Origin of the sequence: Pseudomonas sp. G5(2012), from assembly GCF_000408945.1 — a bacterium.
Lineage (GTDB): Bacteria > Pseudomonadota > Gammaproteobacteria > Pseudomonadales > Pseudomonadaceae > Aquipseudomonas > Aquipseudomonas umsongensis.
In genome coordinates this window covers 1-53,964 of the sequence record NZ_APIO01000013.1, presented here as the reverse complement: position 1 = coordinate 53,964, position 53,964 = coordinate 1, and the positions used below count along the sequence as shown (strand labels likewise).

At 60.1% G+C, this 53,964-nt stretch carries 51 protein-coding genes and 1 tRNA gene; 29 read left to right on the top strand and 23 right to left on the bottom strand.

Features of this window, described 5'->3' with window-relative positions:
• The first annotated feature begins 145 nt into the window (after nucleotides 1–145).
• Nucleotides 146–952 carry an MOSC domain-containing protein gene (locus PG5_RS05705; RefSeq protein WP_020796146.1) on the top strand — a complete coding sequence of 269 codons (807 nt, stop codon included), beginning with the start codon at nucleotides 146–148 and terminating at the stop codon, nucleotides 950–952.
• Between the two features lie 68 nt (nucleotides 953–1,020).
• On the opposite strand, the gene PG5_RS05700 is transcribed toward PG5_RS05705, so the two are convergent.
• From PG5_RS05700 to PG5_RS05665, 8 genes are all read right to left on the bottom strand, one after another.
• Nucleotides 1,021–1,305, bottom strand: a complete 285-nt coding sequence (locus PG5_RS05700; RefSeq protein ID WP_007973461.1) for a pyrimidine/purine nucleoside phosphorylase — start codon at nucleotides 1,303–1,305, stop codon at nucleotides 1,021–1,023.
• A gap of 89 nt (nucleotides 1,306–1,394) precedes the next feature.
• Entirely contained in the window at nucleotides 1,395–1,937 is a 543-nt protein-coding gene (locus PG5_RS05695; RefSeq protein ID WP_020796145.1) for an exonuclease domain-containing protein, read from the bottom strand.
• A 71-nt stretch (nucleotides 1,938–2,008) separates the two neighbouring features.
• Nucleotides 2,009–3,970: an acetyl/propionyl/methylcrotonyl-CoA carboxylase subunit alpha gene (locus tag PG5_RS05690; protein WP_020796143.1), complete on the bottom strand. Its 1,962-nt coding sequence runs from the start codon at nucleotides 3,968–3,970 to the stop codon at nucleotides 2,009–2,011.
• Nucleotides 3,971–4,078: 108 nt separating this feature from the next.
• Nucleotides 4,079–4,876: an enoyl-CoA hydratase/isomerase family protein gene (locus PG5_RS05685; protein WP_020796142.1), complete on the bottom strand. Its 798-nt coding sequence runs from the start codon at nucleotides 4,874–4,876 to the stop codon at nucleotides 4,079–4,081.
• A complete protein-coding gene (atuD, locus tag PG5_RS05680; protein WP_020796141.1) occupies nucleotides 4,873–6,030 on the bottom strand; it encodes a citronellyl-CoA dehydrogenase in 1,158 nt (385 codons plus the stop codon). Before atuD ends, PG5_RS05685 begins: the two co-directional genes overlap by 4 nt.
• Nucleotides 6,031–6,072: 42 nt before the next feature.
• Entirely contained in the window at nucleotides 6,073–7,689 is a 1,617-nt protein-coding gene (gene atuC / locus PG5_RS05675) for a geranyl-CoA carboxylase subunit beta (RefSeq protein WP_020796140.1), read from the bottom strand.
• A gap of 3 nt (nucleotides 7,690–7,692) precedes the next feature.
• The gene (locus tag PG5_RS05670; protein WP_020796139.1) at nucleotides 7,693–8,562 is read right to left on the bottom strand and encodes an SDR family oxidoreductase; all 870 of its coding nucleotides are present in this window, start codon (nucleotides 8,560–8,562) and stop codon (nucleotides 7,693–7,695) included.
• 12 nt (nucleotides 8,563–8,574) lie between these two features.
• Nucleotides 8,575–10,377, bottom strand: coding sequence for an acyclic terpene utilization AtuA family protein (locus PG5_RS05665; protein ID WP_020796138.1), 1,803 nt, complete (start codon nucleotides 10,375–10,377; stop codon nucleotides 8,575–8,577).
• Nucleotides 10,378–10,554: 177 nt separating this feature from the next.
• On the opposite strand from PG5_RS05665, the gene PG5_RS05660 reads away from it, so the two are divergent.
• The 4 genes from PG5_RS05660 to PG5_RS05645 all read left to right on the top strand — a co-directional run bounded on the left by PG5_RS05660 (nucleotide 10,555) and on the right by PG5_RS05645 (nucleotide 16,005).
• Nucleotides 10,555–11,178 carry a TetR/AcrR family transcriptional regulator gene (locus tag PG5_RS05660; RefSeq protein WP_020796137.1) on the top strand — a complete coding sequence of 208 codons (624 nt, stop codon included), beginning with the start codon at nucleotides 10,555–10,557 and terminating at the stop codon, nucleotides 11,176–11,178.
• A gap of 92 nt (nucleotides 11,179–11,270) precedes the next feature.
• On the top strand, nucleotides 11,271–12,065 hold the full coding sequence (locus tag PG5_RS05655) for an ABC transporter substrate-binding protein (protein ID WP_177326134.1): 795 nt from the start codon (nucleotides 11,271–11,273) through the stop codon (nucleotides 12,063–12,065).
• Between the two features lie 133 nt (nucleotides 12,066–12,198).
• Nucleotides 12,199–14,832, top strand: a complete 2,634-nt coding sequence (locus tag PG5_RS05650; protein ID WP_020796135.1) for a hypothetical protein — start codon at nucleotides 12,199–12,201, stop codon at nucleotides 14,830–14,832.
• A gap of 159 nt (nucleotides 14,833–14,991) precedes the next feature.
• Nucleotides 14,992–16,005: a GNAT family N-acetyltransferase gene (locus tag PG5_RS05645; RefSeq protein WP_020796134.1), complete on the top strand. Its 1,014-nt coding sequence runs from the start codon at nucleotides 14,992–14,994 to the stop codon at nucleotides 16,003–16,005.
• 50 nt (nucleotides 16,006–16,055) lie between these two features.
• On the opposite strand, the gene PG5_RS33235 is transcribed toward PG5_RS05645, so the two are convergent.
• A complete protein-coding gene (locus tag PG5_RS33235) occupies nucleotides 16,056–16,223 on the bottom strand; it encodes a DUF2897 family protein (protein ID WP_020796133.1) in 168 nt (55 codons plus the stop codon).
• Nucleotides 16,224–16,595: 372 nt separating this feature from the next.
• Between PG5_RS33235 and kdpF the strand changes: the two genes are divergently transcribed.
• From kdpF to PG5_RS05620, 6 genes are all read left to right on the top strand, one after another.
• Nucleotides 16,596–16,685: a K(+)-transporting ATPase subunit F gene (kdpF, locus tag PG5_RS33230; RefSeq protein WP_007899818.1), complete on the top strand. Its 90-nt coding sequence runs from the start codon at nucleotides 16,596–16,598 to the stop codon at nucleotides 16,683–16,685.
• A gap of 8 nt (nucleotides 16,686–16,693) precedes the next feature.
• Nucleotides 16,694–18,388, top strand: a complete 1,695-nt coding sequence (kdpA, locus tag PG5_RS05640) for a potassium-transporting ATPase subunit KdpA (protein ID WP_020796132.1) — start codon at nucleotides 16,694–16,696, stop codon at nucleotides 18,386–18,388.
• A 10-nt stretch (nucleotides 18,389–18,398) separates the two neighbouring features.
• Nucleotides 18,399–20,456 carry a potassium-transporting ATPase subunit KdpB gene (gene kdpB / locus PG5_RS05635; RefSeq protein WP_020796131.1) on the top strand — a complete coding sequence of 686 codons (2,058 nt, stop codon included), beginning with the start codon at nucleotides 18,399–18,401 and terminating at the stop codon, nucleotides 20,454–20,456.
• A gap of 148 nt (nucleotides 20,457–20,604) precedes the next feature.
• Entirely contained in the window at nucleotides 20,605–21,150 is a 546-nt protein-coding gene (gene kdpC, locus PG5_RS05630; RefSeq protein ID WP_020796130.1) for a potassium-transporting ATPase subunit KdpC, read from the top strand.
• A gap of 130 nt (nucleotides 21,151–21,280) precedes the next feature.
• Entirely contained in the window at nucleotides 21,281–23,932 is a 2,652-nt protein-coding gene (locus PG5_RS05625; RefSeq protein WP_020796129.1) for a sensor histidine kinase KdpD, read from the top strand.
• Nucleotides 23,933–23,980: 48 nt separating this feature from the next.
• Nucleotides 23,981–24,670 carry a response regulator gene (locus tag PG5_RS05620; protein WP_020796128.1) on the top strand — a complete coding sequence of 230 codons (690 nt, stop codon included), beginning with the start codon at nucleotides 23,981–23,983 and terminating at the stop codon, nucleotides 24,668–24,670.
• Nucleotides 24,671–24,787: 117 nt separating this feature from the next.
• Here PG5_RS05620 and PG5_RS05615 read toward each other — a convergent pair whose 3' ends face one another.
• The gene (locus tag PG5_RS05615; protein ID WP_020796127.1) at nucleotides 24,788–25,828 is read right to left on the bottom strand and encodes a patatin-like phospholipase family protein; all 1,041 of its coding nucleotides are present in this window, start codon (nucleotides 25,826–25,828) and stop codon (nucleotides 24,788–24,790) included.
• Between the two features lie 218 nt (nucleotides 25,829–26,046).
• Between PG5_RS05615 and PG5_RS05610 the strand changes: the two genes are divergently transcribed.
• The 3 genes from PG5_RS05610 (at nucleotide 26,047) to PG5_RS05600 (ending at nucleotide 28,169) form a co-directional block, all read left to right on the top strand.
• Nucleotides 26,047–26,325 carry a hypothetical protein gene (locus PG5_RS05610; RefSeq protein WP_020796126.1) on the top strand — a complete coding sequence of 93 codons (279 nt, stop codon included), beginning with the start codon at nucleotides 26,047–26,049 and terminating at the stop codon, nucleotides 26,323–26,325.
• Between the two features lie 87 nt (nucleotides 26,326–26,412).
• Complete coding sequence (locus PG5_RS05605) at nucleotides 26,413–27,171, top strand: CHAD domain-containing protein (RefSeq protein WP_020796125.1); 759 nt, start codon at nucleotides 26,413–26,415, stop codon at nucleotides 27,169–27,171.
• A gap of 200 nt (nucleotides 27,172–27,371) precedes the next feature.
• On the top strand, nucleotides 27,372–28,169 hold the full coding sequence (locus PG5_RS05600) for an acyl-CoA thioesterase II (RefSeq protein WP_020796124.1): 798 nt from the start codon (nucleotides 27,372–27,374) through the stop codon (nucleotides 28,167–28,169).
• Here PG5_RS05600 and PG5_RS05595 read toward each other — a convergent pair whose 3' ends face one another.
• Both PG5_RS05595 and PG5_RS05590 read right to left on the bottom strand, forming a co-directional pair.
• Nucleotides 28,170–28,535: an Mpo1-like protein gene (locus PG5_RS05595; protein ID WP_020796123.1), complete on the bottom strand. Its 366-nt coding sequence runs from the start codon at nucleotides 28,533–28,535 to the stop codon at nucleotides 28,170–28,172.
• 113 nt (nucleotides 28,536–28,648) lie between these two features.
• Entirely contained in the window at nucleotides 28,649–30,130 is a 1,482-nt protein-coding gene (locus tag PG5_RS05590; protein ID WP_020796122.1) for a methyl-accepting chemotaxis protein, read from the bottom strand.
• A gap of 178 nt (nucleotides 30,131–30,308) precedes the next feature.
• Here PG5_RS05590 and PG5_RS05585 point away from each other — a divergent pair, with 178 nt between their 5' ends.
• The 7 genes from PG5_RS05585 (at nucleotide 30,309) to PG5_RS05555 (ending at nucleotide 35,455) form a co-directional block, all read left to right on the top strand.
• Nucleotides 30,309–30,839 (top strand): hypothetical protein, encoded by a 531-nt coding sequence (locus PG5_RS05585; RefSeq protein ID WP_020796121.1) that lies wholly within the window; start codon nucleotides 30,309–30,311, stop codon nucleotides 30,837–30,839.
• Nucleotides 30,840–30,921: 82 nt separating this feature from the next.
• Nucleotides 30,922–31,113 carry a PLDc N-terminal domain-containing protein gene (locus PG5_RS05580; protein WP_020796120.1) on the top strand — a complete coding sequence of 64 codons (192 nt, stop codon included), beginning with the start codon at nucleotides 30,922–30,924 and terminating at the stop codon, nucleotides 31,111–31,113.
• 85 nt (nucleotides 31,114–31,198) lie between these two features.
• Nucleotides 31,199–31,432, top strand: coding sequence for a hypothetical protein (locus tag PG5_RS05575; RefSeq protein ID WP_033043848.1), 234 nt, complete (start codon nucleotides 31,199–31,201; stop codon nucleotides 31,430–31,432).
• Nucleotides 31,433–31,630: 198 nt separating this feature from the next.
• On the top strand, nucleotides 31,631–31,975 hold the full coding sequence (locus PG5_RS05570; RefSeq protein ID WP_020796118.1) for a ribonuclease E inhibitor RraB: 345 nt from the start codon (nucleotides 31,631–31,633) through the stop codon (nucleotides 31,973–31,975).
• 301 nt (nucleotides 31,976–32,276) lie between these two features.
• A complete protein-coding gene (locus tag PG5_RS05565; RefSeq protein WP_020796117.1) occupies nucleotides 32,277–33,686 on the top strand; it encodes a circularly permuted type 2 ATP-grasp protein in 1,410 nt (469 codons plus the stop codon).
• 12 nt (nucleotides 33,687–33,698) lie between these two features.
• Complete coding sequence (locus tag PG5_RS05560) at nucleotides 33,699–34,649, top strand: alpha-E domain-containing protein (protein ID WP_020796116.1); 951 nt, start codon at nucleotides 33,699–33,701, stop codon at nucleotides 34,647–34,649.
• A complete protein-coding gene (locus tag PG5_RS05555; protein ID WP_020796115.1) occupies nucleotides 34,646–35,455 on the top strand; it encodes a transglutaminase family protein in 810 nt (269 codons plus the stop codon). Before PG5_RS05560 ends, PG5_RS05555 begins: the two co-directional genes overlap by 4 nt.
• Nucleotides 35,456–35,583: 128 nt before the next feature.
• Here the strand turns inward: PG5_RS05555 and PG5_RS05550 are convergent, their stop codons facing one another.
• Nucleotides 35,584–36,405 carry a cytochrome c gene (locus PG5_RS05550; RefSeq protein ID WP_020796114.1) on the bottom strand — a complete coding sequence of 274 codons (822 nt, stop codon included), beginning with the start codon at nucleotides 36,403–36,405 and terminating at the stop codon, nucleotides 35,584–35,586.
• A gap of 75 nt (nucleotides 36,406–36,480) precedes the next feature.
• On the bottom strand, nucleotides 36,481–36,726 hold the full coding sequence (locus PG5_RS34385; protein ID WP_162276359.1) for a hypothetical protein: 246 nt from the start codon (nucleotides 36,724–36,726) through the stop codon (nucleotides 36,481–36,483).
• A 285-nt stretch (nucleotides 36,727–37,011) separates the two neighbouring features.
• On the opposite strand from PG5_RS34385, the gene PG5_RS05545 reads away from it, so the two are divergent.
• From PG5_RS05545 to PG5_RS05535, 3 genes are all read left to right on the top strand, one after another.
• Nucleotides 37,012–38,217, top strand: coding sequence for an acetyl-CoA C-acetyltransferase (locus PG5_RS05545; RefSeq protein ID WP_020796112.1), 1,206 nt, complete (start codon nucleotides 37,012–37,014; stop codon nucleotides 38,215–38,217).
• A 24-nt stretch (nucleotides 38,218–38,241) separates the two neighbouring features.
• Nucleotides 38,242–40,386: a 3-hydroxyacyl-CoA dehydrogenase NAD-binding domain-containing protein gene (locus PG5_RS05540; RefSeq protein WP_020796111.1), complete on the top strand. Its 2,145-nt coding sequence runs from the start codon at nucleotides 38,242–38,244 to the stop codon at nucleotides 40,384–40,386.
• A gap of 94 nt (nucleotides 40,387–40,480) precedes the next feature.
• A complete protein-coding gene (locus PG5_RS05535; protein ID WP_020796110.1) occupies nucleotides 40,481–41,203 on the top strand; it encodes an amidotransferase in 723 nt (240 codons plus the stop codon).
• 110 nt (nucleotides 41,204–41,313) lie between these two features.
• On the opposite strand, the gene PG5_RS05530 is transcribed toward PG5_RS05535, so the two are convergent.
• From PG5_RS05530 to PG5_RS05520, 3 genes are all read right to left on the bottom strand, one after another.
• Nucleotides 41,314–42,285 carry a magnesium and cobalt transport protein CorA gene (locus tag PG5_RS05530; protein WP_020796109.1) on the bottom strand — a complete coding sequence of 324 codons (972 nt, stop codon included), beginning with the start codon at nucleotides 42,283–42,285 and terminating at the stop codon, nucleotides 41,314–41,316.
• A gap of 169 nt (nucleotides 42,286–42,454) precedes the next feature.
• On the bottom strand, nucleotides 42,455–43,177 hold the full coding sequence (locus tag PG5_RS05525; protein ID WP_020796108.1) for a 1-acyl-sn-glycerol-3-phosphate acyltransferase: 723 nt from the start codon (nucleotides 43,175–43,177) through the stop codon (nucleotides 42,455–42,457).
• A 213-nt stretch (nucleotides 43,178–43,390) separates the two neighbouring features.
• Entirely contained in the window at nucleotides 43,391–44,080 is a 690-nt protein-coding gene (locus PG5_RS05520) for a crotonase/enoyl-CoA hydratase family protein (protein ID WP_020796107.1), read from the bottom strand.
• A gap of 64 nt (nucleotides 44,081–44,144) precedes the next feature.
• Here PG5_RS05520 and PG5_RS34110 point away from each other — a divergent pair, with 64 nt between their 5' ends.
• Both PG5_RS34110 and PG5_RS05515 read left to right on the top strand, forming a co-directional pair.
• Nucleotides 44,145–44,303, top strand: coding sequence for a hypothetical protein (locus tag PG5_RS34110; RefSeq protein WP_020796106.1), 159 nt, complete (start codon nucleotides 44,145–44,147; stop codon nucleotides 44,301–44,303).
• Between the two features lie 85 nt (nucleotides 44,304–44,388).
• Nucleotides 44,389–44,478, top strand: a tRNA-Ser gene (locus PG5_RS05515).
• An 80-nt stretch (nucleotides 44,479–44,558) separates the two neighbouring features.
• Here the strand turns inward: PG5_RS05515 and PG5_RS05510 are convergent.
• The 4 genes from PG5_RS05510 to phbB all read right to left on the bottom strand — a co-directional run bounded on the left by PG5_RS05510 (nucleotide 44,559) and on the right by phbB (nucleotide 48,822).
• A complete protein-coding gene (locus PG5_RS05510; protein ID WP_020796105.1) occupies nucleotides 44,559–44,825 on the bottom strand; it encodes a hypothetical protein in 267 nt (88 codons plus the stop codon).
• Between the two features lie 149 nt (nucleotides 44,826–44,974).
• On the bottom strand, nucleotides 44,975–46,678 hold the full coding sequence (gene phaC, locus PG5_RS05505) for a class I poly(R)-hydroxyalkanoic acid synthase (protein WP_020796104.1): 1,704 nt from the start codon (nucleotides 46,676–46,678) through the stop codon (nucleotides 44,975–44,977).
• Between the two features lie 154 nt (nucleotides 46,679–46,832).
• Entirely contained in the window at nucleotides 46,833–48,011 is a 1,179-nt protein-coding gene (locus PG5_RS05500) for an acetyl-CoA C-acetyltransferase (protein ID WP_020796103.1), read from the bottom strand.
• A 64-nt stretch (nucleotides 48,012–48,075) separates the two neighbouring features.
• Complete coding sequence (gene phbB, locus PG5_RS05495; protein ID WP_080725291.1) at nucleotides 48,076–48,822, bottom strand: acetoacetyl-CoA reductase; 747 nt, start codon at nucleotides 48,820–48,822, stop codon at nucleotides 48,076–48,078.
• 273 nt (nucleotides 48,823–49,095) lie between these two features.
• Here phbB and PG5_RS05490 point away from each other — a divergent pair, with 273 nt between their 5' ends.
• On the top strand, nucleotides 49,096–50,223 hold the full coding sequence (locus tag PG5_RS05490) for an AraC family transcriptional regulator (RefSeq protein WP_020796101.1): 1,128 nt from the start codon (nucleotides 49,096–49,098) through the stop codon (nucleotides 50,221–50,223).
• 61 nt (nucleotides 50,224–50,284) lie between these two features.
• Here PG5_RS05490 and PG5_RS05485 read toward each other — a convergent pair whose 3' ends face one another.
• A complete protein-coding gene (locus tag PG5_RS05485; protein WP_020796100.1) occupies nucleotides 50,285–52,144 on the bottom strand; it encodes a DUF3141 domain-containing protein in 1,860 nt (619 codons plus the stop codon).
• A 193-nt stretch (nucleotides 52,145–52,337) separates the two neighbouring features.
• On the opposite strand from PG5_RS05485, the gene phaP reads away from it, so the two are divergent.
• Nucleotides 52,338–52,895, top strand: a complete 558-nt coding sequence (phaP, locus tag PG5_RS05480; RefSeq protein WP_020796099.1) for a TIGR01841 family phasin — start codon at nucleotides 52,338–52,340, stop codon at nucleotides 52,893–52,895.
• A gap of 35 nt (nucleotides 52,896–52,930) precedes the next feature.
• Here the strand turns inward: phaP and phaR are convergent, their stop codons facing one another.
• Nucleotides 52,931–53,464 (bottom strand): polyhydroxyalkanoate synthesis repressor PhaR, encoded by a 534-nt coding sequence (gene phaR, locus PG5_RS05475; protein WP_020796098.1) that lies wholly within the window; start codon nucleotides 53,462–53,464, stop codon nucleotides 52,931–52,933.
• A gap of 257 nt (nucleotides 53,465–53,721) precedes the next feature.
• Here phaR and PG5_RS05470 point away from each other — a divergent pair, with 257 nt between their 5' ends.
• Nucleotides 53,722–53,910: a hypothetical protein gene (locus PG5_RS05470; RefSeq protein WP_020796097.1), complete on the top strand. Its 189-nt coding sequence runs from the start codon at nucleotides 53,722–53,724 to the stop codon at nucleotides 53,908–53,910.
• The last annotated feature ends 54 nt before the right edge of the window (nucleotides 53,911–53,964 follow it).

Here is a 53,964-nt window from a genome sequence, read left to right as displayed (position 1 = left end):
CCGCAGGAACGGATATGTACTCCTAAAAGAAAATGGTCGTCTTCAAGACCGCCTTCGCCCGCAAGCCTGGCTCCAAAGTCGGAGACCTTTGATTCGCTGACCAAGCTCGTATAGGGTGGCGTTTTTGTCCATCAGGGAGCTGGCCATGTTGCGTCTGAGCGCGCTGTATCGTTATCCGTTGAAATCCGGCAAAGGGGAGATCCTGCAACAGGTTGGCCTCGACAAGCTGGGGCTGGACGGCGATCGACGCTGGATGTTGGTGGATGAAGCCAGTGGACGCTTCTTGACCCAGCGCGCGGTAGCGCAGATGAGCCAGCTGTCGGCATTGTGCAATGCCGAGGGCGGCTTGACCCTTAGCGCCCCCGGCCATTCGCCGATCGATGTCGACTTGCCCGCCAGCGATGCTCAATTGCGCGGCGTGACCATCTGGCGTGACAGCTTGCGTGTGCCCGACGCCGGCGATGCGGCGGCCGCCTGGGTCAGCCGGTTCATCGGCAAACCGACGCGCCTGGTGCAGGTGCCACTGGACCGCGCACGGACCACCGCATCGGGCTATGGCCAGGACGACGATCAGGTCGCCTTCGCCGATGGCTTCCCGTTGTTGCTGATTGGCCAGGCATCGCTTGCGGATTTATCGCAACGCGTCGGGCGCCCGCTGGAGATGCTGCGTTTTCGTCCGAACCTGGTGATAGAGGGCAGCGAGGCGTTTGCCGAGGATGGCTGGAAACGCCTGCGCATCGGTGATGTCGAGTTCCGCGTGGTCAAGCCCTGTTCACGCTGCATCATGACCACTATCGACCTGCAAACCGGCGAGCGTAGCGCTGACCGCGAACCCTTCGCCACCTTGCAGAAGTACCGTGCCCAGGCCGAGGGTGCGATGTTTGGGCAGAACCTGGTCAACGACGGCAATGGCCGGCTCGAAGTCGGCATGCCGGTCACCGTGCTCGAATAAATACCCTTCAATGAAAAATGCCCGTGTCGATGGACACGGGCATTTTTTTTTGCGATGAAACCGGGGTTTTAGCCGCGGTATTCGCACAGGTAGGCAGTGTCGACGGCCACTTTGAGCTGGAACTTGCTGTTGGCAGGCACGTTGAACTGGCTGCCAGCGGCGAAGGTTTCCCAATCGTTGCTGTCCGGGAGCTTGACGGTCAGGGCGCCGGACACCACGTGCATGATTTCACGCTGGCTGGTGCCGAATTCGTATTCGCCCGGAGCCATGACGCCAATGGTCGCTGGACCTTCAGCAGTGCCAAAGGCGATCGACTTGACGGTGCCGTCGAAGTACTCGTTGACTTTAAACATGGGCGATTCCTCGAAAAGGGCTAAAAAGGGCTAAAAAGGGCTAAAAAGGGCCGGCCAGTATGCACAAGGCCCAAGGCCTCGTCACCTCTCTAAAGCACAAGAACAAGGGGCAACAGGCGTGCGGTATTGCGCGCGTCTTCCAGCGCCCGGTGTTGCTGCCCGCTGAACTGCAGTCCCGCCAGTTGCAGGGCACCGTTGAGTCCCAAGGGTCGTTCCAGGCGCCGGGCCTTGGCAAAGCGCTGCTTGAGATTCATGTGCGGCACTTGGCTCAACGCGCTATCGAGTGCCAGGCGCTGCCAATCCTGGAGCAACTGCTTGCGATCGTAGTCGCCCCAGCTGACCCAGCCTTCAAGCCGCGCGTGATGTTGGCCCAGCCAGCGCTCGAACGCCGCCCAGACTTCGCCGAGGGGCTGTGCGGCATCGATATTGGCCTGGGTGATGTGCGTCAACTCCCGGCAAAACGGCGTCAACAAGGGGCGCCGCAACGGGCGCACGAAACGCTGGAAGAAATCCAGCTCGCGGCCTTTGTGATCCACCAGGGTGGCACCAATTTCGATGATTTCCATTTCCGTAATGGGCCAACCACCCTCATCGGTGGTGGCTTCCAGATCAATGACCAACCAGTGAGGCATCGCAGGGTTCCCGGTATCCGCATGCTGATAGGGCTTGAGCGTAGCCAAAGCCTGCGGTTACGCCTAGCGGCTTATTCGACCTCCAGCAGAATCTGACGGTTTTTCACCTGGTCTCCGACCTGCACCTGCAAGCGCTTGAGCACGCCGTCGATACCCGACTTGAGCGGGTGCTCCATTTTCATGGCTTCCAGCACCACCAGCAATTGGCCTTTGCTGACCTTGCAACCCTCACTGACCAGCACATCGATGACCGCACCGTCCATGGGCGCCTTGAGGGTGCCGCAGCTGATACTGGCCTGGCTGCAGGCCGGCGCTTGAGTGCGATCCACCAGCCGCAGGCTGCCGGGAGCTGTGAATAACCAGAGTTGCCCGGCCTCCATGCGGTAGGCATGACGCTGGCGGACGCCGTCGAGTTGCACCGTGGCCCAGCGGCCGTCGCTCTGGATGATCTTAAGTTCGAGGTGGCGACTGGCGACTTCAACCCGCAGCGGCTCACCGGGAACCGCATGCAACGCCACCGGCCAGTCCTGATCGTCCAGTGCGAGGCGATAGTGCAGCGGCACGCTGGCGTTATTGCGCCAACCGGCCAGCGCAACCGGATGCGCCTGTGCCGATGCCTGATAGAACAGCGCCGCGGCAATCGCCAGTTGTTCGGCACTCGGGACCTGGCGCTGCAAACAGGAATGTTCGGCGAAATGCTGCTCGATGAACCCGGTGCTGAACTCGCCACCGATGAATTGCGGATGTTGCAGCAGGCTGACGAGCAAGCGCTGGTTGCTCTGTACGCCTAGCAGCACGCAGTCCTGCACGGCCCGCAGCAACTTGCGCCGAGCCTCTTCACGGGTCTGGCCGTGGGCGATGATTTTGCCCAGCAGCGGGTCGTAGAACGGGCTGATCTCCTGGTTTTCGATCAGCCCATGGTCGATCCGCACGCCATCCTGCAAGCGCGGTTCCCAGGACGCGACTCGACCGGTTTGTGGCAGGAAACCTTGCGCAGGGTCCTCGGCGTACAGGCGCACTTCCATGGCATGCCCCTTGAGCTGAACGTCTTCCTGACGCAGCGGCAGCGCTTGTCCCTGGGCGATGTTCAACTGCCAGGCCACCAGGTCCAGGCCGGTGATGAATTCGGTCACCGGATGTTCCACTTGCAGTCGGGTGTTCATTTCCAGGAAGTAAAACTGTCCGCGCGCATCCAGCAGGAATTCCACCGTGCCGGCGCCGACATAGTTGACCGCGCGTCCCGCCTTGAGCGCCGCTTCGCCCATGGCCTGGCGCAACGGACTCGTCATCACGGGGCAGGGGGCTTCTTCGATGACTTTCTGGTGGCGACGCTGGATCGAACAATCACGCTCGCCAAGGTAGATCAGGTTACCGTGCGAGTCGCCGAACAGCTGCACCTCGACATGGCGCGGTTCGATCAAGGCCTGCTCGAGGATCAGTTCGTCACTGCCAAAACCGTGCAAGGCTTCGGAGCGAGCACTGCGCAGCTGTTGCACCAGGTCGGTGGCCCCATGCACCAGGCGCATGCCACGCCCACCGCCGCCGGCACTGGCCTTGATCATCAGCGGGTAGCCGATGCGGTCGGCTTCGCGGATGAGGGTGGCATCGTCCTGTTCGGCACCCTGATAACCCTCGATGCAGGGTACGCCGGCATTGAGCATGGCGATTTTCGACTGGCGCTTGCTGCCCATCAGCTCGATGGCTTCGGGGCTGGGCCCGATGAAAGTGAGGCGGGCATCCTGGCAGGCGCGGGCGAAAGCGGCATTTTCCGAGAGGAAACCGTAGCCCGGATGGATGGCATCCGCGCCAGTACGCCGGGCCGCGTCGATGATCGCCTGGATATTCAGATAGGATTGCTGCACCGGGGCCGGGCCGATGTTCACCGCTTCGTCGGCCATTTGCACGTGCAGGGCATCGGCGTCGGCGTCGCTGAATACCGCGACGGTGCGGTAGCCCAGGGCCTGGGCGGTGCGCTGGAGGCGGCAGGCGATTTCACCGCGATTGGCGATCAGGATCTTGCTGAATCCGGGCATGTTCTGCTCCCAGGGATTTGCGTTGAATGTGAGGGCCTCTTCGCGAGCAGGCTCGCTCCCACAGTTGAAATGCATTCCAAAGTGGGAGCGAGCCTGCTCGCGAAGCGCTTAAAGGGCCCACCCCGGTTTGCGTTTTTGCACGAACGCCAGGGTCCCTTCGACCCCTTCAACCCCGGTCACTGCTTCGCTGAACCACTCGGCCGCCTCATCGAGCAATGCATCCGATGGCTGCACGGCGCTCGCCAGCAACAGTTTCTTGGTCGCCGCATTCGCCCCGGGCGCGCAACACAGCACATGGGCCAGCACTTCATCGAGGCGCTCGGCCAATGCCTGCGTATCGTGCTCGACAAAATGCACCAGCCCCATTCGCCGTGCCTGGGTGCCGTCGAAACGTGCGGCGGTCAGGGCGAGGCGACGGGCCAGGGTCAGGCCGATGCGCTGCACCACGAACGGCGCGATCTGCGCTGGCAACAGACCGAGGCTGGTTTCCGGCAGGCCGAACTGCGCCTGGTGATCGGCCAGGGCAATGTCGCTGACACAGGCCAAACCGAAGCCACCACCGAGCACCGCGCCTTGCAGGACGGTGATCACCACCTGCGGCGCATGCTGCACCTCTTGCAGCAACGCACCGAACAGTCGATTCAAGTCGCGGTGCGCGCCCGGACCTTGGGCGCGTGCATTGGCCATGTCCTTGATGTCTCCCCCGGCACAGAAATGCCCGCCGGCACCGCCGACCACCAGGGCCCTGACTCCCCGCTCATCGTGCACTGCCGCCAGCACCGCACGCAGTTCGCTGACCATCTGCAAGTTCATGGCGTTGCGGCTGTCCGGTCGATTGAGGGTGATGTGCAGCACACCATTGTGCATATCGAGCAGCAGGGTCTGGCAAACCGGCAGGGTACTCATTTTTTTTTCCCGGGCAGAATGCCCATGAGCTTGCAGATAATCCCCAGCATGATTTCGTCGGCACCGCCGCCGATCGACACCAGGCGCACATCGCGGTAGGCGCGGGCCACCGGGTTGTCCCACATGAAACCCATGCCGCCCCAGTATTGCAGACAGCTGTCGGTCACCTCGCGACCCAGGCGACCGGCCTTGAGCTTGGCCATGGACGCCAGGCGCGTGACGTCCTGGCCCTTGATGTATTGCTCAGTGGCTTGATAGACAAGCGCCCGCAGGCATTCGATCTCGGTTTGCAGTTCGGCCAGGCGAAAGTGGATGACCTGGTTGTCGATCAGCGCACTGCCAAAGGTCTTGCGCTCCTTGCAATACTCGATGGTGCTGTCGACGCAATACTCCAGGCCCTTGATCATGTTGGCCGCACCGAACAGGCGTTCCTCCTGGAACTGCAGCATCTGCATCATGAACCCCGCGCCTTCGTGACCGATGCGATTGCGCTGTGGCACCCGCACGTTGTCGAAAAACACCTGGGCGGTTTCCGAACTGCGCATGCCCAGTTTGTCCAGGTGCGAGCTGAGGCTGATGCCCGGCGTGTTCATCGGCACCATGATCAGCGACTTGTTGATGTGCGGTTTGTCCTCCGAGGTGTTGGCCAGCAGGCAGATGAAATCGGCGCTCGGCGAGTTGGTGATCCACATCTTGCTGCCGTTGATCACGTAGTCGTCGCCGTCCTTGCGCGCGGTGGTTTTCAAGCCGGCCACGTCGGACCCCGCGCCGACTTCGGAGACGCCGATGCAGCCGACCTGCTCGCCGCTGATGGCCGGGCGCAGGAACTCATCGCGCAACTCATCGGAACCGAAGCGCGCCAGGGCCGGGGTGCACATGTCGGTCTGCACGCCGATCGACATGGGAATCCCGCCGCAATGAATGGTGCCGAACTCTTCGGCGGCGACGATCGAGTAGCTGTAGTCCAGGCCCATGCCGCCGAACTTTTCCGGTTTGGAAATGCCCAGCAGGCCGAGGTCGCCGGCCTTGCGAAAGATCTCGTGGATCGGAAAACGCCCGGCCTTTTCCCATTCCTCGACATGAGGGTTGATCTCATGATCGACGAACTGGCGGACGGTGCGACGCAGTGCTTCGTGTTCCTGGGTGAAGATCATTTTTATTGTTCTCCTGGCGAACCACACAGAGCGTGGGAACGATCAAAACCTCGCGACACCGAAGCTGTTGGTTTGCAGCGAGCGCACCTCGGCCTCGTGACAGATATCCAGCAGGTAACCAAGAAGGGTCCGGGTGTCCCGCGGATCGATCAGGCCGTCGTCCCACAGGTTGGCGCTGCCATAAAGCGCCGTGGACTGGCTGTCGAGTTTCTGCGCGGTGACCTGTTCGAGCATGTCGAGCATTTTCGGGTCGGGCACCAGGCCGTCTTTGGCCTGCTTGGCCTCGGTGACGATGCGCAGCACCTTGCCGGCCTGGGCGCCGCCCATGACGGCGGTGCGGCTGTTGGGCCAGGCGAAGATGAAGCGTGGGTCCAGGCCCCGGCCGCACATCGCATAGTTGCCGGCGCCATAGGAGCCGCCCACCACGATGGTCAGTTTCGGCACCCGGGCATTGGCTACCGCCTGGATCATCTTGGCGCCATGCTTGATCACCCCCTGCTGCTCTGATTCGGTGCCAACCATGAACCCGGTGGTGTTGTGGAAAAACAGCAGGGGCGTCTGGCTCTGGTCGCACAGCTGAATGAATTGCGCAGCCTTGCTCGCACCCTTGGGCGTGATCGGACCGTTGTTGCCGATGAATCCGCAGGCGCGCCCCTGGATTGTCAATTGGCCGCACACGGTCTGCTGATCGAACTCGGCCTTGAACTCGAGGAAGTTCGAGCCATCGGCGATTCGGGCGACGATCTCACGCACGTCGTAGGGTTTTTTCGGATCATCGGGAATCAGGCCGAGCAATTCGTCGATGGGGTAGAGCGGTTCCTGCCATTGCCTGGCAGGCAACACCGGCAAGCGCGCATTCCATGGCAGCAGGCTGACGATCTCGCGGGCCTGGCGCACGCCGTCGGCATCGTTTTCGGCCAGGTATTCGGCAGTGCCGGCGATTTGTGCGTGCATCTCAGCGCCGCCCAGTGCCTCGTCGCTGGCGACTTCTCCGGTGGCTGCTTTCAGAAGAGGCGGACCGGCCAGGAACAGCCTGGCCTTTCCACGCACCACCACCACATAGTCCGACAGCCCCGGCTGATAGGCTCCGCCAGCCGTCGCCGAACCGTGGACCACGGTAATCTGCGGCAGGCCCATGGCCGACATGCGTGCCTGGTTGGCAAAGCTGCGCGCGCCTTCGACGAAAATCTCCGCCGCGTAATTGAGGTTCGCGCCGCCACTCTCGGCCAGGGTAATCACCGGCAGTTTGTTTTCCATGGCGATCTGTTGCAGGCGCAAGGATTTTTTCAGGCCTGAAGGGGAAATGGTGCCGCCCTTGATCGCACTGTTGTTCGCCACCACCAACACCCGCACACCCGACACGTAGCCGATCCCGGCAATCAAGCCGCCGCCCGCCGAACTGCCGTCCTTGTCGTCGTGCAACTTGTAGCCGGCCAGGCTCGCCAGTTCGAGAAATGGCGCACCCGGGTCGAGCAGCAGGTTGAGGCGTTCGCGGGGCAGTAACTGACCGCGTTTTTCGAACCTGGGCCTGGCCTCGGCTGCCTTGTCCAGCAGGTTCTGTTCGAGGGTACGGACCTGTTCGACGGCGTCCAGCATGGCCGCACGATGACGGGCGAACTGTTCGCTGTGGGGGTCCAGTTGCGACTCAATCACCGGCATGGGTTATTCCTTGTCCTTGAGGACATCAGGCAAGTACGCGCGGTGGAATCCGTTGTACGAGTGGCTGTTGGTCGCCTTGTGAATCGGCCATGCGCGCCCGCCGAGGCTGGCCGCGCCGTCGATGCGCAGGGTGCTGCCGCTGATGAACGCCGCCGCCGGGCTGAGCAGGAACACGATCGCCGCGCTGACTTCCGATTCGGTGCCGATGCGCTTGAGTGGCACGTGCTCACGCAAGGTCGGAATCACCGCCTTGAACGCACCTTCGTAGGTGTCCATGCCGCTGGAAGCGATCCAGCCCGGCGCCACAGCGTTGACCCGGACCCCGGCGTACCCCCATTCGAAGGCTGCGGTCTTGGTCAGGTTGTCCATGCCCGAGCGCGCCGCGCCCGAGTGGCCCATGCCGGGCATGCCGCCCCACATGTCGGCGAGCATGTTGACGATGGCGCCGCCGTGCTTGCTCATGGACTGGTTGAACACTTCCCGGGCCATCAGGAATCCGCCCAGCAGATTGGTGCGCATAACGGTTTCGAAACCCTTCTGGTTGATCGAGGCCAGGGGCGACGGGTACTGGCCGCCAGCGTTGTTGACCAGGCCGTGAATCGGGCCGTATTTGCGGATGAATTCGCTGACAAGGTGCGTGACCGCTTCTTCCTCACGGATATCGCAGGTGCCCCAGTCAGCCTTGCCGCCATCTTCGGTAATCTCGGCAGCGACATTTTTCAACTTGTCGGCCTTGCGCCCGACCAGCAGCACATGCGCACCGAGGGCCGCCAGTTCGTGAGCCGTGCAGCGGCCAATGCCACTGCCGCCACCGGTGACGATGATGGTCTGGCCGGCAAACAGATCGGCTTTGAAAATCGAATCGTAAGCCATGGCGGCAATCCTCTAGTTGACCTGGTCGGCGATGCGCTGTGGCACCGGAATCTGGATCTCCAGCAATTGCTGGGCGAAGGCCTTGCCCTGCGGATCGATCCGCAGGCTGGCCACGCCTCCACCCCCCAAAGCGTTTTCCAGGAGGAAATTCAGGCTGTGGCTGGCGGGTAAATACCAACGCTCGACACGCCCGTGGATCGGGTCGAGGACATGGCTCATCCAGTCGACGATCACGGCCGGGGTCAGGGCTTCGGCGATCCACGGCAGGTACTGCGGGTCGCGGGCCATGACGCCGATATTGCTGTGATTGCCCTTGTCACCGGAGCGGGCCACCGCGAGCTTGACCAGGGCGACGCTGGCATCGGCAGGTCCCGTGGGGCGGGGTGGCTCAATCGGCACGGGCAAGTCGGCGCTGTCGAGCACATCGAGGGCGGGCAGGGCGCACGAGTGGCGCTGGCCCATGAGATCAATTTCCAGCGTGCAGGCAGTTTTGTCGATCAGGAACGAAAACAAGCGGATCAGCGGATACACCGTCGGCCGGCCGCCGACGATCCCGGTCAGCCCCGGCGCCATGCCGGTGGCGGCCTGGGCGATTTCCCGGGAGAACAGGATCAATGCCTGCTTGTTCGGATGGCGCACCGCGAGCTTGATCACTACTTCGCGGCTGTCCTGGCGCTGCCCGTGGGGGCCGTACGTGGCTTCGCTGCCAAGCAGTTCAATGTTCACCTCGCTGTAGGGCGCCCAGCCGCGCTGGCTGAACATCTGTGAGGTCTTGTTGATGATCGCTTCGCTGACCCTGTGGCCCTTGGCGACCGCATCGATCCCGGCGATCAGGCAACTGGCGGTGCAACGGAAACCGTCCGGGTACGTGGCGCTGACCTTGTACTGAGCGGTGGGCGGCAAGCCTTTTGCGCCGTGCACCCGGACCGCGTTCCTGCCTTGCTGCACAAGTTTGACCTGGGTGAAATCACAGACCACGTCGGGCAGCAGGTAGGCCCGCGGATCACCGATTTCGTAGAGCATCTGTTCGCCCACGGTCAAGGGTGTGACCAGGCCGCCGGTGCCTTCGGGTTTGCTGACGATGAACTGGCTGTCGGCGCTGACTTCGACGATGGGAAAACCGATGTGCTCGTAATCGGGCACATCGCGCCAGTCGGTGAAGTTGCCGCCGGTGCATTGCGCGCCACACTCGATGATGTGCCCGGCCAGCGCCGCCTGGGCCAGTTTGTCGTAGTCGTGCCACGACCAGCCGAACTCGTGCACCAGCGCGCCGCTGACCACGGCGCTGTCGACCACGCGTCCGGTGATCACGATGTCCGCACCCAGGCGCAGGGCTTCGACGATGCCCGGCGCCCCCAGGTAGGCGTTGGTCGAGACACACATCGGCGGCAGGGGGGCGGCGCTGAACATTTCGTGAATGCCAAGGCTGCCCAGTTGTTTGATCTGCGGTTGCAAGTCATCGCCCAACAAGACAGCGATCTTCAGCGCGACGCCGGCCTTGTCGCAGGCGGCCTGCAGGGCGGCTGCACAGGCTTGAGGGTTGACCCCGCCGGCATTGCTGATGACGCGGATCTTTTGTTCGGCCAGTTGCGAGAGCAGAGGAGCGAGCACTTCGATGAAGTCGCTGGCGTACCCGGCCTGGGGATCTTTCATCCGTGCGCCGGCCATGATCGACAGGGTGATTTCAGCCAGGTAATCGAAGACCAGGTAGTCCAGGCGCCCGCCTTCGACCAGTTGCGCGGCGGCGGTCGAGGTGTCGCCCCAGAAGGCGCTGGCGCAACCGATGCGAATTGTTCTTGGCGCAGTCAACTCCATAACCACCTCCGGCAACAGTGCCTTGAGACTACCAAGCAAGCGCTTGGTTTGTAAACGGCTGAACTATCTTCTGCCCGAGCGCTTGCTTGGTCGTCGCCAGTTGCTTAAATTGCCAGCGCAACCCAATGTTTTCGCGGGGAGCGCGGCATTGGACTGATCGACTGTAGGAGAGAACGGGTGGATGAGCAAAAAGCCTTGAGCGTCATGCGCGAGTTGGTCGACAGCGGACAATTGACCGACCCGGACAGCGCCCGGGGCAAGTTGCTGCAAGTGGCGGCCCACCTGTTTCGCAACAAGGGCTATGAACGCACTACCGTGCGCGACCTGGCCGGTGCCGTGGGCATCCAGTCGGGAAGTATTTTTCATCACTTCAAGAGCAAGGACGATATCCTGCGGGCGGTGATGGAGGAGACCATTCTGTATAACACCGCGCTGATGCGTGCGGCCATCGCCGAGGCCGGCGACGTGCGCGAGCAGGTGCTGGCGCTGATCCGCTGCGAATTGCAGTCCATCATGGGCGGCAGTGGTGAGGCGATGGCGGTGCTGGTCTACGAATGGCGTTCACTGTCCGATGAGGGGCAGGCCAGGGTACTGGCGTTGCGCGATATCTATGAAGACATCTGGCTGCAGGTGCTGGGTGAAGCCAAGAGCGCCGGTTTTATCCGCGGCGATGTGTTTATCACCCGGCGTTTCCTGACTGGAGCGTTGTCCTGGACCACCACCTGGTTTCGTGCCGATGGCAACATGAACCTGGATCAACTGGCCGAGGAGGCCTTGATTCTGGTGCTGGCGGGTAAATAGTGCGTGAGTGCGGGTCGGCAGGAAACTGGCTAAGTGGTCGAAACCGCCTAGCTTCAATGCATTGATGCAGTTTCGGGGAGTGGGTTGTTTTGATGTCTTCGCCAATACGGACGGCTTCGCGACTTTTACTGGCAATACTCGCGTCGTTATCAGTCATGCCGACCCAGGCCGCACAGCTGGTGCGCATCGGTGCCGCACACTTTCCTCCCTATACGGTGCGCCCGGAGTCTGGTGCCGACACCGGCCTGTTGCCGCAATTGGTCGCGGCCCTCAACAACCTGCAAAGCGACTACCGGTTCGTGTTGGTACCTACCTCCATTCCCCGCCGCTTTGGCGACTTCAAGCAAGGCCGGGTGGACATGGCGATCTTCGAAAATCCCGACTGGGGCTGGCGGGACATCCCCCACACCAGCGTCGACATGGGCCTGGAAGACGCCGAAATCTTCGTTGCGCAACGCTTGCCTCAGCGCCAGCAAAGTTACTTCAGCGAGCTCGCCGGCAAGCGCCTGGCATTGTTCAGCGGGTATCACTACGAATTCGCCCACTTCAATGCCGATCCCAAGTACCTCGCCACTCACCACAACGCCACCTTGACCTATTCCCATGACAGCAACCTGCTGATGGTGCTGCGTGGCCGCGCCGATGTCGCCCTGGTCACACGGTCCTACCTGAGCGACTACTTTCTGCGCAACGAGAAAGTCGCCAATGAGTTACTGGTATCCGAGCGCGTCGACCAGATCTATCACCACTACGCCATTCTCCGCCCGACCGCGCCGATCAGCGGCGAAACCTTCGGCAGGTTGCTGCAAGGGTTGCGCGATAATGGCCAGATGCTGAAGATTTTCGATCCGTACAAAATCGCGGTGGTGCCGGTGCCTGGCAACTGATGCACATACAGGTTTACCGCTTGTCGCTCCAATGTGTTTTGCAGTGAAAACCTGTCAACTTTGACAGTAGCCAATAACGATTGCCAAGGGTTTAGATAGCGTAATCATCTATTCCGTCGAAAGGTAATCTGTCATGGCTAAAGAGGTTGTCAAAGACGCAGCTCAACACGTCCTGCCTGTTGCGGAACATCCAATTCCGACTGTCGAGTTTGCGACGGCCAATAACACGCTGGATCCGATTTTTGCGAGGCGGGGCGTCATCGTCACCATTGCGTTTGCCAGTATGACGTCTGCTTACCAGATTCAGTTGCATTGGGACGGCCCCGAAGGCCCGGGGCGACCCTCGATCCCGGTCAAGGATGGCAGTGACGACCGCTCTATCCAGATTAACGTCGCTGCTGAAGTAATCGGTGCCTGTATCGGTAAGACCGTCGAAGTTTGGTACACCGCCACCCTCAATGGCCGAACTGAACCGTCTATCAAACTTGAATTGACGGTTGAGACACTTAAACCTGAATTTTTACCGGCATCCACGTTTCTCGATGTGGATACATCCCAGGGTGCGCGCTGGCTGGACATGCGCAAGTTCGAAGGCAATGCCCGGGTTGCCCTGGAACGTTGGAACTTTATCGCAGAGGGGCAGCGACTGTGGATTCTGGCGATAGGTAACGAACACCATGTCGGCAACTTCCGGTTCGAATGGGTGTTGGAAAACCACCTTGTGACGAAATGGGAAGCCCAGGGCGGCTTTGTCTTTATGGAGCACTTGTGTCGTGACTGGCTGGCAGGGTGTGAAGACTATTCCTCGGTAACCTTGTGCGCGGCTGTCACTTTCGACGGCGCGCCCGGAACCGCACCGGCAGATCCAACGGTTTCCTGGCTACCGGCAAATGCTCATGAGCTGAGTCGTAGTACTGAAAACCTGCGGTTGGGTGAGCCGGACCTCAAACTGCTGATGCCGAGGGTACTGGAGGCCACCGAGTGCGCGGCCGACGAATGTCTGCTCAATCCGATTAACGCTACAAAGGGCACGACAATACGCGTGGCCTATAACGGAATGCGCGATACCGATCGGGTGTGCGCTTTTTTCGAAGGAGCGCCCGGTGCCGGGACTCCATCGCTGGCCTGTGTAAGCGGAACAACAAACGGCTTTGTCGATATCCCGGTGCCGGCTTCAGCCATCAGCGCCAACTTTTGCGGCCAGGTTCGAGTGCGTTATACGGTCCAGCGCGATAGGCAGTGGCCTTCTCCGGTGCTGACACTGAAGGTGCTCAAGCTCACCGGTTTGTCTACACCAGAGGTGAGACAGGCTACGGCACGGGTGTTGGACCTCAATACGTTCAATGGCGATGCCGATGTGATGATGGAATCATGGTCTTTTATCGCAGAAGGCCAGCCGACTTGGCTATGGGGGACAGGCAAGTCGGAGGATGGCACACCTTACAGCTTCGATGTGCTGATGGGGGACGCGCTGCCGGCGTGGGAGGGCGAAATAGCCGTCCGTGACTTGTTGCCGAGGCATGAGATAGAGAAACTGGCAGATTGTACCGGGCTTCAGCTGCATTTCGCGGTGAACTTCAATGGCCTGATCGATCACCCCAGTGCAGTGAAATTTCCGTCTTTGGCCTTGTCCCTTCATCAGCAAGATCTGCACCTGATCGCCCCGACAGTACGTCAGGCGGTTGGCGAGCTGCTCAATCCGGAAAACGCCAAGGAAGGCCTTACTGTGCGGGTGGCTTACGACCGTATCAGCCCTCGTCATACGATCCAGCCATACTGGGTACGCCCGGACGGTTACTCACTGCCGATCGAGGCCAAACCAGGCAATAGCATCGCGGGGTATGTGGACTTCGAGGTGCCTTTCAACGAGGTGATTGCCTGCATCGGCAAGACGGTGACCCTTCGTTATGACGTGACCAGCCCGTGCAAGCAGGCGACATCTCCAGACTTCAACCTGCAAATCAGCGTTCCTAAACATTGGCCGATACCGCAAGTGCTTCAGGCCACCAACGATATTCTGGACCTGCGCAACTTTGACGACGATGGCACGGTTCTGGTCGAACCCTGGAATCCCTGGATGGTTGAGGGCCAGCGGGTATGGCTCAGCTGTGCCGGTACTGACAAGGATGGCAATTGTGTTGTGCTTGATCTGATGGTTGGCGAGTTGGTGTCGGAACCGAATCTGGATGATGGCTTGATCCGGGATTTACCTCGAAAATGGCTTCAATCACTGAAGGACTTCAGCACATTCAGCCTGATCTGCAAAGTAACGCTGGATGGAAGTGAGAGTACCGACAAGGCAGTTGTACTTACACCGCGGGAGTTGACGATACGATTTGCGTTCGATGATCTCACTACGTTTGATGACGGCAACTGGAAAGATTGGGAGCGTGGTGTGGATATGCGTCCTCAGGATCTGATTTTGCAAGCGACGGGAGGGACGGGGCATCTGGTTTCCGACTCTGCTAACAAACCTGTCGGTGTGTTAATGACAAAGTACTTCGACAACTTGCAACCGCACGTCACGTATGAATTCAGTTTGTCGGTTCGACGGAGGAATTTTTTGGCCCCCGTCCCTAGCTTGTCGCTTCGCGCGGGTTCAATGGCTGTGACTGAACATACGTTCTTTCCACATATGAGCTGGAAACCTCTTTCTGGAACCTTTGTGGCCACGCAACCTCGCATGCAACTTTGGGTAGAAAGCCATAGCTTTTCATATGATGGAAACGATTTTGATATCGATGATGTGCGTTTGAGAGAACTGTAATTTTGTTGTTCCTCTCGCAGGTGCTTCACTCCAGGTATTTGCAATCGCTGCATGTATCGACCATTGGTGTTGCACAGTTATCTGTCGTGCACGCTTAAATTTTCATCCTTGGCTCGCGTTACATCGTTTAACTGTCGACGATTACCGTGAGCCTTTCCCATGCCCAATCCGAAAGACCTGACTGTCCTGCAATTACCAACGGGCAGCAGTCTAGTAGCCGATGAAACCGAAAACCGGCTGAGCCTCAGCCTCGAAAGCCAGGCGCTGATAAATCTGCGCCTGACCCGCGACACCGAGCTGCGGCTGCAAGTGGAGGAACGCTTCGGTCTTTCTGGCAGCCAGGCTTTCTGGGCTGCCGGTTATTGGTTGTTCGCTCGCGACCCGGCCTGCCAGCGTCTGATCTGGCAACTCGATGAAACGCCGACCGAAGCCCTGCTCAGCGGCTTGCTGGTTCCTGCCGATACGGCTGGCTGCTATCGTTGCGAACGCACCCTGTTCTGGCAGTTGCCACAGCCGTGGTTGGGCGATTCGCTGACGGGCTGTTATCCACAGCAGATGGTCATCAGCGGCGGCAAGCGTCACCCACTGCGCCCACCGAAGCCGCAAGGCGAGGTTTATCGGCGTTTCGATTCCAGGCTGGGGGCGTGGATTTCCTTGCGCACAGTGGATATCGACGAGGATCTTGTGCGATTCAATCGCTGGCAGAACAGCCCTCGGGTCGCGAGTTTCTGGCAAGAGCAGGGCAGTCTCGAAGAGCATCGCGAGTACCTGGGCAAACGCCAGGACGATCCCCATACCCTGACGTTGATCGGTTGTTTCGACGATCAACCCTTTGCCTATTTCGAAGCCTATTGGGCCAAGGAAGATCGTATCGCACCCTTCTATGACGCGGATGATTACGACCGTGGCATCCACATGCTGGTGGGCGAAGAAAGTCACCGGGGTCCGCACAAGGTGGCGAGCTGGCTGTCGGCGCTGGTGCATTACCTGTTTCTCGACGATCCACGGACTCGTCGCGTGGTCGCCGAGCCCCGTGCCGACAACGCGAAGATGATTGGGCACCTGCAGCGACAGGGGTTTTATTGCGAGAAGGAATTCGACTTTCCACACAAGCGCGCAGCACTGATGGCGCTGGGGCGCGAGCGTTTTTTTGAGCGCTGCTCGTTGACATGAACCGCAGGAAAATCGTCCGAATGCCTCACAGGTCTCGGACGATTTCGCAGCTAGCGGTCCTGCGCTTCCTTGGCGTCCATTTCCGCATTGCGTTCGGCGACGCGTTTGCGCTGTTCATCGGTCAGCTCAACCTTGTGGGCGGTGTCGCGCAACATCATTAAACCGCCAACGATAGAGCCAATGGCAACCACCAGAATCAACCAGGCATACCAGGGCATACGACCTCCTTGAAAGCCGGTCGGCGGGCGAGGGTTTCGCCTGTCGAACGTGCATACCACTTTGAGCGATTGGATTTCGCAGTGGTTCCATTGTATGCCTGTTCTGTTTCGTTCACCCCTGTGTCATCTGCAATGCCCCTTCGCGTGCAGGCTCGCTCCCACAGGGGTATGCGTTTTCCCAAGCACTGCTAAACAGTGTGGGAGCGGGCTTGCTCGCGAAGAGGCCCGTCAAGACAACGCAGTAACAGAGCCCTAAACCCACTCTTTACGCTTTCTTTATACCCCGCCGCACCCCTCGGTCTCGTTCCTTTACAGCCTCCCTGCCGACAATACCTCCACACGCGGCAATACGCCGTAACACGGAGAACTTCCATGAGCGTTCTGGACGGAGTGTCACTGCTGCTGGCAGTGGGACTGTTCATTTATCTGTTGGTTGCGCTGTTGCGCGCGGACCGCAACTAGGAGCGGCTATGCACAGTTATGACTATTGGCTGATCCTGGCGTTTTTCGCCCTGGTACTGGTCCCCGCACCGTTTCTCGGGCGTTTCTACTACAAGGTCATGGAAGGCCAGCGCACCTGGCTGACGCCGATCCTTGGTCCACTCGAACGTGGTTGTTATCGCCTGTCTGGCGTCGATCCCCAGGCCGAGCAGAGCTGGCAGAAGTACACCCTGGCCTTGCTCGCCTTCAACCTGGCGGGTTTTGTACTGTTGTTCGCGATCCTGCTGTTCCAGGACCACTTGCCGCTGAACCCGCAAAACCTGCCGGGCCAGGAATGGACGCAAGCGTTCAATACCGCAGTCAGCTTCATGACCAATACCAACTGGCAGTCCTACAGCGGCGAAGCGACCTTGAGCTACCTGAGCCAGATGGTCGGCCTCACCGTGCAGAACTTTGTCAGCGCCGCCACCGGTCTTGCAGTCCTGGTTGCGCTGTGCCGCGGCATCGGTCGCAAATCCACTGCATCGCTGGGCAACTTCTGGGTCGACATGACTCGCGCCACCCTGTACGGCCTGTTGCCGCTGTGCCTGCTGCTGGCGCTGTACCTGGTCTGGCAGGGCGTGCCGCAAACCTTCGCGCAATATGTGAATGCCGTGACCGTGCAGGGCATTGATCAAGTGATCCCGCTGGGGCCGGCCGCCAGCCAGATTGCGATCAAGCAACTGGGCACTAATGGCGGTGGCTTCTTTGGCGTCAACTCGGCGCATCCGTTCGAGAACCCGACGGCCTGGAGCAACCTGTTCGAAGTCGCGTCGATCATCCTGATCCCGGTGGCGCTGGTGTTCACCTTCGGCCATTACGTGAAAGACCTGCGTCAGAGCCGCGCGATCATCGCGTGCATGCTGGCGCTGTTCTTGATCGGTGGCGCGACGTCGCTGTGGGCTGAATACCAACCCAATCCGACCCTGGCCAACGTCGCCGTCGAACAGACCGCTCCGCTGGAGGGCAAGGAGGCGCGTTTCGGTACCACCGCCACGGTGCTGTGGTCGGTGACCACCACGGCGGCATCGAACGGTTCGGTCAATGGCATGCATGACAGTCTCAACCCGCTCAGCGGCATGGTCGCGCTGGTCAACATGATGGTCGGCGAAGTGATCTTCGGCGGCGTCGGCGCGGGGCTCTATGGCATGTTGCTCAACGTGCTGATCGCGGTGTTCCTTGCCGGCCTGATGATCGGCCGGACGCCGGAATACCTCGGCAAGAAACTGCAAGCCCGAGAGGTGCAGCTATTGGTGCTGACCTTGCTGGTCATGCCGATCGGCGTGCTGGTCCTCGGTGCCATTGCCGCCAGCCTGCCAGGGCCTGTGGCCTCGGTGAGCAACCCCGGCGCCCATGGTTTCAGTCAGTTGCTCTACGCCTACACCTCGGCCAGTGCCAACAACGGTTCGGCATTTGGCGGCTTCGGCGCCAATACGCCGTACCACAACCTGATGCTGGGCCTTGGCATGTTGATCGGTCGCTTCGGCTACATCCTGCCGGTGCTGGCCCTGGCCGGCAGCCTGGCGATGAAGAAGACCGCGCCGATTGGCCAGAACAGCTTCCCGACCCACGGCCCGCTGTTCGTGACCTTGCTGACCGTGACCATTTTGCTGGTGGGTGGCTTGACCTTCCTGCCGACGCTGGCGTTGGGCCCGATTGCTGAACATTTAAGCCTGGGCTTCTAAGGAGCAGATGATGAATATGCCCGCAATCAAACCGGTCGCTGCCAAGGCCCCGGAACAAGCAAGAACCGCGATCTCGGCCCTCTGGCGCCCAGCGCTGGTACAAGCTTTCGTCAAGCTCGATCCGCGACAATTGCAGCGTGCGCCGGTGATGCTGGTGGTCGAACTGACGGCGATCCTGACCACCGTGCTGTGCTTCATTCCCGACACGGCGGTGCCGACCTTCGTCGCCGCACAGATTGCCCTGTGGCTGTGGTTTACCGTGCTGTTCGCCAACTTCGCCGAGGCCCTGGCCGAAGGTCGTGGCAAGGCCCGCGCCGACAGCCTCAAGGCGGGTAGCGAAGGCTTGAGCGCCCGGCGCAGAACCAGCAACGGCAGCTTTCAAGTGGTGCCGGCCGCCAGCCTGCGCAAAGGCGATGTGGTGCGCGTCGAAGCGGGGGAGATGATCCCCGGTGACGGTGAGGTGATTGAAGGGATTGCTGCCGTCAACGAAGCGGCCATCACCGGTGAATCCGCTCCGGTGATTCGTGAATCCGGCGGCGACCGCTCGGCGGTGACCGGCAATACCCGGCTGGTGTCTGACTGGCTGTTGGTGAAGATCACCGCCAACCCCGGCGAGTCGACACTGGATCGCATGATCGCCCTGGTCGAAGGCGCCAAGCGCCAGAAAACCCCGAACGAAGTGGCGCTGGACATCCTGTTGATCGGCCTGACCCTGATCTTCCTGCTGGTGGTCGTGACTCTTCAACCGTTCGCCCACTTTGCCAATGGCAGCCTGCCGCTGGTGTTCCTGGTGGCGTTATTGGTCACGCTGATCCCGACCACCATTGGCGGTTTGTTGTCGGCCATCGGTATCGCCGGCATGGACCGCCTGGTGCGCCTGAACGTGATCGCCAAGTCCGGTCGCGCGGTGGAAGCGGCGGGGGACGTGCACGTCCTGCTGCTGGACAAGACCGGCACCATCACCTTCGGTAACCGTCGTTGCGCCGCCGTTGTTCCCGCTCCAGGCGTGACGGCCAGCGAACTGGCCGAGGGTGCCTTGTTGGCCTCTCTGGCCGATGACACGGCGGAAGGTAAATCCATCGTCGAATACCTGCGTGGCACGCAACCGCAAACGGAGCCGGCCGCCGAATTGCTGACGGCTGTACCGTTCAGCGCCGAAACCCGGCTGTCAGGTGTCGACTATCAGGGCCGCGTGTATCGCAAGGGCGCAGTGGATTCCCTGCTGGCGTTCGTCGGCTTGAAGCGAGCCGACCTGGCCGCGCCGTTGTCCCGGGAAATCGACAGGATTGCCCAGAGTGGCGGCACGCCGCTGCTGGTCTGCGCCGACGGCAAACTGCTCGGTGCGATCCACCTCAAGGACGTGGTCAAGCCCGGCATCCGCGAGCGTTTTGCCGAGCTGCGCAAGCTGGGGATCCGCACGGTCATGGTGACCGGCGACAACCCATTGACCGCTGCCGCGATCGCCGCCGAAGCGGGTGTTGACGACGTGCTGGCCGAAGCCACGCCGGAGAAAAAACTGGCGCGCATCCGGCACGAGCAGAACGACGGTCGCCTGGTTGCCATGTGCGGCGACGGCGCCAATGACGCCCCGGCCCTGGCCCAGGCGGACGTCGGCATGGCGATGAATGACGGCACGCAGGCGGCACGTGAAGCGGCCAACATGGTTGACCTCGACAGTGACCCGACCAAGCTGCTGGACGTGGTGCAGATCGGCAAGGAACTGTTGGTGACCCGCGGCGCGCTGACGACCTTTTCCATTGCCAACGACGTGGCCAAGTATTTCGCCATCCTGCCGGCGCTGTTTGCCGCGATCTACCCGCAACTGGGCGTGTTGAACGTCATGCAGCTGCACAGCCCGCAGAGCGCGATTCTCTCGGCGATCGTGTTCAACGCCCTGATCATCGTGGTGCTGATTCCCTTGGCTTTACGCGGTGTGCGCGTGCAGGCGGCGAGCGCGGCGGCGTTGCTGCGACGCAATCTGCTGATCTATGGCCTGGGCGGGATTGTGGTGCCGTTCGTGGGCATCAAGGCGATCGACATGCTGTTGACGGCGTTGCATCTGGTTTGACCGTGTGTCAGGCGTACCGCCTTCGCGAACAGGCTCGCTCCCACAAAGGCACCTCGTTTCCTTGTGGGAGCGAGCCTGCTCGCGAAAAAGACGACACGTTGTACCTGACTGAACGCGGTACTTGTTCACCGAATTCGAGGAGTTTGAAATGTCCACAATGATACGCCCGGCCCTGAGCCTGCTGGTTTTGATGACCCTTATCACCGGTGTCGCCTATCCCCTGGTGGTCACCGGCGTGGCCCAGGTCGCCTTCCCGGATCAGGCCAATGGCAGCCTGATGCGCGATGCCGACGGCAAGGTTCGCGGCTCATCGCTGATTGCCCAGGATTTCGTCGGCGACGCCTGGTTCCACCCGCGGCCATCGGTGGGTGCCTTTGCCACCGTATCGAGCAGCGCCAGCAACCTGTCGCCAAGCAACCCGGCCCTGGCCACTCGGGTGATCGACGACGCCAACAAGCTGCTGGTGCCAGGGCAGGGGCCGGTGCCGCTGGCGCTGGTCACCACCTCTGGCAGCGGTCTCGATCCGCACTTGCCACCGGCCGCGATTGCCTATCAACTGGCGCGTGTTGCGGCGGCGCGCAACCTGCCGGTTGCGTCGCTCCAGCAACTGCTGGACGCCCACACCGAACAGCCATTGGTAGGCCCAGCGGTCGTGAATGTGCTTGAGTTGAACCTGGCGCTGGAAAAACTGTAGTCGGCGGTGACGCCATTCGCGAGCAGGCTCGCTCCCACAGGAGAATGCATTCCAAATGTGGGAGCGAGCCTGCTCGCGAAGACGGCCTCCCAGGCACCACATGAATACCTGAATAAAGAGAACTGAAAGCATGAGCGACTCCGGCCGCGCCGACGCGCTATTAGCAAACCTGCCCCGTGATGGCCGTGGCCGGCTCAAGGTATTCCTCGGCGCCGCCCCCGGCGTCGGCAAGACCTACGCCATGTTGCAAGCGGCCCACACCCAATTGCGCCAAGGCGTGAAAGTCATTGCCGGAGTGGTCGAAACCCACGGCCGTTTCGAGACCGAAGCGTTGCTCAGCGGATTGCCGCAAATGCCATTGGTGCGCTCGTTATACCGTGGCGTTGAGCTCGAGGAGATGGACCTCGACGGTCTGCTTGCAGCCAAGCCCAGGCTGGTGCTGGTGGATGAACTGGCCCACACCAACGCCCCCGGCAGCCGTCACGAAAAACGCTGGCAGGACATCCAGGAACTGCTCGCCGCTGGCATCGACGTGTACACCACGGTCAACGTCCAGCACCTGGAAAGCCTGAATGACCAAGTGCGTGGTATCACGGGCGTGCAGGTGCGCGAAACCCTGCCCGACTGGGTATTGCAGGAAGCGTACGAACTGCTGCTGATCGATTTGCCACCGCGCGAATTGCTCGAGCGTTTGCGCGACGGCAAGGTCTACGTGCCCGAGCAGGCGAGGGCCGCCATCGATGCGTATTTCTCCCAAACCAACCTCACGGCGCTGCGTGAGCTGGCCATGCAAACCGCGGCGGCCCAGGTCGATAACGACCTGACCCAGGGCTATCGCCAGATGGGGCAAGCGGCGCCGACGGTGCGCGGTCGCTTGTTGGTCGGCGTCGATGGCGATGCCCAGGCCGAGCGCCTGGTGCGTCACGCCAGCCGCGTCGCCCAGCGTCGGCATCTGCCGTGGAGCCTGGTGCATGTGGATAATGGCCGCGTGCGTGACGAGCAGTCGCGGCTGCGTCTGCAAAGTGCGCAGCAACTGGCCGAACGCCTGGGCGGTGAAGTAGTGCTGCTGCGGGCCGGCGAGGTCGCCAAAACCCTGATCCAGCACGCCGCTGAACGCCGCGCCAGCCTGGTGCTGGTCGGCCAGTCGCGGCCGCGCCTGCGTCGTCGATTGTTCGGAGGCGGCCTGGCGGCGCGACTGCTGCGTAATGCCCGTGGGCTGGAAATCAACGTGCTCGACACCGAGCAGCAACAGCATCAACCAAGGCAGCGTTCGATGCAGGCACCGGTATGGTTCGACTACGCCCTGGCCGTGGTCGCGACGCTGTTGGCCACCGCCTTGGCCTGGGCAGTGGCCAGTGTGCTGCCGTTGCCGAACATCTCGCTGGTGTTTCTCGCCGCGGTGTTGCTGGTAGCGGTGCGCAGCAGTCTTGGCCCGGCCCTGGCCTGTGCGGCGTTGTCGTTCCTGACCTACGATTTTTTGTTCATTCCGCCGAATTTTTCCTTCAGCATCCAGCGCGAAGAAGACGTGCTGACCTTGCTGTTTTTCCTGCTGATGGCGGCGCTCACCGGCAACCTTGCTGCACGCCAGCGCCGGCAATTGCAGGCCCTGCGTGATACCCAGGAAGAGACCAGCGAACTGCTCGATCTGTCGCGCAAACTCACCGCTGCCACCGATCGTCAGGCCGTGGTCAACGCGGCGGCCCAGCACCTCAGCGGCTGGAGCGACCTGCAACTGTGCCTGCTCAATCGCGACGGCCAGAGCGGCTGGAAAGTCGAGATCGGTGGCCCGCTGGAGTTCACCGAAGCCGAACGCGCCGCCGCCGATTGGGCGTGGCAGCACGACCAGCCGGCGGGCGCGGGCACCGGGACCTTGCCGTTCGGTCGTTGGTGGTGGTGGCCATTGTCAGTGGAGGAGGGGCCGCTGGCGCTGCTCGGTGTGTGTGCCAAAGAAGGCCAGGCCTTGAGCGGCCAGCGTCGGCGTTTGTTGACCGCGTTGAGCCAGCCGTTGGCCCAGGCGCTGGCCCGAGCACAACTGGCCGATGACCTGGAAGCCGCGCGGCTGCACGGCGAAACCGAACAATTGCGCAGTGCCTTGCTGGCCTCGGTGTCTCATGATTTGCGTACCCCGCTGACCTCCATGCGCGGCAGTATCGATAGTCTGCTGGCCCTCGGTGAGGCCATTCCCCTGGAGGATCGCCGTGAGTTGCTGGAAGGCACCCGCGACGAAGCCGAACGCCTCGATCGCTACATTCAAAACCTGCTGGACATGACCCGCCTCGGTCACGGGGCATTGAAGCTGGCACGGGACTGGGTATCGCCGGCAGACATTGTCGGCAGTGCGCTCAATCGCCTTCGCGCGGTATTGGCCCCGTTGCAGGTCACCACCGAAGTGCCGGCGCAACTGCCGCTGTTATTCGTCCACGCGGCGCTGATCGAGCAGGCCCTGGTCAACGTGATGGAAAACGCTGCGCGTTTCTCGCCGTCCCACGGGCGCCTGCACGTGCGCGCGGGGGCCGATGACACGGAGCTGTTTTTCTCGGTAAGCGACGAAGGGCCGGGGATTCCAGAAGCGGAGCGGGAGAAGATTTTCGACATGTTCTACACCGCCGCTCGCGGCGACCGTGGTGGGCAGGGCACGGGGCTGGGGTTGGCGATCTGTCAGGGCATGGTCGGTGCCCATGGCGGGCGGATCAGCGTGGCCGACGGTATTGAAGGGCGCGGCACCTGCATCACCTTGCACTTGCCTTTGCAGGCGCAGCCGGGTTTTGAGAGTGAAGCCTGATCGTGCTTGCGTTACTCTCTTGCCACTACTTTGTGTTGATGTGAATCCATGAACCAGACCGCGACCATCCTGGTCATCGATGACGAACCGCAAATCCGTAAATTCCTGCGCATCAGCCTCGCTTCACAGGGCTACAAGGTGCTGGAGGCCGGTACCGGCACCGAAGGCCTGGCGCAAGCGGCGTTGAACAAACCGGACTTGCTGGTGCTCGACCTCGGCCTGCCGGACATGGACGGCCAGCAGGTACTGCGTGAGTTTCGCGAGTGGTCGACAGTGCCGGTGCTGGTGCTCTCGGTGCGTGCCGGTGAAGGGCAGAAAGTCGAGGCGCTGGATGGCGGTGCCAATGACTACGTGACCAAGCCCTTTGGCATCCAGGAATTCCTGGCGCGAATTCGAGCGCTATTACGCCAGGCGCCGGTGGGCGAGGCCCAGCAAGCGGCACTGGCCTTCGGCCCGCTGACGGTGGACCTGGCCTATCGGCGGGTATTGCTCGATGGTAGCGAAGTCGCGCTGACCCGCAAGGAATACGCAGTGCTGGCGCAACTGGCACGGCATCCCGGACGAGTCATCACCCAGCAACAACTGCTCAAGGACATCTGGGGGCCGACCCATACTGAAGACACGCATTACTTGCGGATCGTGGTGGGGCACCTGCGCCAGAAACTGGCGGACGACCCGATGCAACCGCGGTTCATCGTGACCGAGGCGGGGGTGGGGTATCGGTTACTCGATTCATGATCGTTCCCACGCTCTGCGTGGGAACGCCGTCATGGACGCTCCGCGTCCGCTATTGAGTTCGTGACGCGGAGCGTCACAGGATGCATTCCCACGCAGAGCGTGGGAACGATCGTTGTTTCAGGAATCTCGCTCACTCTCATACCGATCCAGCGTATCGCGCGCAATCTCGCGTCCCAGCGCGATCAACTCCGGCGCCTTGTAGAACTCGAAAAACCGGCACACCCGCTTCGGCACGTTGATCAGGATGTCCGGCGGATACCCGGCAATCTTGTATTGCGCCAAGGAGGTCTGCATGACCTCGAAACTCTGGTTGATCAAATCCAGCAGGGACGCCGGCCCCACGTTGTCGATGATGAACGACCCGGTGGCGGACTTCGGCGCACCGTCCCGTTCAGGCGCGGCCGCGGGTTGCTGGGCTTCAGGTTCGGCCGACTCGACCCAGGGGTTGATCTCTGCCGCTTCGGCCATCAACGCTTCCTTCTCCAGCAGCAGCAATTGTTCGGCCTGCTTGCGCCGGAACGGCAACTTCGAGCCCAGGGAACTGATCAGGCTGTCAAAGCGGGTCTTGAAGGCAGCTGGGCGCTGGATCACCGGTAACTGGTAGTGACGCTGGTTGGTGGAGTTGAGGTTGACCGCGATGATCAGATCGCAATGGCTCGACACCACCGGCACGATCGGCAAGGGGTTGAGGATACCGCCATCGACCAGCATGCGATTGCCCTGCATCACCGGGGTAAACAGACTGGGAATCGCCGCCGAGGCACGCATGGCCTGGTGCAGGCAGCCCTCCTGGAACCAGATTTCCTGCTGGTTGGTCAGGTCGGTGGCCACTGCGGTATAGGGGATGCGCAGGTCTTCGATATTGATTTCGCCAACGATCTTGCGGATTTGCCCGAAGACCTTTTCCCCGCGGATGGCCCCGAGGCGAAAACTGACGTCCACCAGGCGCAGTACGTCGAGGTAATCCAGGCTCTCGATCCAGTCCCGATAATCATCGAGTTTGCCAGCGGCGTAGATCCCGCCAACCACCGCGCCCATGGAGCAACCGGCGACACAGGCGATATCGTAGCCTCGCCGTTCAATTTCCTGGATGACGCCTATATGGGCATAGCCCCGGGCTCCACCCGAGCCCAACACCAGTGCGACACGCTTTTTCATTGATCGCCCTCGTTTGAATCGTTCAACAATGCACCCAACGAGGGGGGCGCTTCAATCGACAGGTCGTTCGGCCGCGTGAATGGGTCGTTTTTTCGACACTCCATGGCGGCGGATGGGTATTCTCTCCCCGTTGGGTTAACGTTGCCGACGGACGGCACTTTTTGTCCGCCAGACCGTCCTACCTGCATGACTGTTTACCTATTTTAGAGGTGTAAGAAATGAAAGCCTGGATCTGTGTGCCACTGATTGCCCTGGCGCTGGCCGGTTGTGCCGGCAAAACCGCTTATCGCGACAGCTGCGGCAGCCAGCTCGATGCCGCCTGGCGTGAGTTGGACCTGGCAAAGGCCGAAGGTTTCGCCGGAACCGTCAGCTACTCCAAGGCTTTATCGCTGCTGACCGCAGCCAAGACCCAGCAACAATTCGAAGGCTTCGAGGGATGCGCGAAGAAGGCCGAAAAGGCGCGTTTCTATATTCGTGAGTCGCGCGCGGGGAGATAGGCTAGAAAGCAGCTATAAGTTATAAGCTGCAAGCCACAAGTCGGTTCGCTTGCAGCTTGCAGCTTACAGCCGTTTACGGAGTAAACCATGATCGATAGGTTGGTGGCCCGGGTCTTAGGCTTGGAAATTCGTCTATTGGCCTGTCAGGCACGCTTGAGTGCCCACACCGATCCTGAGGCATTGCACGAGTTGCGTACCACGGTGCGCCGGTTGCGCAGCCTGCTGCGGCCGTTGCGCGGGTTGCCCGGAGTCGAGCAGCTGGAAGCGGCGGCGTCCGAAGTTGGCGACTTGACCACGCCATTGCGTGATCGTGAGGTGTTGGCTGCCTACTTGCTCGAAAACGATCAAGTGCAAGCCGCGCAGCGGCGCATGGTGCAAATGGCCAAGGCTTATCCTGCGGTGGCGACCAGTACGGAGTTTAAGCAGCTGCTGTTGATCCTCGATGCCTTTCCGCGATTCCTGCGCGCTGCTCAGCGCCAGGGTTTGCTCAAGGGGCTGGACAAGCGCATCGAAAAACGCCTGGGCAAACAGTGGAAGAAACTCGACACCGCCTTGCACGATCCGGCCCATGACCGCCATCGTTTGCGCTTGCTGATCAAGCGCGTACGTTATGGCATCGACGCTTACCCCGAACTGGATCGCCTGCCCAAGGCCGCCATGCCCCGACTGAAATCTGCCCAAGGGGCCTTGGGGGACTGGCACGACTGTGTGCAATGGCTGGCGATGGCCGAGCAGGAAGCGGATTTGCAGCCTTGTGTCGCCGTTTGGCAAGCCACCATGGCCAAGGCCGAACAGCGTGCCGACCGGGTGCTGGAAAAACTCAGCAAGGCCTGTTTCAAATCCTGAACCCACCACGACCCCTGTAGGAGCTGCCGCAGGCTGCGATCTTTTGATCTTTGTTTTTAAAATCAAAAGATCGCAGCCTGCGGCAGCTCCTACACAGGCGCAGGCGGCTTATCTGTCAGTCAATTTGACCGGAATAGGCACTGTACAGCCCCAGTGAGCTGGTTAAGATTCCTTCATCCGTTTCCTGCCTTGAGGTCTTCATGCGCTTTTGCGATTTGCTCGACGCTGTTCGCCGTCAACCACTGGAACTGTCGATCCCGCCCGGATGGGCGCAAGGCCGAGCCAGTTTCGGCGGCCTGGTGGCTGCCTTGCAGTACGAAGCCATGCGCGCCAAGGTGCCAGCGGACCGGCCGGTACGCTCACTGGCAATCACCTTTGTCGGCCCGGTCGAACCCGACGTGCCGGTCAGTTTTGAAGTTGATGTATTGCGCGAGGGCAAGGCGGTCAGCCAGGTGTTGGGCCGCGCGATGCAGAGGGGGCAGGTCGTCACGCTGGTTCAGGGCAGCTTCGGCGCCTCGCGTCCATCGGAAGTGGCGGTGCAAGCGTTGCCGGCGCCAGAGATGAAGCATTGGGACGACTGTCAGGAACTGCCTTTCATCGAGGGCGTGCTCCCGCAATTCATGCAGCACCTGGCAATGCGCTGGAGTGTTGGCGGGTTGCCATTCAGCGGCAATACATCGCGTCAAATGGGCGGCTGGGTGCGCTTGCGGGGTGATGTGAAGGAGGAGTCGGTCACCGAAGCGCACATCCTGGCGCTGGTGGATGCCTGGCCACCGGCCCTGATGCCGTTTCTGAAGAAGCCGGCGATGGGCAGCACGCTGACCTGGACCATCGAATTCGTCCAGCCATTGCTGGCACTAAGCACCCTGGACTGGTGCAAATACCTGGTTGAAACCGAGCATGCCGCCGACGGCTACGGCCATGCCGCGGCGAAGCTGTGGGATGTGGAGGGGCGGTTGATTGCCATGAGCCGGCAGACGGTGACGGTGTTCGGCTGATCAATGACGACGGTGGCGCTCGCGCCAGGCGCGCCACCAGCCGCCGCTGAGGACGTATCGCGGGAAGGTCAGGAACTGCTCGACCAGCAAGCGTGAAACCGCATCTTTGCGATCACTGAATGGCTCGGAGGCTTGCGCCTCCAGGGTATGGCCGTGACGTTGCAGACCCAAGGCGGCAATCACACCGATGACGCCGATGGCGAAATTCGCCAGGTTCAGGCCGAATACCCCGCAGGCGATCAGCAGGAAGGCGACAATGAACAGTGGCACGGCAATCAGGTGCAACACCAGGTTGGTCGGGTGTTGGTGATTGTTCGGGTACGCACGCCATTGCCAGGCGGGAAGGTTGGGGTGACGTTTACCCATGATGCTTATCCTCGATCCTTGTTGAACTCATGAATCAAGGATAGGCCCGGTAGATGCGGGCGGCGAATCAAGCTTGGCTATCGAAGCGATAGGGGTCATGTCCACCCTCGATGTTATAGCTTGAGCTGCCCGATCGCCGTGCTCAACTCGCCGGCCAACACCGCCAGTTCATCACTGGTTGTAGCCGAGCTGACGGTCTGGCGCACCGTATTTTCGGTCACATCGCGGATGCTCACCACCGCCCGGTTCATCTCTTCGGCCACCTGGCTTTGTTGCTCGGCCGCCACGGCGATCTGGGTGTTGCTTTCGCGCATCTGCGCCACTGCCCCGGTAATCTGCGCCAACGCGGCCCCAGCCTCCTGGGCTTGCTGTACGCATTCATCGGCCTTGAATGAACTCTCCTGCATGAAGTCCACCGCATCGCGAGTACCTGATTGCAAGGCGGACACCATCACGGTGATTTCATCGGTGGAGGTTTGGACGCGCTTGGCCAGGTTGCGCACTTCATCGGCGACCACCGCAAACCCCCGGCCCATTTCGCCGGCCCGGGCCGCTTCGATTGCCGCGTTCAGCGCCAGCAAATTGGTCTGCTCGGCAATGCTGTGAATTACGTTGACCACACCGTTGATCTTCTGGCTGTCCTCGGCGAGGCGCTGGATCATCTCGGCGGTCTGCTGCACCCCGGTAGACAGTCCGGCAATCGATCGCTGTACCCGCATGACCACTTCCTGCCCGCTGCCGGCCAAGGTGTCGGCAGATTGCGAAAGGTCTCGGGTGGCACCGGCGTGCTGGGCGATGTGATAGACGGTGGCGGTCATTTCATTGATGGCCGTTGCCGCCTGATCGGTTTCGCTCTGCTGGCCAAGCATGCCATGACGCACTTCATTCATGTTCGATGCCAGGCGTGCGGCACCTTCGTCCAGTTGTCGGACGGTGCTGGCGACGGTGCTGACCACGCCTTGGTAACCGGCCTGCATGGCGTTGAAAGCGTTGGCCATCTGCCCGACTTCGTCGCTGCAAGTCAGCGGGACACGGGCCGACAAGTCGCCAGTTTTTTCAACGTGGAGCATCACGTCTTTCAGGGTATTGAGTTGACTGAGCAAAAAGCGAATCAACAACTGTGAGGCACCGAGCATTGCCAGCATCAGGATAAACACCGCCAGCGCATAATTGACAACACGCTCGCTGAACACCTGGCCCAGGCTTGGACCATGGGCAATCAAGGCGACCCGCTGGCCGTCCGTGCGGGTGAAGACTTCGGCGCCGATCGGCGGGTTGTCACCGAAATATGGCAGCGCGTCGAACTCGACCCAGCCGGTGGCATCGGCCAGTGCCTGCAGCGGCTGTCCGTCCAGCCGCGGTGCCTGGCCGTGATCGAAGGTCAGCAGGTTCCCGGCCCTGGGCAGCGGCTGCCCGGCAGGCCAGGCTTCGAGCAATCGCGCCTGGGCCTGGGCCGATTCCTGGGCGGCATGGCTGCGGGCTTGTTGTTCGAGCTGCACGGCATAAAACACCAGCAGTAGCGTGGTGACGAAAGCGACGGCGTTCACCGCCCAGAATTTGTACTTCAGCGAGATATTGCTAAGCCAGGCACCCATGGAGGTCTTCTCTGATAGCGGAAACAGTTTTGGCAAGGTGCCATTATTGTGCCGCTATTGTTGGGCTGAACGCTTGATGCAGGTCAAGATTGCGAGGCTTGCTTGCAAGACGCCATCGCAGGGCGTAATGCGCTATCCTGCGCGCCCTGAAAATTTACCAGCTACAGGATCCGCCCCCATGAAAGCCGCCCTCATCGAACTCATCAGCAACATCAGCTCCGGGTGCATGGCCGATGACGAAATCGAGAAAGTCGCTGATGAAGCGGCCCAGGCTTACGCTGATCCAGCGGCTTTCCTGAGCGCCAACCCGGACATCAACTACGACGACAGCTTCCCGATCCCGCTGGGTGAGTGGGTCGTGGTTGGCAGCTTGCCCGATACCGTGCTGTTTCAGGCCGACACCTATGTGGACCTGTTTGCCCAGATCGTCGCCTCGTTCGGCCCGGGGGTTGAGTTCAATCTCAAGCCCAAGCAGTTGGCCAGGACCGAAGCCCTGACCGCACTGAATCGCATCCAGGTGCAGATGAGCAGCCTGAACAAGGAAAACGGTGGCTACACGCTGATGAACTTCAGCCAACTGCTGGACGATGAACTGCAAGTGGTGCTGGTCTATGGCAATGCCGTGCCTCGGGTGCTCGAACTGTGCGCGCAAGTCGGCATCGCCGCTGCGCCATCGCTGGAAGCCTTGAAAGTGGCGATCCACGTCTGAACCGCTAAAGCTGTCAAAAAAAGGGAACCCTGTTCACGGCGGGCTATCCTAAGAGGGCATATCACTCTTCAGGAGCGTCATCATGGGTTCCACGTTCAATAGCCTGGTTGGCTTGATCATTCTTGCCCTGGATATCTGGGCAATCATCAACGTGCTGAAAAGTGGCGCCGAGACCGGAATGAAAATCTTCTGGGTGCTGTTGATCCTGTTGCTGCCGGTTCTGGGCCTGATCATCTGGGCCATTGCGGGCCCACGAGGAAATGTGCGTATCTGAAGCGAAACACTCGCCGGAACATTGCCCGGCGCCCGAGGTCGAGATAGGTGTAAGCCTATCCATGGGTTTTATCGAGGAGGCACCGATGCAAAGGTGGAAAGTCACTTTCGTGGATGATCATGGTGAAGTAATCGATGAAGAATTCGAGTGCGAGGAGTGCCCGAGTCACGAAGAGGCCGCCAAACTCATCAAGGCACGATTGCTTCCCGTGGCCGCCGAACTGGATCTGAACGACTATGAGGGCCGCACCCCTGATGCAGGCGTCAAAAGCCTGAAGGCCCAGAACAGTATTGAAATTCGCAGCATCACCCCCGTCTGAACCTCTTCTCGTTATCGACTACAGCAGAACCAGGCCTTGGCAGCGGCTCTATCTTGGGGCTACTCTGCAAGCGAGATCAGCGAATGGATCGCTAAGGTCTGGTCTTGTCAGCTCCATGCTTGTTTCCCGTCGCGCGCACCCTTGGGTTCGCACAAGGGAGTACGGAAAGTCTATCCATCAGTTTGAGGAGGACGTTTCATGAGCACAGCCTATCAAGAAGACATCAGCAGCAGTGTGTTGCGCCGCATGAAAGAAGGCGGTTTTGATTTTTCCCGGTTCCATCCCATCGAGTTCTACGCCATTTTCCCGGACGAGGAGCGGGCACGCAGGGCGGCAGGTCATTTTCACCGTGGTGAATCCCTGGATGCGCAAATCAGTGTGCGCGACGATGGCGCCTGGGCTTTGGAGTTGTGCAAGGTCATGTATGCGACCTACGACGACATTGGCGATTTCGAACAGGGTTTCGAGGCAGTGGTCGAGCCTCTGGGCGGCATCATCGAAGGCTGGGGTGTGAAACAGGAGGTACGAGGGCGACTCGCATAAACCTATGAACAGTTACAACCAGCAATGACGGCTAACCTTCGGGTTGGCCGTTTTCGTTTTTGCCGATGGCAATCGAACAAGGCCGACCCGTTCGCCGGCAAGCCGGCGCCTACGGTCTATGCTGGTGATGGGCGACAACAACGCCTTGCAATGAAGCGGGGGCCGTCAGGTGGGGGCATTTGCCGCACAGGATTGGTGCGGCGCTCGCGTGGTGATTATCTAACCGATTGAAATCAAAGCGTTTCTGCCGATGGCACGGGCCTTGCGAAGGCCTGTATGTCCGGGTGACAAGGAGTACGGCATGATCCGCACCTATTTTGATGAGATGTACGACGCTGGCGGCCAGGTCCGCCCGCATTATCGGGAGTTTGCCCGTTGGCTGGCCGAGACGCCTGACGAGCTTCTGGCACAACGGCGACGCGAGGCCGATCTGCTGTTTCATCGCGCCGGGATTACCTTCACGCTCTACGGTGATGAGCAGGGCACAGAGCGCCTGATTCCCTTCGACACCATCCCGCGCAGTATCCCCGCCAGTGAATGGCGCGTGGTCGAGCGCGGCTGTATCCAGCGGGTCAAGGCGTTGAACATGTTTCTCGCCGACCTTTACCACGAGCAGCGCATCATCAAGGCCGGGATCATTCCGGCCGAGCAGGTGCTGGCCAACGAGCAGTACCAGTTGGCGATGCAAGGCCTGGACCTGCATCGGGATATCTATTCGCACATTTCCGGCGTCGACCTGGTGCGCGACGGCGACGGCACGTACTACGTGCTCGAAGACAATCTTCGTACACCGAGCGGCGTCAGCTACATGCTCGAAGACCGCAAGATGATGATGCGCCTGTTCCCCGAGTTGTTTGCGGCCCAGCGCATTGCCCCCATCGACCATTACCCGAACCTGTTGCTCGACACCCTGAAAAGCTCAAGCCCGATCGAAAATCCGAGTGTCGTGGTGCTGACGCCGGGGCGCTTCAACAGCGCCTTCTTCGAGCATGCATTCCTGGCGCGAGAAATGGGCGTGGAGCTGGTGGAGGGTGCGGACCTGTTCGTGCGTGACGACAAGGTGTTCATGCGCACCACCGACGGGCCGAAAGCCGTCGATGTGATTTACCGCCGTCTCGACGATGCGTTCCTTGACCCGCTGGCGTTCAATCCCGACTCGATGCTGGGCGTGCCCGGCCTGCTGTCGTCCTATCGTTCGGGCAATGTCGTGTTGGCGAACGCCATCGGAACCGGGGTGGCAGACGACAAATCGGTGTATCCATTCGTCACCGACATGATCCGTTTCTACCTGGACGAAGAACCGATCCTGAAAAACGTACCCACGTGGCAGTGTCGCAATCCTTCTGAGCTGTCCCACGTCCTGGCCAACCTTCCGGAGCTCGTGGTCAAGGAAACCCAGGGCTCCGGCGGCTACGGAATGCTGGTGGGGCCCGCGGCGAGCGCAGCGGAAATCGAAGCCTTCCGCGCGCGCATCATCGCCAAGCCCCATGCCTACATCGCACAGCCGACACTGTCGCTGTCGACCTGTCCGACCTTTGTCGAAAGCGGCATCGCGCCACGCCATATCGACCTGCGTCCGTTTGTACTGTCTGGCCGCGAAACCCGGGTCGTGCCCGGCGGCTTGACCCGTGTCGCCCTGCGCGAAGGCTCCCTGGTGGTGAATTCCTCCCAGGGCGGCGGAACCAAGGACACCTGGGTGGTTGAGGATTGAAGGAAGCCTGACATGTTAAGTAGAACTGCCTCGGATTTGTATTGGATGTCGCGTTACCTGGAGCGGGCGGAAAACCTCGCGCGGATGCTCGACATCAGTTATTCGCTGTCGCTGATGCCCCAGGATGGCCGTGGGAACGGCCTGCACGAGTTGGCCATGCCGTTGCTGATTACCGGCACGCTGGATGATTATCTCGAACGCCACGGCGAGCTGCATGCCGAAAGGTTGTTGCATTTCTTTGCCCTGGACGCGGCCAACCCGGCCAGCATCTACAGTTGCCTCGGGGCCGCACGGGCCAGTGCCCACGCGGTACGTGGCCGCATCACCGCCGACATGTGGGAAAACATCAACGCCACTTGGCTGGAGATTCGCGGCATCGCCGAACAGGGCCTGGGCCGCTACGGCATGAGCCGTTTCTGCGAGTGGATCAAGGAACGTTCCCATCTGTTCCGTGGTGCGTCCTACGGCACCATCATGCGCAACGACGCGTTCCGTTTCATTCGCCTGGGGACATTCATCGAAAGGGCCGACAACACACTGCGCCTGCTCGATGCGCGCTACGAAATGGCCGGTGATCAGGCCGAAGCGGTCAGCGACGGCACGGCCCACGCCTATTACCAATGGAGTGCGTTGTTGCGGGCCCTGTCGTCTTTCGAGGCGTACACCGAGATCTACCGTGACGCCCCCGGCGCCCGGCATGTGGCCGAGTTGCTGCTGCTGCGGGCCGATGTTCCACGCTCTTTGCGCGCCTGCACCGAAGAAATCGATCTGATCCTGGCGCAACTGCCAGGGGCCAATGGCCGCCCGGCACAGCGCTTGGCTGCGGAGATGGACGCACGATTGCGCTATACCGGCATCAACGAAATCCTCGACGAAGGCCTGCATGCCTGGCTGACCGAGTTCATCCCGCTGGTGCGTCAGTTGGGTAATGCCATTCACAGTTCCTACCTGGAGGCTGCATGAGACTTTCCATAAGCCACGAGACCACCTATCACTACGAGGATCAGGTGCGGGCGAGCATCCAGTACCTGCGGCTGACGCCTCACGACAGCGAGCGCCAACACGTGCTCAGTTGGCAGCTCGATCTGCCGCGGCCGGTGCGCGCGCAACTGGATCCGTTCGGCAACATCCTGCACGTACTGACCATGGACGAACCCCACGCGGCCATCATCATCGGTGCCCGTGGCCAGGTCGACATCGACGAGTTGCGCGAAGCCGAGCACGAGAGCCAGTCGGCATTGCCGTTCTTGCGTTTCACCCGGCTGACCGAGGCCGACCAGGCGCTACGCGCGTTCGCCGACAAGGCGTGCAAGCAGCGCCGCGACCGAACGGCGCTGATCGACTTGATGCATGGCTTGAACCAGCACATGACCTACACGCCGGGCGCCACCGAAGTGGACACCAGCGCCGCCCAGGCTTTCGCCGGGCGTTCGGGTGTGTGCCAGGACCATACCCACGCGTTCCTCGCCTGCGCCCGCAGCCTGGGCGTGCCGGCGCGTTATGTGTCGGGTTACCTGTACAGCGAAAACAGCGAACACCTGGCCAGCCACGCCTGGGCCGAAGCCTGGCTCGATGACGCCTGGTACAGCTTCGATGTGACCAATGAACTGGCCCGTCCTGAACGCCATTTGAAGCTCGCGGTAGGGCTCGATTACCTGGACGCCTGCCCGGTACGTGGCATGCGCCGCGGTGGTGGGTGTGAGCAGATGCATGCAAAAGTGTTCGTATCGCCGACGCCTGTGCCGGTGATTTCCGTACAACAGCAGTAATCAGCAACCGCTCATCCTGTAGGAGCGAGCATGCTCGCGAAGAACGCGAGATCACCGCGGGGTGTCAGGTTTCCAGCGTTATCGTTGACGACCATCGCGAGCAGGCTCGCTCCTACAGGGGGATGTGGTCAGGGCCTGACCTTGCGCCCGGCCATGTGCTGCAAATACCCCACCAACATCTGCAGATCCCCATCCGGCAACACCTCGGCCGAGAACCCCGGCATTTTCGCCTGCGGCCACTGGCGCAAACTCTGCGGGTCGCGGATATAGCGCTGGAGGAAATCCGCGCCGAAGTACTCGGTCGGGTTGTACGGGATATTCAGGTCCGGGCCGAACTGCGAATCACCGGCACCGTTGAGTCGATGGCACGCCAGGCAGTTTTTCTGAAACAGCGCAAAGCCCTTGTTCACCGGATCGTCGGCCTTCAACGCAGGATCAGGCAGCAGGGCAGGGAAACGCGCGGCCACCGGTGCCATGCGCTTGATGCTGGCGACTTCGAACGGCCATTGTTCCGGGCTGATGTTGCCTGCACGCGGATCGGTCCAGACCAGGTAAAACGGCCCGGCGCTGTGTTTGCCTTCTGCCAGCGGCGGCCACGGCTGGGCCGGATCTTCGATCGCCAGCCAGGCACGCGCGCCTTGGGTATTGAGCAGCGGCGCCGCCGACAACTCGGCCGCAAAGCCGTCCAGCGCCACGGCTTGCAGGTGATCGTCAGGCTTGATGTCGGTCAATAGCGCAGCGAGCGGCACGGCGCGATAAGTCATGTCACGCTTGTAGGACACATCATTGCTGATACTGATGGTCTGGATCTGAGGATGCTTGAGCAACTCCTCGGATTGCCACGTGCGACTGTTCGCGCCCAGCTCAAGGTTCAGCTGTGCGGCATGAAGAGGCGTGCTGAGTAGCAGGGCCCCGAACACAATAAGCGTTTTCAAATGATCGCCATCCATGTCGTGCAAGTGCCGCAGAGGTTGGCACAGCCATACTGGCACGGGAAGCGAGCCAGTCACATTTTTACATGGCGATTAAAGACCTGCCGCCGTCTTTTCAAGATCGACTAACCGATCACCTTGGTCAGGTTTGGCAAAATCAACAATAGAGTGGTGGCGAAAAGAATGAGCCCGGCTTGACGAACTTTCGATTGTTTGAACATGGCTGACCGCCTTTTTTTTGTTATTTCCTGATGCCTGCCTGCCCATCTCCATGACGGCAAACGTTGCACTTCCTGTAGCACGAGCGTCTCGGCAAAACCCGACGACAACTTCGTACACCTTCACCTTAGAGCCCGCGTCACACTTGGTTTAGATCCATTTAGTATGGTGTTGTCACGGAATGCTATTAAAAAGGCATGAGGCCAATTGCCAGCTTCTTGAGCGGCCTTTTGCTAGACACCTGCGTGTGCTGAACCCCTTCACCGGGGGCGGGATGACCGTCCGTCTGAGCGTGTGGGTCAACGTTGATGAACGTTGCGGTCATTGAATGGCCGGCAGCTCGGAATAAGGTGGAGGCTCTCTGGAAGATCAGAAGATTGCAGCCCCATCAGGTTCGAGGACGCCATGACCCAAGCTTTGATTTTCGACGCGTTACGTACGCCCCGTGGCAAAGGCAAGCCCAGTGGCGCCTTGCACAGTGTCAAGCCGGTGAGCCTGGTGGCCGGCTTGCTCACGGCGCTGCAACAGCGAACCGACCTTGATACCAGCCAGGTCGACGACGTGGTACTCGGATGCGTGACGCCCATCGGCGACCAGGGCTCTGACATCGCCAAGACCGCGGTCCAGGTGGCGGAATGGGACGTCAGCGTGGCGGGCGTGCAGATCAACCGTTTCTGCGCCTCGGGGCTGGAGGCAGTGAACCTGGGGGCGATGAAAGTCCGTTCCGGTTTCGAAGACCTGGTGGTGGTCGGCGGCGTCGAGTCGATGTCACGCATCCCCATGGGCAGCGACGGCGGGGCGTGGGCGCTGGACCCGCAAACCAACCTGCACGGCCATTTCATTCCACAGGGCGTGAGCGCCGACCTGATCGCCACGCTTGAAGGTTTCAGCCGGCAGGACGTCGATGCCTACGCCTTGCACTCGCAACAAAAAGCCGCAAGGGCGAGGGCTGGCGGGGCGTTCAAAAACTCATTGGTGCCGGTGCAGGACCAGAACGGCATCATCCTGCTCGATCATGACGAGTTCATCCGCGCCGAATCGACCCTGGAAGGCCTTGGCAAACTCAAGCCGAGTTTCGAAATGATCGGGCAAATGGGGTTCGACGCCACTGCGCTGCGGGTTTTCAGCCAGGTGGAGCGGATCGATCATGTACACACCCCCGGCAACAGTTCCGGGATCGTCGACGGCGCAGCGTTGATGTTGATCGGCTCCGAAGCCATGGGCCAGGTCCTGGGCTTGCAGCCACGGGCGCGGATCGTCGCCACCGCAGTCACCAGCACCGATCCGACCCTGATGCTCACCGGTCCTGCGCCGGCCACCCGCAAGGCGTTGGCCAAGGCCGGGTTGCGGGTCGAAGACATTGATCTGTTCGAGGTCAACGAGGCGTTTGCCTCGGTGGTGTTGAAGTTCATCAGGGACATGGCCGTCGACCCGGAAAAAGTCAATGTCAACGGCGGCTCCATTGCCATGGGCCACCCGTTGGGCGCCACAGGCTGCGCCATTCTCGGCACGCTGCTCGATGAACTGGAAAGCCGGAGCCTGCGCTATGGCCTGGCGACTTTGTGTGTCGGCGGCGGCATGGGCATTGCCACCATCATCGAACGCCTCTGAGCCCCGATTGCAAGGAACCTGTATATGAGCCAAGCCATTCGCTACGAAAAAGGCCAGGACCGGATCGTCGTCCTGACCATCGACCTGCCGGGCCAGAGCGCCAACACCATGAATGCGCTTTACCGCGAAGCCATGGCCGACTGTGTCGCCCGCCTGCAGGCCGAAAAAAACAGCATCGCGGGTGTGATCATCACCTCGGCCAAGAAAACCTTCTTTGCCGGCGGCGATCTCAATGAGCTGATCAAGGTCGACAGGCCCCAGGCCACGGCTTTTTACAACAGGGTGCTGAGCCTCAAGAGCCAACTGCGCACCCTGGAAACCATTGGTAAACCCGTGGTCGCCGCAATCAATGGCGCGGCGTTGGGTGGAGGCTGGGAAATCTGCCTGGCTTGCCATCACCGCATAGCGCTGGACGATCCTTCCCTGCAACTCGGCCTGCCGGAAGTGACCCTCGGTTTGCTGCCGGGGGGTGGCGGCGTGGTACGCATGGTGCGAATGCTGGGCATTGAAAAAGCCCTGCCGTACCTGCTCGAAGGCAAGAAATTAGCCCCGCAGAAGGCCTTGCAAGCGGGTTTGATCGATGACCTGGCGAGCGATCGCGAGGCGCTGCTGAACAAGGCACGCACTTGGATCAAGGCCAATCCGACGGCGGTCCAGCGCTGGGACGTGAAGGGCTTTCAGATTCCAGGTGGCACGCCGTCGAACCCGAAAGTCGCCCAGATGCTGGCGATTGCACCGTCTATCCTGCGCAGTAAAACCCAGGGTACGTTGCCCGCGCCGGAGAAAATCCTGTGTGCGGCGGTGGAGGGTGCCCAGGTGGATTTCGACACGGCGCAGCTGATTGAAACCCGCTACTTCACAGAGCTGGTCACCGGCCAGGTCGCGAAAAACCTGATTGGCACCTTCTGGTTCCAGCTCAACCAGATCAATGCCGGTGGTTCGCGTCCTGAAGGTTTCGTGCCTTATGTGACGAAAAAAGTCGGCGTGCTCGGCGCCGGGATGATGGGGGCGGGTATCGCTTTTGTCAGCGCGTCGGCCGGTGTCGACGTGGTGCTCAAGGACGTCAACCTGGCAGCGGCCGATAGGGGCAAGGCGCATTCAGCTGCGTTGCTGGACAAGAAAGTGGCGCGCCGGCAGATCAGCGTCGAGCACCGTCAAACCGTGCTGGCGCGCATCCATACCACTGACAACGATGCCGATCTGGCGGGTTGCGACTTGATCATCGAAGCGGTATTCGAGGACCGTGAGCTGAAGGCCAAAGTCTCCTCGGCCGCGCAAAATGTGGTGGGCGCCGATGCACTGATCGCCTCCAACACCTCGACCCTGCCGATCAGTGGCCTCGCCACCGCGGTGGCGGACCCGAGCAAGTTCATTGGCCTGCATTTCTTCAGCCCCGTGGAAAAAATGCCATTGGTGGAAATCATCAAGGGCGCCCGCACCAGCGACGAAACCCTGGCCCGCGGGTTCGATTTCGTCCTGCAAATCCGCAAAACCCCTATCGTCGTCAACGACAGTCGGGGTTTCTTCACCTCTCGGGTGTTCGGCACGTTCACCAATGAAGGCATTGCCATGCTGGGTGAAGGCGTCTGCGCGGCGATGATCGAGACCGAGGCGCGCAAGGCTGGCATGCCAGTCGGACCTCTGGCGATCTCCGACGAAGTTTCCCTCAGCCTCATGAGCCATATCCGCCAGCAAACCGCCAAGGACCTGCAGGCAGAGGGCAAGGCGCTGGTCGAGCACCCGGCGTACGCCGTGATTGACTTGCTGCTCAGCGAGTACAAGCGTGCTGGCAAGGCCGCCGGGGGCGGGTTCTATGAATACCCGGCGGGCGGGCAAAAACAATTATGGCCAGAACTGAAAACCCGCTTTGAAAAGGCTGACAGGCAGATTTCGCCCAAGGATGTGCGCGATCGCCTGCTGTTTGTACAAGCCATCGAAACCGTGCGCTGTGTGGAGGAGGGTGTGCTGACGTCGACGGCGGATGCCAATATCGGCTCGATCTTCGGCATCGGTTTCGCTGCCTGGACCGGCGGTGCACTGCAGTTCATCAATCAGTACGGGGTCAAGGACTTCGTCGCCCGCGCCCAGTACCTGGCCGGGCAATACGGCGAGCGCTTTGCACCGCCGGCCCTGCTGCTGGAAAAAGCCGCCAAGGGCGAGGCGTTTTAGGGATCGGTGACACACTGCGGGGCTTGCCTTGTCACGGTGTTTCAAGGCAGGCTCTGGGGTGTGCATTATTCCCATCACGTGTCAGGTATTTTTTATGTCGTTACGCATCTGCATTCTGGAAACCGACAACCTGCGTCCGGAATTGGTCGACCAATATCAGGGCTACGGGCAGATGTTCAAACACCTGTTTTCGCAGCAACCCATCGCCGCTGAATTCACGATCTATAACGTGGTACAGGGTGAATATCCCAGCGATGACCAGACCTTCGATGCCTACCTGGTCACCGGCAGCAAAGCTGACTCCTTTGGCACCGATCCGTGGATCCAGACCCTCAAGGAGTACCTGCTGACCCGCTATGAGCGTGGCGACAAACTGTTGGGCGTGTGCTTCGGCCATCAGTTGCTGGCGCTGTTGCTGGGCGGCAAAAGCGAACGTGCAACGCAAGGCTGGGGCGTTGGCACGCATAAATACAAACTCGCTGCCAAGGCGCCTTGGATGAACCCGGTGAGGGAAGAGCTGACCCTGTTGATCAGCCACCAGGATCAGGTCACCTCGCTACCGGAAAACGCTACGGTGATCGCCTCCAGCGATTTCTGCCCGTTTGCCGCCTACCACATCAACGACCAGGTGCTGTGCTTCCAGGGGCATCCGGAATTCATCCACGACTATTCCCGGGCCTTGCTGGAAATTCGCCAGCAGGCGCTGGGGGAGCAAGTGTATTCCAAAGGAATCGCGAGCCTGGAAAGTGAACACCACGGCACCACGGTCGCCGAGTGGATGATGCGGTTTGTGGCGCACAAGCCAGAAACCGTTTAACGGCTAAAACCTTCGCGAGCAGGCTCGCTCCCACACTGATCTCCTGCAACATCGGAGATCCGATGTGGGAGCGAGCCTGCTCGCGAATATCCCGGACACATCGGTCTCGATTACAACCACCCCGACCTCTTGAAGCTCATCCACAACCCCACACACCCCACCGTAATGAACCCCAGAACCCCGAAATACCCGTAATGCCAGGTCAACTCCGGCATGTTCTGGAAGTTCATCCCGTAAATTCCCGCCACCGCCGTCGGGAACGCCAGGATCGCCGCCCACGCGGCAAACTTGCGCTGCACCACGCTCTGGCGTGAGGCTTCCAGCAACACCCCGACCTCAATGGTCTGGCTGGCAATGTCCGCCAGGGTCGTCAGGTCCTCCATCTGCCGCGTCACATGAATCTGCACGTCGCGAAAATACGGGCGCATGTTCTTGTCGATGAAGGGAAAGCTCAGTTTTTGCAGTTCCTCGCCAATTTCCACCATCGGCGCCGCGAACCGGCGCAAGCGCAACACATCGCGGCGTAGGCTGTGGAGTTTTTGAATGTCGTGCTCGTTCAGGGAGCCGCACATGACGTTGCGTTCCAGCTCATCGATTTGAGCATGAATGGCTTCGCCCATTGGCTGGTAGTTTTCAATGACAAAATCGAGAATGGCATAGAGTACGAAATCTTCCCCATGCTCCAGCAACAATGGACGCGCCTCACAACGCTGACGCACATAGGCGTAGGACGCCGAATGGCCGTTGCGCGCGGTGATGATGTAGCCGTTGCCGGCAAAAATATGGGTCTCAATGAACTTGAGCTTGCCTTCTTCCATGATGGGCGAATACGTAACGATGAACAGCGCATCGCCAAAGGTTTCCAGCTTCGGACGGCTGTGTTTTTCCAGGGCGTCTTCAATGGCCAGTTCATGCAGGTTGAACTGGCGTTGCAGGTTGTACAGTTCCTCGGCGTTCGGCTCTTCAAGGCCGATCCAGACAAAGTGCCCCGGCTTTGCAGCCCAGGCTGCGCCTTCGTCGAGGGTGATGTTGGTGACTTTTTTACCAGCGCTGTAAACCGCAGCAGCAACAACTCTACCCATGATGTTGATTCACTTCTTCTTGGCAGCTTTCTATGGCAAATGGCCGTGGCAGGCAGCGTTCAGCTTAGCCTTGTCTGCTATCGAGAGTCAGTGAAATCTTGTAGGAGCCAGGCTTGCCGGCGAAGGCGCCCGCCCATTCGATGGATTTGTCTGCGGTCGTACTGCATTTTCAAGCGGCTTGCAGCTGCCGATCCATCGAATCGATGCATTCGCGCATCTGCTCGCGGCACTGGGCCATTAACATCGGCATGTCATCCAGGCTCAATCCCGCGGTCGGAATGGCCGGCAAGGAACGGATCAGAATTTTCCCACTGCGCCAGCGGTTCAATCGCATGTGCTTGACGTAACTGCTGACACACACCGGTACGATGGGCACCCCGGCCGCGATGGCCATCTGGAAGGCGCCTTTTTTGAACGGCAACAGCTCTTCGCCCAGGTTGCGCGTGCCTTCCGGGAAAACCCAGATCGAAGTGTCTTCGTTTTGCAGGGTATGGGTGGTGGTCAACATCGACTGACGCGCCTTCTGCGCATTGCCACGGTCGATCAGCACATTGCCGGCCAGCCAGAACAACTGCCCGAACAAGGGCACCCATTTCAGGCTCTTTTTGCCGATGCATACCGTACGGCGGGGCACCACATTGCCAAACACGAACAAATCATAGTTGGACTGGTGGTTGGCAATGATCACGCAACTGTCGGGTTTGTCCATCAACGGCCCGACGTCGGCTTTTACCCGCAGTCGCAGAATGCACATTGCTGGCCACGCATAGAGGCGCGCGCACAGGCGACTGTTGTCCGGATTGAACGGGCGACACAGGCCAAGCACGACGCCCAGCACGCCCGCCACAATAAAGTGCAGGCCCATCAAAGACATACGTAAAGCGAACAGCATTTGCAGGCCCCACCGGGACAAAAGGTGGCGCAGTGTACGGATGTGCACTGTTTTCGGCAATTGCCACTATAGAGGCGGGAGATAGGCGATGTTTGAGCGCATGTTTCCGACTGAGGGGGCAGACGCGCTCTAGAGCGGTTGAAGACTTTTCAACGTGGCGTGTATGAAAAGCCCGACACGACGGTCGGGCTTTTCGTTGCTGCAGGTTGGGGCTTAACCCATATGCTCCTGATCCAGCATGATTGCGTTGTCCAGGGTGTCCAGCAGTGCCTTGCGTACTTTGAGCTTGGTGTTCTTGTGGGCGGTCATGTTGATCTTCTTCAACTGACGAGCCGCTGTCAGTGCTGCACCTTGCAGCTCCTCGGCCGACACCACCACGTCAAGGAAACCGGCATCCACCGCAGACTGCGGATTGAACATCTCAGCGTTGATCACCGAACGGTGGAACGCCGATTTGCGCAGGCGATCACGGGCCAGCTCGATACCGGCGTGGTGCATGGTCATGCCGATCTGTACTTCATTCAGGCCAATGCTGAACGGACCGTCGACACCGATGCGATAGTCGGCGGACAGCAGCAGAAACGCGCCCTTGGCCACGGCATGCCCAGGGCAAGCCACAATCACCGGGAAAGGGTGCGACAACAGGCGACGGGCGAGCGTCGAGCCGGCAGTCACCAGCGCCATGGCTTCTTTAGGGCCGGACGTCATCACTTTCAGATCGTACCCGCCCGACAGAATCCCTGGCTGACCGGTAATGATCACCACCGCGCGATCAGTCACCGCCTGATCCAGCGCAGCGTTGAACGCCGCAATCACGTCCGGAGAGATGGCATTGACCTTGCCGTTGCTCAAGGTCAGGGTCGCGATACCGTCTTCGAGGTGGTAGGAAATCAACTCACTCATGACGCTAATCCTTTCAGTAAAGTAGGGCAGACGTTACTCACCGACACCCGCCAGGTAAAGCGCCGTGACTGACTCGCCAGTCACGCTTAACGCCGTCGGCCAGCGGCCCCCGGCACGCCAGCCGCGCATCGCCAGCTATATAGAAGGGGATGCCAAGCCGGAGATTGGCCGGTTTGCCATTACCCAGGGCAACCAGAAACAGCTATGCGAGTTAAGCGCATGAAAATTCTGAAAAAAATGTTTGCCATCAGAAAAGCTTTCGACTACATTAGCGCGCCTCGACAGACAGAACTTGTTTGAAGAGATACGGTGAAGTGTCCGAGTGGCTTAAGGAGCACGCCTGGAAAGTGTGTATACAGGAAACTGTATCGAGAGTTCGAATCTCTCCTTCACCGCCACATTTATACGAAAAAGCCCTGATTATTCAGGGCTTTTTCGTTTCTGCGTTTCTGAAAAAAATCCCAGCCCGCGACAATGCTTACCCTGGCATCGCCCAGGACTGCAGCGTGTAACCCCCCTGGCTCAACTCGGCGCGCACTTCTTGCAGCAGGCTTTCCAGCTGCGCCGGGTCGGAATAGGTGCTGCTTGGAATCTGTTTGCGACAAATTCGAGTGGCGGCCCGGTCGATGACGGTCAGGCTCAGGTCGCCATTACCGTCTTGCGGAGCCCAGGCGACGCATTGAAAAGGTTCGAATGCCTGGCCGGCAATCAAGAGTGCTTCGTTGATGCGAAACGGGGTGCTCATGGAGCCTCTCTCCTTGTACCCAAACAAATGACGTGCCGCCGGTTGGGCTTACCGGCGGCTATCTATTGCGTTTGCGTGATTCGATCTTCACCTGTGCAATCAAGCTGCTGTATCGCAGGCGGTGTCCCGCTCTGCTCCACAGCGGTCCTTCATTGCTTTACAAAGCTGCCTGGCGCCGGCTCCAGAGGCGGGTATTGGTCATTGCCGATGTGCGCAACCGCGGGTTGACGCTCGCCTGAGTGCCCCGCCAGCCAGTTGAACCAGTCATTCCACCAGCTACCTTGTTGCTGCTCGGCATTCTTGAACCAGGTCTCGGGGTTTTTAGTCACCCGATTGTTGGTCCAGTAATGACGCTTCTGCTTGGCCGGCGGATTGACGACGCCGGCGATGTGCCCGGAAGCACCCAGTACGAAACGCTTGGGCCCGGAAAGCAGGTGGGTGCTGGCGTAGGCGCTCTTCCACGGCACGATGTGATCGTCATGGGTGGCGAGGATGTAGGCGGGCGCGTCGATTGCACGAAAATCCAGCTTGGTCCCGCAGCACTCCAGCTCGCCTGACTTCAAGTCGTTCTGCAGGTAGGTGTGGCGCAGGTACCAGCAGTACATCGGCCCTGGAAGGTTGGTGCTGTCGTTGTTCCAGAACAGCAGGTCCAGTGGAATCGGCTTTTGCCCCTTGAGGTATTTGTCGACGTTGTAGTTCCACCACAGTTCGTTGGGGCGCAGCAGGGAAAAGGTATTGCCCATGTCTTCGCCACGGAACAATCCGATAGGGCCGTTGACACCGCCAATGGTGCGCTCGCGGTAGGCCACCAGTTCTTCATCGACGAAGATGTCGATGGGACCGGTATCCAGGTAATCGAGGAACGTGGCGAACAGGCTCAGGCTGGCGATCTCGCGGTCGCCACGTGCAGCCAATACGGCCAGCGCCGTACTCAACAGGGTGCCGCCAATGCAGAAACCCACGCAATTGAGGCGCTGTTGGCCACTGATCTCGCGGGTCACTTTCACGGCGTTTATCACCCCGTGCTCGATCAGGTCGTCCCAGGTGGTACCGGCGTGTTCCTGGTCAAAGTTGCGCCAGGAGACCAGGAATACGGGATGTCCCTTTTCCAGCAGGTGGCGGACCATCGAGTTGTCGGGGCGCAGATCAAGGATGTAGTACTTGTTGATCGATGGAGGTACGACGAGCACCGGCTGCTGGTACTGGGTTTCGCTTTGCGGGTAGTACTGGATGAGTTGGAAGATGCGATTCTCGAAGACGACTTCGCCGGGGGTATTGGCCAGGTCGACACCCACCTTGAAGGCGCCGCTATCGCACTGGCGCATTTTGCCTTCGTTCATGTCGCTGGCCATATGCTGCATCCCTGTGATCAGGCTGGCACCTTGGGTCTCGACCGCACGCTGCAACGCATCAGGGTTGCTGGCCAGGAAATTGCTCGGTGCACTGGCGGCAATGGCTTGCTCCACCAGATAGCGCAGGCGTTGGCGTGCTTTCTTTTCGTCGATTCGCAGCTTGTCGAGCAGTTTCAGCAAGAAGCTGGAGTTGAGCAGGTAAAACGCGGCGAGGGAGCCGAACAGGGGGGCGCTCCAGTTGCCGCTGGTGAAGCGTCGATCATCAAAGCTGAAGGGCTGGCCGGTCAGCAGTTTCTGGCCGAGTTGAGCCCATTCAACCTGGTAGTCCGCTTGAAGGCTGTCCAGGGTCTCGCGAGGCAGGTCGAACCAGGTGTCGTGGTCATGCCCGGAAAACCACGGATTGGTGCTCACCCATAGGCGCAATTGTTGCACTGCAAAAGAGGCGATGAACGGAACCTGTCCTGACCAGAAGGTTTTGAATGTATGCGCGTTGTTGTCCATAAAATTCATACCGATGTGCCGGGCAGAAAAAAGCCGCGCTATACCGGATTGCGGCGTAGCGACGGCAAGGGAGGCGGGCAACGTTGTCCGAGGCCAGCCTGATGCGCGGAGCAAGGAGCCCAAGTCCGCGCATTGGCTATTCGTATGCCGTCGGTTAGCGTTCGATAGCCAGGCCGACGCCTTGTCCGCCACCGATGCACAAGGTGGCCAGTCCTTTCTTGCCATCGCGACGGATCAGTTCGTGCACCAGCGACACCAGGATCCGTGCGCCCGACGCGCCGATCGGATGGCCAAGGGCGATCGCGCCGCCGTTGACGTTGACTTTGCTGGTGTCCCAGCCCATCTCTTTGCCAACCGCCAGGGCCTGGGCGGCGAAGGCTTCGTTGGCTTCGATCAGATCCAGGTCTTCGACGCTCCAGCCGGCCTTTTGCAGGGTCAGGCGTGTGGCCGGGACCGGGCCGATACCCATGATCGACGGGTCCACACCGGCGCTGGCATAGGCCTTGATTTTGGCCAGTACTGGTAAGCCCAGCGCTTGGGCTTTGGCGGCGCTGGCCAGCAACAGCACGGCCGCACCGTCGTTGAGGGTCGAAGCGTTGCCAGCGGTCACGCTGCCGTCTTTCTGGAAGGCCGGTTTGAGCTTGGCCAAGGCTTGCGCCGTACTGTCGACACGCGGCTGTTCGTCGGTGTCGAAGGCCAGCGGTTCGCCCTTGCGCTGAGGGATCAGGATCGGCGTGATTTCGCTCTGGAAACGCCCGCCCTCAATGGCGGCGGCGGCCTTCTGTTGCGAGGCGGCAGCGAAGGCATCCTGTGCTTCACGGGAGATTTCGTACTTCTGCGCCAGGTTCTCGGCGGTGATGCCCATGTGGTAGTCGTTGAATGCATCCCACAGGCCATCCTGGATCATGCTGTCTTGCAGTTGCGCATGGCCCATGCGCAGGCCGGTGCGTGCCTTGGGCAGGACATAGGGGGCCAGGCTCATGTTTTCCTGACCGCCAGCGATGATCAGTTCCGCGTCGCCGCAACGGATGGCCTGTACGGCGAGGTGGACCGCCTTGAGGCCGGAGCCGCAGACCTTGTTCAAGGTCAGGGCAGGCGTGGTGTGGGGCAAGCCAGCCTTGATCGCGGTCTGGCGTGCCGGGTTTTGCCCAGCGCCGGCGGTGAGCACCTGGCCGAGGATCACTTCATCAATTTGCGCAGCTTGGACACCCGTCTGCTCCAGCAGGCGGCGAATCACTGCTGCACCCAGTTCGGTCGCGGGAATTGCAGACAAGGCACCCTGGAAACTGCCAATGGCGGTACGCGTAGCGGCAACGATTACGACTTCGTTCATGCATGACCTCATGGAAAAGACAAAATTCGACGAGCAAACCTGGGCATTAAGGCCCGGGTCAGGGTTACTGCATGTTCATGCCGCCGTTTACCGAGAAGTCGGCACCGGTGCTGTAGGCGGATTCATCGGACGCCAGCCAGGCAACGATCGAGGCGATCTCTTCCGGCAGGCCAAGGCGACCCACCGGGATTCCCGAGATCATGCCTTCGAGAATGTCCGGGCGAATGGCCGCGGTCATGGAGGTCTGGATGTAGCCTGGGGATACGGTATTGACGGTCACGCCCTTGCCGGAGACTTCCCGGGCCAGTGCCATGGTGAAACCATGGATGCCAGCCTTGGCGGCGGAGTAGTTGGTCTGGCCGAACTGGCCACGCTGACCGTTGATCGAGGAGATATTGATGATCCGCCCCCAACCTTTGGAGAGCATGCCCTCAATGACCTGCTTGGTGGTGTTGAACAAGCCCGTCAGGTTGGTCCCGATCACGCTGTCCCAGTCTTGCGGGGTGAGCTTGCGAAAAGAGGCGTCGCGAGTGATGCCGGCGTTGTTGACCAGCACATCGATCGGGCCGAATTGTTCACGAGCCATCTCGAAAGCCTTGCGGGTCGACTCCCAGTCGGTGACGTCGCCATAGATGAACTCGAACTCGTAACCTGCCTCACGCTGGCTGGCAGCCCAGTCGTCCTTGCGGCTGGAGTCAGAACTGCAGCCGACGATTACCTTGAATCCTTCCTTGTATAGACGTTGGCTGATTGCTGTACCGATACCGCCCATACCACCCGTTACCAAAGCAATACGACTACGCGATTCCATACATCTACTCCGTTTTTTTTTTTGCGCTGCAGGAGTGGTGATTGTTGGTTATCGACGGGCTGTGGGGGAAGTGTTTGAAGGTGACGTTCTCCTGTCCTTCGGTGCCACGCGGAAGGGAGGGGGATGGCAAAAAATGAGGAGTACCTATACTTGGATCAATACTTAAAACTGAATGGATAGTTAATATTTCTGCAACAGAGTTGAAATATGTTCTACACGTGTCAGCATCGGCTCCGGACAGGACGTTCGGTTCCACTGGTCATTGAGGACGCCATGTACAGGATAAGTTCAGGTTATGCCAGCGTGCTGGCGAATACGTTTTTGGCCCAGGGTCTCGACCTTGCCGCTCTGTGCGAGGAGGCGGGACTGGATATCGGGTTCGTGAATAAACCAGGGGCATTCTGCGAGCGAAACGTTATCTATCGTCTCTGGGATCTGGCGGCCCAGGCTTCGAACGATCCGAATATCGGTCTGAAAGCCTACGGGGAATGCCATCCCAGCAGTTTTCAGATCGTGGGCTACACGATGATGTCCAGTTCGAACCTGAAAAGGGCGCTTGAACGCCTGGTCCGTTTCAGCCCGTTGATCGGCACCGGATTCAGCCTTTTCCTTGTCCAGGAGGAGCAGCATTACCGATTGGCCAGTCTCGATCATCAGCAAGATGGCTCGGTCAAACCACGGCAATATACGGATGCAGCCTTGGCGTCGCTGCTGGGCTTCTGCCGTTGGCTGGCAGGTGGCAAGTCACCGCAACCCATGAGTGTGGAGTTCTCCTATCCCGAGCCAGAAGACACGTCGCAGCATCAGCGACTTTTTGGCTGCCCGCTGAGTTTCGGGGCGGCCTATGACAGCATCCTGTTCGACGGCCAGGAGCTCCTGACGCCATTGAGCATGGCCAATGAGGCGCTGGCCACGCTGCATGACAGTTTTGCCGAAGCTCAATTGGACCAGTTGTCCGGGTACTCGATCGTTGGCAGGATTCGCCGCCTTTTGACCGAGCGCTTGAGCCAGGGGCAAGGCCAGGGGCAGTGTGATATGGAGTCGATTGCAGCAGCGCTGAACATCAGCAAGCGCACACTTCAGCGCGGTCTTGAGAAGGATGGGACGCAATTCAAGGATGTCCTGAGCGATGTGCGCCGGCAGATGGCCGAATTCTACTTGCGCCACTCTCATTTCAACCTGAAGCATGTCACCCACCTGCTCGGCTTTCATGATCACAGCAGCTTCCACAAGGCGTGCACCCGTTGGTTCGGTATGACCCCCGGCCAATATCGAACCCATGAGTCGTTGCCTGTGCTCAAGGACGTCGTGCCGGTCCTACCCATGAGTGCTATAGGTCGGCGCGGGGATCACAAGATCCCAAGCTTCGCCAGAGATTACGTCGAACGGATGCACCGCTAATCTCCTGTGAAGGCACATTGAGAGATGGAGTTCCACGAGGGCCTCCAGGATGACAACCGATTCACTGGGCGCTCGGCTCAGGTGCGTGGAGATTTCGCGGAGGCTGGGCGCCGGTGAAGGCGCCCAGTACGCCGTAAATACCGTAGAAACAGATCTCTTGAGTGGCGTCACGCACGTCGCGGTACGCATTCAGGGTGTCTTGCATCTGGTTGGAGAACAGCTCCTGCCAGGCCAGCAGCGGGTTGTCCTGGTGTGCGGGACGACGGTTACGGTTGACCGCTGAAACTGTCCCGGGCAACCACCATAGCGTCGGATTCAAGCTGCTCCAAAACAATTGCTGCTGATGGAAGGGGTGCGTCCTGCGCATCCATTCGGCCGTGGGTTCGTTGATGATCTGACGCAGCCACGGACGTATCGATCCGTCGTAAAACGCACTGTTGATTTCAGAGGCGCGCACGACCGAAGAGAATTCGCGATCGTCATCACGGACAGGCTCGTGGTCATCGTGAATATCGGCAATTCGCCTTGATTGGAAATGCACCCGGTATTGCATGTCACCGCTGCCTGAAGTGGCCGGCAGGTCGTCAATCAGCATCTCATGCAGCCCGGGCGGCAGCGCATTGATGGCTTCGACCGCACCTAGCAACCCTCGGTGTTCGCGCCGCGCCACCTGGCCCGAGACAAAGATACCCAAGTGGCCGATGCTGGCATGCCGCAGGTAGACGATGGTGCGGCCTGCCTCCTGCAAGGCGAGATCGCTGGAATAGACATCGGCGATCCAGTTCAACGCCTGTTGGGGAGGGGTGATGTTGTCCCCGTAGGAGCAGAACACCACCACCGGCACTTCGATCCGTTTCAGGTCGATACCGTTACTCTTGCGGTCGGCACGGCCCGACAATTGGTTGCCGATGAACAGATCATCGACAATCATCTCGATCTCTTCTCCATTGAGCAGGGTCGGGCTACCCCACCAGCGTTCGAAATCGAGGAAGCGCCCGGCCTCGCTGTCGATCTGGCTGAACAACTGGTAATACTTGCCCCAATAGGTGTTGGCCGGGTCGAGGTTTTCGAAGTTGCTGACCAGCCAGGTACCGTCAAATCGGCCATTGCCCAAGTCGCTGCCAAGGCGAGCCATCCAGCCGCCACCCAGCAGGCCGCCGGTATAGCGCATGGGATTGCGTCCATTGATGCCGGCCCAGTAAGACAAGGGGGCGCCGTTGATAATGATCAGGCCGGGTAGCTCCGGTCGTGTGGCCGCCAGGCCCATCAAGGCCCAGCCGGCCTGGCAGTTGCCGATGATGATCGGCTTGTCGTTGGCTGGGTGCAGGGCGCTGACGGCTTCGATGAACCGGGCCTGGGCCTGGACGATATCGTCCAGGGTTTGCCCAGGCTGTGGCGAGTGACTGAAAGAGATGAAGTAGGTGGGGTGCCCGGCCCTGAGGCTCTCACCTATGATCGAATCCTGCTTGAAACCACCGATTCCCGAACCATGTCCCCCGCGCGGGTCAATGATGATCACCGGCTGGCTGTTACCGTCGATTTCTTGCTCGGGGCCGGGGAGGATCCGCAGCAGTGAAAAATTGACCGGGCGCGCAAGATCAGGGCCAGCGATCAAGGTTTCATGATCGAACTTGAGCAACAGTGGATACCCGGCGCGTTCATGGGCCAGCCTGTTGTCGCCGCGCTGGCGCAGGGTGTCCCAGAACAGCAGGCAGCGTTGGCTGAAGTCGATGACATATTCCTGCCATTGAGCGGGAGTAGGTTGTCTGAGTTGGCCTCGTTTCAGGGGCGTGAGGGTTTTTTTCTGGCGTTGGCGCACAGCCTCGAGGACGTTCAGCGCATTGAGGCGCTGCAGATGACTCAGGTGTTCCCACAGGCCGCGTTGTTCCTGTTGCGATGCACTAATGTCTTCCTGGTCCATGGTGATCTCCTGACGATAGGCATGTAGGAGTCTATAGCGAACATCCGTAGGATAGGGAAGTCTTTTGTGCGGTGCACAAAAAATCGTTGCCAAAAGAAATTGTGCACTGCAATATAAACCCTAACGCGATGACCGGCAGGATCGCTCTCGCGTCCTCAGGCCCGAGTCGGCCTTCAAACCAGGAGATTCAAGCATGTCTTTTTTCAACTCGGAAAAATTGCAAGACGCTCAGAAAGCCAACCTCGACCTCCTGCAGCAAATCAGCGGCAAAATCTTTTCCAGTGTCGAGCAGCTGAGCCAGTTGCAGTTCAAGACCCTGCAGGCCTCCACCGAGGAGCAGTTCGAGGGCTTTCGCAAGCTGCTTTCGGTACGTGATCCACAAGGATTCGCCGAGCTCCAGGCGTCTTTCATCCAGCCAAATGTGCAAGCCGAACGCCTGGCTGATTACAACCGTCAAGTGCAGGCGCTGATTGTCGATACCCACTCGGAAATCGCCAAGCTGACCTCGCGTCAGGTCGAGGCAGGCACCCAGCAGGTGCGAGAGTTTGTTGACGTGATCAGCAAGAATGCACCGGCTGGCTCCGAGCCTGTCGTGGCTGGGTTCAAATCGTCGCTGGCCAATGCCGGTGCCGTTTTTGAAAGTGCACAGAAAGCGGTAAAACAGGCTGCTGACGTTGCCCAGAGCAACTTTGACGCAGCGACCGCTGCAGTTGGCAAAACCGCTGCTGGTGGCAAGGCTGATAGCAAGTAAGCCTGATCAGGCTGGTTACAGGATGGCGATGGGGGTTACTCCCCATCGCCATTTTTTTTCGGCCCGCCATCGGCACCTGGCTTGCCTGGGGGCACGGCGCCGAACATTCCGAAGAGGTTCTGGGTGTTCAGGTAGAGCGCTTTTGACTGGTCGACATACTGGCGCATCAAATCCTGCATGACCGGTGCCTGCTGGTGCATGAACGCGCTCCAGGTTTCGGAGGACTGAGCGCCGGTCTGGGACTGGATGTCGATGACCGTCTGGATGCTTTTGTCCAGATAGCTGCCAAGGACGCTTTGGTAGGGACCGTAGAACTGGATGATCCCCATCAGCATCTCACTGGAGAAGATCGGCTGACCGCCACTTTCGGCTTCCAGAATGACCTGCAGCAAAATACTCCGGGTCAGGTTCTCGCCAGTCTTGGCGTCGACCACCTCGAACGGAATTCTATCGACGACCAATTGGCGTATATCCGCAAGGGTCAGATGACTGCTGGTGTGCGTGTCATACAGACGGCGATTCGGGTATTTCTTGATCAGACGGGTGGTGTTCCGACTGTTTTCTGTCATGCGGGGCTACTCACAGCGAGCCTGGTTTGCTGGCATCTTAACCTACTCTGGGCACTGCCACTCTTATGTGTCGCCTCACAATCACACTGCGGTGTCGGTCAAACTGCTCTGACAGGCTTCGCCCATTCGTCGGGCATTCGCTTGTCTGAACAACAAGTCCGTTAATGACCGGCTAGTCTCAAAATCCTTGGTGATCGATATTTTTCGGGCAAAGGGCTTGCCGGTGTCGATCCCGTATTTTTGAGAGGGGTGAAGCGATGACTGAACCGTACATCGAAGACGACGGCGCAGAATATCCGATCAACAACTACGTTCAATGCGGCCAGACAGAGTATGTGGCCAGCTTTGGCGAAGATCAGGCCAAGGTCCTCAAGATCAAGACCAAGGCATGCCGAGTGTTGAAGGGAAAATTCCTGCCCAAGCTTACAGAACCGGCCAGCAAGTAAATGACCCGCGAGCCAACCCCGTCATCGAACGGGGTTTTTTGTGTGCGCCCAGCA

Bases quoted from the DNA above. Each gene is read 5' to 3' on its own strand.
- PG5_RS05705 (WP_020796146.1), top strand. From the start codon at position 146: ATGTTGCGTCTGAGCGCGCTGTATCGTTATCCGTTGAAATCCGGCAAA.
- PG5_RS05700 (WP_007973461.1), bottom strand. From the start codon at position 1,305: ATGTTTAAAGTCAACGAGTACTTCGACGGCACCGTCAAGTCGATCGCC.
- PG5_RS05695 (WP_020796145.1), bottom strand. From the start codon at position 1,937: ATGCCTCACTGGTTGGTCATTGATCTGGAAGCCACCACCGATGAGGGT.
- PG5_RS05690 (WP_020796143.1), bottom strand. From the start codon at position 3,970: ATGCCCGGATTCAGCAAGATCCTGATCGCCAATCGCGGTGAAATCGCC.
- PG5_RS05685 (WP_020796142.1), bottom strand. From the start codon at position 4,876: ATGAGTACCCTGCCGGTTTGCCAGACCCTGCTGCTCGATATGCACAAT.
- atuD (WP_020796141.1), bottom strand. From the start codon at position 6,030: ATGATCTTCACCCAGGAACACGAAGCACTGCGTCGCACCGTCCGCCAG.
- atuC (WP_020796140.1), bottom strand. From the start codon at position 7,689: ATGCCGGTGATTGAGTCGCAACTGGACCCCCACAGCGAACAGTTCGCC.
- PG5_RS05670 (WP_020796139.1), bottom strand. From the start codon at position 8,562: ATGGCTTACGATTCGATTTTCAAAGCCGATCTGTTTGCCGGCCAGACC.
- PG5_RS05665 (WP_020796138.1), bottom strand. From the start codon at position 10,377: ATGGAGTTGACTGCGCCAAGAACAATTCGCATCGGTTGCGCCAGCGCC.
- PG5_RS05655 (WP_177326134.1), top strand. From the start codon at position 11,271: ATGTCTTCGCCAATACGGACGGCTTCGCGACTTTTACTGGCAATACTC.
- PG5_RS05650 (WP_020796135.1), top strand. From the start codon at position 12,199: ATGGCTAAAGAGGTTGTCAAAGACGCAGCTCAACACGTCCTGCCTGTT.
- PG5_RS05645 (WP_020796134.1), top strand. From the start codon at position 14,992: ATGCCCAATCCGAAAGACCTGACTGTCCTGCAATTACCAACGGGCAGC.
- PG5_RS33235 (WP_020796133.1), bottom strand. From the start codon at position 16,223: ATGCCCTGGTATGCCTGGTTGATTCTGGTGGTTGCCATTGGCTCTATC.
- kdpF (WP_007899818.1), top strand. From the start codon at position 16,596: ATGAGCGTTCTGGACGGAGTGTCACTGCTGCTGGCAGTGGGACTGTTC.
- kdpA (WP_020796132.1), top strand. From the start codon at position 16,694: ATGCACAGTTATGACTATTGGCTGATCCTGGCGTTTTTCGCCCTGGTA.
- kdpB (WP_020796131.1), top strand. From the start codon at position 18,399: ATGAATATGCCCGCAATCAAACCGGTCGCTGCCAAGGCCCCGGAACAA.
- kdpC (WP_020796130.1), top strand. From the start codon at position 20,605: ATGTCCACAATGATACGCCCGGCCCTGAGCCTGCTGGTTTTGATGACC.
- PG5_RS05625 (WP_020796129.1), top strand. From the start codon at position 21,281: ATGAGCGACTCCGGCCGCGCCGACGCGCTATTAGCAAACCTGCCCCGT.
- PG5_RS05620 (WP_020796128.1), top strand. From the start codon at position 23,981: ATGAACCAGACCGCGACCATCCTGGTCATCGATGACGAACCGCAAATC.
- PG5_RS05615 (WP_020796127.1), bottom strand. From the start codon at position 25,828: ATGAAAAAGCGTGTCGCACTGGTGTTGGGCTCGGGTGGAGCCCGGGGC.
- PG5_RS05610 (WP_020796126.1), top strand. From the start codon at position 26,047: ATGAAAGCCTGGATCTGTGTGCCACTGATTGCCCTGGCGCTGGCCGGT.
- PG5_RS05605 (WP_020796125.1), top strand. From the start codon at position 26,413: ATGATCGATAGGTTGGTGGCCCGGGTCTTAGGCTTGGAAATTCGTCTA.
- PG5_RS05600 (WP_020796124.1), top strand. From the start codon at position 27,372: ATGCGCTTTTGCGATTTGCTCGACGCTGTTCGCCGTCAACCACTGGAA.
- PG5_RS05595 (WP_020796123.1), bottom strand. From the start codon at position 28,535: ATGGGTAAACGTCACCCCAACCTTCCCGCCTGGCAATGGCGTGCGTAC.
- PG5_RS05590 (WP_020796122.1), bottom strand. From the start codon at position 30,130: ATGGGTGCCTGGCTTAGCAATATCTCGCTGAAGTACAAATTCTGGGCG.
- PG5_RS05585 (WP_020796121.1), top strand. From the start codon at position 30,309: ATGAAAGCCGCCCTCATCGAACTCATCAGCAACATCAGCTCCGGGTGC.
- PG5_RS05580 (WP_020796120.1), top strand. From the start codon at position 30,922: ATGGGTTCCACGTTCAATAGCCTGGTTGGCTTGATCATTCTTGCCCTG.
- PG5_RS05575 (WP_033043848.1), top strand. From the start codon at position 31,199: ATGCAAAGGTGGAAAGTCACTTTCGTGGATGATCATGGTGAAGTAATC.
- PG5_RS05570 (WP_020796118.1), top strand. From the start codon at position 31,631: ATGAGCACAGCCTATCAAGAAGACATCAGCAGCAGTGTGTTGCGCCGC.
- PG5_RS05565 (WP_020796117.1), top strand. From the start codon at position 32,277: ATGATCCGCACCTATTTTGATGAGATGTACGACGCTGGCGGCCAGGTC.
- PG5_RS05560 (WP_020796116.1), top strand. From the start codon at position 33,699: ATGTTAAGTAGAACTGCCTCGGATTTGTATTGGATGTCGCGTTACCTG.
- PG5_RS05555 (WP_020796115.1), top strand. From the start codon at position 34,646: ATGAGACTTTCCATAAGCCACGAGACCACCTATCACTACGAGGATCAG.
- PG5_RS05550 (WP_020796114.1), bottom strand. From the start codon at position 36,405: ATGGATGGCGATCATTTGAAAACGCTTATTGTGTTCGGGGCCCTGCTA.
- PG5_RS05545 (WP_020796112.1), top strand. From the start codon at position 37,012: ATGACCCAAGCTTTGATTTTCGACGCGTTACGTACGCCCCGTGGCAAA.
- PG5_RS05540 (WP_020796111.1), top strand. From the start codon at position 38,242: ATGAGCCAAGCCATTCGCTACGAAAAAGGCCAGGACCGGATCGTCGTC.
- PG5_RS05535 (WP_020796110.1), top strand. From the start codon at position 40,481: ATGTCGTTACGCATCTGCATTCTGGAAACCGACAACCTGCGTCCGGAA.
- PG5_RS05530 (WP_020796109.1), bottom strand. From the start codon at position 42,285: ATGGGTAGAGTTGTTGCTGCTGCGGTTTACAGCGCTGGTAAAAAAGTC.
- PG5_RS05525 (WP_020796108.1), bottom strand. From the start codon at position 43,177: ATGCTGTTCGCTTTACGTATGTCTTTGATGGGCCTGCACTTTATTGTG.
- PG5_RS05520 (WP_020796107.1), bottom strand. From the start codon at position 44,080: ATGAGTGAGTTGATTTCCTACCACCTCGAAGACGGTATCGCGACCCTG.
- PG5_RS05510 (WP_020796105.1), bottom strand. From the start codon at position 44,825: ATGAGCACCCCGTTTCGCATCAACGAAGCACTCTTGATTGCCGGCCAG.
- phaC (WP_020796104.1), bottom strand. From the start codon at position 46,678: ATGGACAACAACGCGCATACATTCAAAACCTTCTGGTCAGGACAGGTT.
- PG5_RS05500 (WP_020796103.1), bottom strand. From the start codon at position 48,011: ATGAACGAAGTCGTAATCGTTGCCGCTACGCGTACCGCCATTGGCAGT.
- phbB (WP_080725291.1), bottom strand. From the start codon at position 48,822: ATGGAATCGCGTAGTCGTATTGCTTTGGTAACGGGTGGTATGGGCGGT.
- PG5_RS05490 (WP_020796101.1), top strand. From the start codon at position 49,096: ATGTACAGGATAAGTTCAGGTTATGCCAGCGTGCTGGCGAATACGTTT.
- PG5_RS05485 (WP_020796100.1), bottom strand. From the start codon at position 52,144: ATGGACCAGGAAGACATTAGTGCATCGCAACAGGAACAACGCGGCCTG.
- phaP (WP_020796099.1), top strand. From the start codon at position 52,338: ATGTCTTTTTTCAACTCGGAAAAATTGCAAGACGCTCAGAAAGCCAAC.
- phaR (WP_020796098.1), bottom strand. From the start codon at position 53,464: ATGACAGAAAACAGTCGGAACACCACCCGTCTGATCAAGAAATACCCG.
- PG5_RS05470 (WP_020796097.1), top strand. From the start codon at position 53,722: ATGACTGAACCGTACATCGAAGACGACGGCGCAGAATATCCGATCAAC.